The sequence below is a fragment of the Paenibacillus nasutitermitis genome (assembly GCF_014641075.1).
Classification (GTDB): Bacteria; Bacillota; Bacilli; order Paenibacillales; family Paenibacillaceae; genus Paenibacillus_Z; species Paenibacillus_Z nasutitermitis.
The window spans coordinates 1556461-1614131 of the sequence record NZ_BMHP01000002.1; the positions used below are offsets into that span (position 1 = coordinate 1556461).

Below are 57671 nucleotides of genomic sequence, written 5' to 3' on the forward strand. Positions count from 1 at the left end.
GAATATCCGGTTTGGTTCGCTGTCCGCCTGAAGGTATTGTTGCATATTTTCTTTTATGAAATAAGTCCTTGAACACAGGTTACACCTCTTTGGGGGCGCAGTAGTTTATGTTATCGCTCACGAGTTTAAAATATTGTTCAACATTTCCTGCACTTCTTCCAGTTCGCCGGACGGGACCAAGATTTCGTACTGCTGCTTGGACACGTTTATCGGTCGGATCTTTACGAGAAACCCTTCCTGCGTCAGCCGGTTTTTGATGCTCTCCGCAATTTTTGCCGTAGGCGCGATATAAATAACCGTCCACATGAAGGAACCTCCTGAACTTGGGTAAAAAGAAATAGCTGGGCGAAAGTCCCACCCGATAGATCTCTTCCCTCAAAATTATAGAAAAAGTCAATCTCTGTCTCAAACTTCTCTATAATCAAAACGTAACATGAATCCGGCAACCGTCGTATTCCCCACCATTTTTCAAACAGCGCTGATGCTGACTTGTCCGGTTAAACGCTGTTCTGACGCATCATTCACTTGGTTACTTCCGCTTCACTTGGGCATATGATCTCATAATGATAGCATATGTTTAGTTTTCACCGCAACGGCGCAACGGGGGAACCTGCTCCCCCGAGCTCCATTTCCCCCCTCATCCGCCAATTATTATGAGGGGCCATAACGGTTGGCATTACTGTTCTGATGAGCAATACGGGCCGAAGCCGCAGCCGCCAGGCCGGCCACAAGATCATCAAGAAATACATGGATGCCGCTGCTTTTTTCGTTGAGCTTGTGAATAATTCCCGGTTTTACTTTGTCCAGATAGCCGAAGCTCGTAAGCCCGATCATGCCGTAGACGCTGGTTATGCCCAGCGCCAGTGTTTCGTCGACGCCGTATAGCGATTCGTCCGCCTCCATGATGGCTTGCAGCGGCTCGGGCAGAAGCTTGCGCTCTGCCAGTTCATCCAGCGCTATGCCTGTATACAGGACATACTGCACCTCTCGTTTGGACAACACAGTATTTACACTCTCCATGCATTCCTCAATCGTTAGCTGTGAATTGTAAGGACGCTGCAGCGACATGACAATTTCCGCAATGCTGAGCGTAGAGACACCCCGTCTCAGCAGCCATTTCTCCATATCGGATGACATTCATATTCCCCCCGCAGCTGCTTGTACGAAATACAGCAGCAACTGCTTCATGACAAGAAAGCTTCGCTGCCGCAGCTTCGGGCAAACGGCGAAATAGGGTGCTTCTCACTGCACGTTATGCAAAACCTGTGCGATTAAGAAGCTCCGTGTCATCTAAATGTATGCGGACAGGGAATAACATGTGCATGGATTTACCGTAAGGTTATGGAAACTTTTTTTGATTATTTCACAACAGCCGATCCTTTCCCGAGCAGTGACTCAATCTCCAGCAGCAGCTCGGGAGAAGGTTTCACGCGGTAAGAGGCGTTCAATACGACCGTTTTTTGTTCCTTTTCATAGAATAGAACAGTTTCCAGCGTACCCGCGCTTCCGGCGAGCAGTGCTTTGAGCTGTTCCAGAACGCCAGGCGCCTCGCGCCCAGCCGGAATCTTTATATAGACCCGCTGCTGCTTCCTGCCGGCGGCCCCATTCCCGCTTCTCGCCACTGAGCGATTTTTTCCCGACTCCATTGGCGGTTCGCTCTTCGCTTCAGGAGAGGCATCTAACCCCGAAGCACTCTTCAAGGCGTTCACTGCCGGACGGGCTCCCTGGCTCTGCGCGCCTGGCTTGGGAGGCGTCTGGCTCGGTGACGGGGAGCTCCCGCGGCGGGACGGCTTGCTGCGTGCCCTAGCCTCCAAGCGCTGGACCTGATCCGCCAGCTCCTTCTGCGTATAACTCTCCAGCGGCAGAACATCCTCCACAATCAGCTTAAAGTCATCATCCTGATGCTGCACGGTTGCCAGTATCACGACAAGGCTGCCGGGGTTAAGATGCGCGGAGTACCGGCTCCACGAGGTGGGAAACACGACGGTTTCCACCCGCATAACCCGATCCTCAAGCTCGAGAAAAGCCATCGCCTGGCCTTTGCGTGTCGTGAACGGCTTGGACGATACGATCATGCCGGCAATCAGGGCGTTCCCGCCTTCCGGTGCTTCCCCAAGATCCACGAGGCGGTCCAGCGGAAGCTCTGACAGCTGCTTCCCATAATCGTCGAGCGGGTGGCCGGATAAGTACAAGCCAAGCAGCTCCCGTTCAAACGCCAGCAGCTGTCCGGTTGTGAACGGCTGTACCTGGGGCATCTCCACATCCCAGTTCTGAACCTCCTCGAAGCCGAACAGCTCGATCTGAAGCTCTTCCCGTTCCTTCCTCCACCGGAGAGCCGCCTCCACGGTCTCATCGAGCACAGCCACCAGCTGCGCCCGATGCTCCGCGAGGCTGTCGCAGGCTCCCGCCTGGATCAGCGACTCCAGAACACGCTTGTTGACGACCCGGAGATCTGCGCGCCGGCACAAATCAAGCAGGCTGTCAAAGGGCCGTTCGGCCCGTTCCTTAAGCAGCGATTCAATCGCCTGCGTTCCGACATTCTTAATTGCAGCCAAGCCGAAACGGATCGCCTGCCCCACAGGTGTAAAGCTGACATGGCTTTCATTGATATCCGGAGTCAGGACTTCGATGCCCATCCGGCGGCTTTCATCGACGAATTCCGCCGTTTTATGCTGATTTCCCGTAACGGAAGCCAGCATCGCAGCCATAAAGATAACGGGATAATTCGCTTTTAGCCAAGCCGTCTGAAAAGCAAGGACGCCATAAGCGGCGGCATGGGCCCGGGGAAAACCGTAATCCGCAAAGCGGACGATCATATCATAGACCCGATTCGCCTCATCAGCCGTATAGCTTAGTTTCAGGCTGCCTTCGACAAAATGCGCCCTCTGCTCATCCAGCACCTCCCGTTTCTTCTTGGACACGGCGCGCCGCAGCAGATCGGCTTCGCCAAGGGAGAACCCTGCCATGGATGATGCAATCTGCATAATCTGCTCCTGGTAGACGATAATGCCGTAGGTATCCGACAGAATCGGCGCAAGGTCCGGATGCGGATATTCCACCGCGATAGAGCCATGCTTGCCTTGAATATATTTCGGTATAAACTCCATCGGTCCCGGGCGGTAAAGAGCCACGACCGATACGATATCTTCAAATTGCGTCGGCTTCAAATCGCGAAGCACCCGTCTGACGCCGGCCGACTCCAGTTGAAATATGCCAGTCGTCTCTCCCCGCGTCAGCATGGCGTAGGTTGCCGGATCGTTGTCGGGAATGAAGCGAAAATCCACGGTAATGCCATGCGCAAGCTTCACCCAATTCAGGGCTCGCTCCAGAATCGACAGCGTGCGCAGACCGAGGAAATCCATTTTCAGCAGACCGATGGATTCCAGATGCTCCATGGAATACTGGGTCAGCGCCGCATGCTCGCTTCCTGCCTGCAGCGGTACATATTGCGTCAGCGGCTCCCCGGATATGACGACACCGGCGGCATGGGTGGAAGCATGGCGAGGCATCCCTTCGACCTTCATGGCCATCTGCATCAGCGCTCCGGTCCTGGGCTGCTTCTCGCAGGCTTCACGAAGCTCGGCGCTTGTGCGCACCGCTTCCGCCAGCGTAACGCCGAGCTGGCGGGGAATCAGCTTCGCCGCACGGTCCACCTCGGCGAACGGCACCGCCATTGCGCGCCCGACATCGCGGACCGCCGCCTTGGCCGCCATCGTACCGAAGGTGATAATCTGGGCTACATGTTCTTCCCCGTATTTTGCCGAAACATAACTGATTACTTCGTCCCGCCGCTCATCATTAAAATCAATGTCGATATCGGGCATTGTTATTCGCTCGGGATTAAGGAAACGCTCGAACAATAGCTTGTATTTCAGCGGATCGACATCCGTTATCCGCAGCGTATACGCCACCAGACTGCCCGCCGAGGAGCCCCGGCCCGGTCCGGTGCGGATGCCCTGCTCGTGGGAGAAGCGGATAAAGTCCCATACGATCAGAAAATAGTCGCTGAAGCCCATGTTCTCTATGACCGAAAGCTCGTACCGCAGGCGCTCCTCCGCCCGCTGGCGGAAATCCGGATCTCCCTCCCACTGCGGATCTGCATGGTAGCGGGCTTCGAGCCCTTCCGCGCAGAGTACGGACAAATACGATGCGGATGTCATTTCTGCCGGGATCGGACTGAAGGAAGGAAGAAGGGCACGCCCAAAGGCGAGCTCAAGCTGGCATTTATCCGCAATGTCCACGGTATGGGCAAGCGCCTGTGGCGCCTGGCGGAAGAGCAGCTCCATCTCGTCTGCGCTCTTGAGATACATCTGATTGGTCAGCATCTTCATCCGGTCGGCATCCTCCGTCGTTTTGCCGGTGCCGATACAGATAAGCACATCCTGCATCGCCGCGTCCTCCGGAAGGATGTAATGAACATCGTTTGTGGCCGCAAGCGGAATCCCGGTCTCCTCCGACAGCGCGATCATTCCCTGCACGACTTTCTTCTGGTCCAGCATGCCATGATCCTGCAGCTCCAGATAAAAGTCGTCGCCGAACATACTGCGGTAACGAAGCGCCGACTTCTTCGCCTGCTCCGGCCGGTCGTGAAGCAGATGCTGCGAAACTTCCCCCATCAGGCAGGAACTCAGACAGACAAGGCCTTCCGCATGAGCCGCCAGCGATTCCAGATCGACCCGCGGTTTGTAATGAAAGCCTTCCAGATGGGCGATCGAGGTCAGCTTCATCAGATTGCGGTAACCCGTTTCATTTTTGGCCAGCAATATCAAATGATACGTCGGATTATCCTTGCGCGCGCCCTTCTCGTACCGCGAGCCCGTCGTCAAATATACCTCACAGCCGATTATAGGCTTGATCCCTTGCTCCCTGCAGGCCTTATAGAACGGAATGGCGCCGTACATGACCCCGTGATCAGTCAGTGCCAGCGCCTTCATACCCAGGTCCTTTGCCCGTTTAACGAGGTCTCTTATCCGGGCGGCCCCATCCAGCAGACTATATTCGCTATGAACGTGTAAGTGCACAAAGTTTGTTTCGCCGCTCATCGCCATCTATTCCTTCCCGTTAGTCGGTGCATCATTTTATATTAGTTTATCATATTGGAGGGTTGCACGCCCATACAATGAACAAGGAGGGACGAGCGTCCTCCTTACGAATCCGTCAGGCAGGTGAACGAGCACAATGAGTCCATTGGTATCAAAAGCCATTATAGACTTCTTTATCGCCTTCGGTGTTGTTTTCGGGGGCTCGATGCTCGCCGGCATCGGTTCCGTGTTTGTGCTGATGCCCCCGGCAGCCATCATGCTCAAAACCGCATCCCAGCTTAAAATATGGGCGCTGGTGGCTGCCGTGGGCGGCTCAATCGATCCAATCAGGGTAATAGAGAGTAATTTTCTGGAGGGACATCTGTCGCCGGTTGCGCAGCAAATCGCGCTAATTATTTGCAGTTTTCTTGGCGCCCATATGGGGACAGAGCTTATCCGCTGGATGTGCAGGGGGGCGGTTTAGCGCATGAGAGTCCCCCAGTTCGAGCGTTATGCCCGACTCTCGCAAGGAGCCGCCCTGCTGGTTGTCGGCGCGATTATCGGGGCAGCGGTATACCAGTCTATTTTTTTTATGAACTTCAATGCGTTAAAGAATGTGACGATGGAAATGGAAGACAGACTGCAGCAGTACGAAGATGATATTAAACGGCTCAATCAGTTCAAGGACCAGCACACCGTCATCAAAAGCATCCAGCCCGTACTTGAGCAGGCAAGGGAAAAAACCAAGGTCAAGACGCTGGATGAGTTAACGAAGGCGGAGCTTAAACGGCGGATTAAAGAGGATTTGGGTGTGCTGATCGGAAGAAGCATCTACGATATCGACTCCGATGCCAAGCTTGCGCGGCTGCTACTCGAGAGGAAGGTCTATATGAATGTGCATGATGGCGATTATGTCGTCGAGATTAAAACCATGCTTGTTGTCGATAATATGCTGCGCGTCTGGTTCACGACACAGCCATTGGAACTGCCTCCCCGTTAACGGATAAGCAGTCGATTTCGGACGCTCCGGGTTACGGATCATCCGTTTTATCGCAAGCGCAGTTGGCTTATGATACAATAAAGCCACTATTCTATCGCCTCGAAGGAGCTGCTACTCTCGTTATGGTTACAACCCTGCATTGGCTGTTGCTTATTCTGATTTTGCTAACCTCGGTGCTGTCAGTCACCTACAGTTTCAAATCACGCCGATCGCCGGACCCGCGGGTACGGGGGCTTAATGCCGCCCGCACCAATATCTGCATGGGAATCATGCTGGTGCTGATCGCCTTATTCTTCATGCTTGCCTACAGCGGGTCCACGATCAAGGTGATATTCGGCGCCCTGTTTATTGTGCTGGGGCTGTTCAATCTGTTTGCCGGCCTCCGCAACCACAACGTATACCGATCCATGAAATCTTAAGCGTACCAACTCCCTCCCTTCAGAACGGATCAATAAGCTGGACTGCGAGCATGGCTTTGGCCGCAAGGCCGCCGGAATCCTCCGCTTCCACTTCCAGCTTGGCGCTTTTTCGGCTTATCTCCAGAAGCCGGGGAATGATGACGACTTCGCTCTCAAGCTGAACCGGGCGGACAAAATAACTTGTCATGCTCTCAATCACGTGATCCTGCTTGCCCAGCTCACGGACCAAACTGCGGGCTGCCTGCGTCATCAGCGTGACGAGCACGCCTTCGGATATGCTGCCCAGCGAGCCTGACATCTGCGGGGTGATTCTCCCCTTATAACCGAATTGCCCTCCTGGCTCTTTCGGGAGCTTCTCGAATCCCGCACCGATTAAATCTTCAAACGTATCCCCGGATTCCTGCTGTTTTCCGGCATACCGCATGGCCTCCAGCACCTCGCTGCGGCTGATAGCCGCAAGCAGCTTCCGGTTCTTATCGACAATAGGAAGCAGATCAATGCTCTCGGCCGCCATCGTATGCGCAGCGGAGGCAATGGGAATATTCGGTGCGGCTGTAATCGGGCTGCGCGACATCAGCTTGTCTACCAGCTGCGTTTCTGCGGCCCCTTCGGCATCCTTGGCCGTCATCATGCCTACAACGCGGCCCCTTTCATCCAGTACAGGGAAACGGGACCCCTTCGTCCGCTTGGACAACCGGTAAAAATCAGCCGCTGTTTCGCCAAGCCGCATCGTTACAACCGGCCTGCTGTAGGTCACAATATCTTCAACCAGCATGATTTTCTGACGGATCAACCGGTCGAACATCGCCCTGTTAATCATTGAGGCGACGGTAAAGGTATCGTGCTTGGACGAAATAATAGGCAGTCCGCGCTGGTCGGCCAGCTGCGTAACCTCGTCGCTTGTGCCGAATCCGCCCGTAATCAGAACACCTGCCCCCTGTTCGAGCGCTATGCGGTGGGCGCCCTCCCTGTTGCCGACAATGAGCAGACTTCCGGAATCGATATAACGGATCATGGCGGTCAGCTCCATGGCACCGATCACCAGCTTATGCAGTGTCTTATCCAGCCCAGCAGCCCCTCCGAATAATTCGCCTTCCACAATTTCCGCAACCTCGCCAAAGGTAATTCTGCTTTGTGTACCTCTCTTTTTCCGTTCGATCCGGACCGTCCCGATTCTTTCTTTGGTATTGACCAATCCAAGCATTTCCGCTTCTTTTATGGCCTTGTAGGCTGTCCCTTCACTGACCTCCAAATCCTCCGCCATTTTTCGCACAGACAGCTTGGTCCCAACCTTCAACTGCTCGATATAGTGCATTAGCCGCTCATGCTTGGTTGGCGTATCCTGACCTTTTCCACCGGAAGCCACCTATTGTTTCCTCCTCTTTTCGTCCGACAATTACATGCGGACCGTTATTTCCATTTTAACAAAAAAGCAAGTAAAGTAGATGAATAACGTGGATGAAAAAACCTATCCTTCCCGCCAGGCTTTTGCGTGAATTCCTGGACCGTTCCCGCCGTGATCGGCCGCAAGTTCACATCCGGGTATGGCGGCATAGGCTGACCCGCAAAATAAAAGCCCGATATCGGCTTCGACCACCGGTAACGGGCTTTTTTCTTATTCCATGATATCGCGAAGGGATTCGGTCACAATGCGCGTCACATCTTCGAATACGACACTGAATTTTCTTTCCGCATCAAATGCACGCTGCAGCAGAGGGTTTTGATTGACCTGCTTATACAGGCTGTCCATCATTTCAACATCTGACGGCGACGGCTGTTCTCCAGCTGCCATTTTTTGCTGCAAGACGGATTGCTTCCCGCGGAAATCATCCATCATCCGTTTGGCTTCAGGGTTGCTGCGCGCGGCCTGGAGCGCGGCACTCAGCTCCTTGGCTTCTTCGCTATCTTGTAACGCTTTCGTAAGTTCATGCGCTTTGTCATATACACTCATGTAAAATAAAGCCTCCTTCATTATGATGTCCTTTGACTGCTTAAGAACGAAACATATCCCTATATCCTATATACCAAGAAACAGGAAGTCAAGTATCCCCGTGTTTACCGCATGCAATCGGGCATGTCACAACCGCCCAAATATGCAAACTCTGTCCTGCAGGCATGCGGCTTGGCCCCTTTCCTTCTGTCTATCGGCCGGTATTGCGGCAAGAGGCAATCCTTCTGCGTTGTACAGACTGTATGATCTTTCCAGCCTTTTTGTCCGTTCCAGTTCAAAAGGCCGTCTGATCCAAGCGTCCCGGGCAAAACGGATCCAAACGGCTAATCACCAAGGTATAGATGTCCTCATATGATGAATTAATTCGTGAAAAAAATCCCGAGACCATTAGCCGCACTCCATCATCCTCCAGCTTGGAAGGAGCTCCGCGATGCTGAAATCGAAAGTCGCCGTTCAGGTGATCAGCTCAGGCATCTTGCCGGATGATGCGATCATGTTAGGCGAGACTTATTTGAAACAGTGGAAAATTCCGCAGGTCCAGCCGGTTACACTCAAATTCGGGGCTCTACGCCTCCCGGTCAAGGTCGTGCCAGTCGAAAGATTCGACGGGATGCGGATAGGTCAAAATCTGGCCAGACGTATGGGGATCCTCGCCAGTACGACTCTTCGAATTCAATACAGCAGCGAAAGCTCTACGCTGTCGCTGGGGCCGCTTATCGGCGTACTGATCAGTCGCGACTATCCCGATATGAAAGACCGGCCTTTTGGCTCGATTACATTGTTCTGCAAGGAGCTCGTCGATGCATGCGCCGTTCAAGGTGCTCATGTTTACTTCTTTACACCCAGCCATATTGCCGGGAATTCCAGCACTGTCGAAGGCTGGGTCTATGCGGAGGGCTGGCGCAAAGCAACCGTTCCCGCACCGGATGTGGTCAATAACCGGCTAACATCCCGGAAGCTGGAAAACAAATCCAATGTACAGCATTTTCTGAAAGAAGCGAAGTCGCGTCACAACACGACGATATTCAATGAGAAATTTCTCGATAAGCCTGAGGTTTTTGAAGCCTTGCAGAAGGATCCCGCTCTCATCAAATATCTTCCGGAGTCTCATGTTCTGCGGAATTACAAGATGCTCACGTCGATGTGCTCCCGGTATTCCACAGTGTTTCTAAAGCCGGTGCGCGGGAGTCTCGGCAAAGGAATCATCCGGATCTCGCGTCTCGACAAGGATTCGTACCAAGCTCTTTATGCAACGGTAGGCGGCACCCGCAAGCAGCATTTCACCAGTCTGCTCAAACTGTTTTCCTCCGTTTCCGGCAAAATGAAAACCGTCCGTTACCAGATTCAGCAGGGTCTCCATCTCATTAATATCAGCGGCAGACCGGTCGATTTCCGTGCGCTTGTCCAAAAGAACGAAACCGGTAAATGGACCCTTACGTCGATTGTTGCCCGTACAGCTGGCAATCATCATTTCGTTTCCAATCTGGCCCGGGGGGGCACACTCAGCACGGCGAAAGAAGCGGTTCTGAAGTCGAACCTGACCGGACAGCATGCCCAGGGTGCGCCTGCGCGTCTTCAGCGGGCCGCGCTGGAAATCGCCAAAGGAATAGACACCTTCATCCCTGCCCATTTCGGAGAATTAGGCATTGACCTTGCGCTGGATTCCAATGGCCGCGTATGGCTGATCGAGGTTAATTCCAAACCGTCCAAGAATGACAACACGCCTTTGCCCGATCAGAAGATCCGCCCTTCCGTACGAAACATGATCAGGTATGCCAGGCATTTAACCCATTTTTAATGCAAAGGGGAGAAGCGAGCGATGACGAAAGCGCGGCACCCGGTATATCTTGGAATCATGGTCAGCCGATGGTCCGCCCGTGAAGGGGAACGTGCGAACCCTCCTCCTCTACAGATGCCAGAAGACTTGTTTTGCAGGCAATTGTGCAGAATCGGCCGCAAACTTGGCATCGACGTCTATTTGTTTGATGCTTCAGGCTCACCGGATGCCAGCGGGATTACCGGTTATGCGCTGGGACAGAAGGAGTGGCTGAAAACCCGCTTGCCGCTGCCGGATATCGTTTACGATCGAACCCTGTGCACAAGCGCGAAACAGCTCCAACTGCGCGCACGGTTATTATCCGATTTGAAGCAAAACCATCCTTTCATCCTGATGAATGGCTCGCTGCCGGATAAATGGAACGTTCATACCCTTCTTCAGCAGGATGGGCAGCTCCGCCCCTTTCTTGTGCCCACCGTACGCTACGAAGGGACACAAACGCTGACGGCACTTGACCAGTTGCAAACCTATGGACTGTTTCTCAAGCCCGCTGCAGGGACTCATGGCAAAGGCGCCATTCATCTGTTTCCTTCCAGCTCCGGTTATGAGCTTACAGGACGCGACCGCTGCAACAATACCATCGCTTTCCAGTTTCATCAGCTGCAGGAGGCTGAGCAATGGCTCCAGCGCTTCACCTTCGGTATCCCTTATCTCGTACAGCCATACTTGCGCCTGACAGGGGAAAACGGCCGGCCGTTTGATGTCAGAGCGCTGATTCAGAAGAACAGCGCCGGTCGCTGGTCTTTCACCGGAGCGGCGCTTCGCGAAGGAGGGGAGGGCAGTGTTACGTCCAACCTCCATGGAGGCGGCCGTGCTGTTATGGCCAGCGAATCGTTAACCGTGCGTTTTGGAAAATCCGCTTCCGACTCTCTGCTTGCACAAATTCGCCGGATCAGCGAGCGAGCCGCGCATCGATTGGAGCAGCACTGCGGGCGGCTGGCTGAAATCGGCTTTGACTTTGGCATTGAGCCGGATGGCAGATTGTGGCTGCTCGAAGCAAATGCGAAGCCGGGCCGCTTGGCATTCGCAGGCGACAGCCGTGCAGCGTCAACTGCCGTACTCCAACCCCTTCGGTATGCCAGATGGCTGGCCGGCCGCCGGAATCCCGTTTTCAGTCCCGACAACCGCATTGCGCTCCAAACGCCATGACACTGCCGCCAGTAGTACCTATTGAGGCAATCCAAAGGATATACGTCCAGGAGGTTCATCCATGAGTTTGACTTCGTGCCATGTACATTTCTCACCGCAAAGCGAGAGAATCGTCTACTTGTCGAGCTCGCTCCTCAAAACGCTGAAGCTGGCCGGCAAAAAATCGGTCCATCTGAAGCTTGGCAAAGAAACGATTACCGCAGCCATCAGGACTATAAACCGGCGGGGTTCTCATCTGTATTTGTCCGCCGGCGTCCGAAATACGATCCGCGTCCCAAAGACCGGAACCATATCACTGCTTCAAGAAACTGACAATGAAGTACAGCTTGGGCCGCTGATCGGCATTTTAACCGACTCGGAGCTCCGTTCTTCCAACTCGCCGTTTGGTGCGCGGACCGGCTATATCCGCCAGCTGATACGAATGGGAGAACAAAAGGCTTACTTTTTTGCTTTTACGCCGCGTGACATTAACTGGGAGCAGGAGAAGGTGAACGGCTATTTTCTGAACAGCCAGGGCGGGTGGTATCGCAAAATTGTCTCGCTGCCGGATGTCGTCTATAACCGTCTTCCAAGCAGGAGAGCGGAAACCACTTCGACGATCACTTCCCTTCGCGAGCGTTTTATCCGTAAGCAAATACCTTTTTTTAACTGGAGCTTCTTCAACAAATCCGATGTGTATAAGCTTCTTGACCAGGATGTTGAGGCATTGGCCCATTTGCCTGAATCGGTAAATAACCCACGGCCCGATAAAATAAAAGAAATGCTGGAAAAGCATCAGTTTATTTATTACAAACCGACAGCAGGCAGTCTGGGTATCGGCATTTACAGACTGACCTACAATCCCAAGCGGGGGTACTTCGCCAGGTACCGGCGCAACAACACCAATGTCCTGCTCCGTTTTACAAACTTTAACAGTTTGATGCGCATGCTGCAGGCGCGCCATCGCAGCGGTCTGGAACGTTATGTCTGTCAGCAGGGCGTTCGTCTGATTGAAATCGACGGCTGTCCGATTGATTTCCGTTTTCATATGCACAAGAACGGAAACAACGATTGGGTTCCGGTCGGCATTGGCGCCAAAAAAGCCGGCCGCGGCAGTGTAACCACCCATATCAAAAACGGCGGTTCGCTCCTGACGCCTGAACAGGCCCTTAGCAAAACCTTCGGCGATCAAGCCGATGAAATGTTACAGAAAGCGAAGAAGATTTCCATCAAACTGTCCGAAGCCATCGAACGCAACTTCCCCCATACATTGGGAGAGTTAGGTCTTGATCTGGGGATCGACAAAAATGGCGAGGTATGGATGTTTGAAGCGAATGCGAAGCCGGGCCGCTCGATCTTCAGCCACCCCGCTCTGCGTTCTGAAGGGCGCGCCTCCCTCGCTCACATTCTGGATCACTGCATGTATCTCAGTAAATTCCGCAGGGGGAATGGCTGATGGATGGCGCTCTCCAGGATCATTCAGCAGTAATAGCTGTTCAAAACAAACGGCCGGTTCTGGCCATCCTCACCATCGGGGATGACATTCAACTGTTTCGGGGCAACCGCAACAATTTTGCTGACCTGATTCTGGCCGGGCGCGAGCAGGGCTTCATCGTCTATGTACTGACGGTGAACCAGCTCAAGCTGACGCGCAATGTTTTGAACGGATTTATCTATGAGCCGGGAACGGACTGCTGGGTTAAGCAGAAGCTTCCCTTTCCTGACCTGATCTATAACCGCATTCCTCTGAGGGAGGATGAACTGCTTCCGGAGGTCAGACGCAAAATTGCCGCCTGCATGCGGAGTCCACGCATCATTTTGTTTAATCCTGCTTTCTTTAACAAATGGAGTCTATTCAAGTGGCTGCGGAATTCGCAATCCACCAAACCTTTTATTCCGACTACCAGGCGCATGCTCTCCCAGGAAGGTCTGGGCAGAATGATGCTGAAGCATAAATATCTTTATCTCAAGCCCATAAGCGGCAAAGCAGGCAAGGGAATTATGACCATTCTCGTCCGGTCCGAGAAATCCTCCCCTTACCGGCTCAGAATTCAGGGAGACAAGAAAAGCATAACCTATCATTGCAGCACGCTTGGCAATCTATGGCTGAAGGTCAGGAAGGAATGCTCCGGTGAGCGGTATATTGCCCAGCAAGGCATCAAGCTGGCAGCCATCAATGACCGTTCGTTTGATTTGAGAGCACTTATCCAGAAGAATCAGCGCGGTCAATGGGATATATCGGGCATCGGTGCACGGGTGGCCGGATCGTCCAGCATTACCACGCATGTTCCCCGTGGCGGCAGTATTGATGATCCCGAAAGGCTGCTTGTCAGCGCATTTGGACCAGAAGAGGCGCGTAAACTAATGAGTAAGACGCGCTCGACTGCCCTCTTGATCGCCCGTCAGATTGAGCGCGGATCCGGCCACCGTCTTGTGGAGATGTCTATGGATCTGGGTGTCGATCAGGAGGGGGGGATCTGGTTTTTCGAAGCCAACTCAAAACCGATGAAGTTTGATGAGCCGGATATCCGCAAGCGCTCGCTTGACCGCATTTTTCAATACAGCCGTTACCTGCTTCGGACCAAAGGGAAAATACCGGCTGCCGACTGAGTTTTCTTCCGAAAGCTCTTAAGCGGATGCTTCCGAGGTGAGTTTTCTACAGAAAACTCTTAAGAGGTGATCTATGCAAATCAGACGTCTTTCACCTGAAGAATGGATCAGAATGAAGGGAACCATAATTACTTTTGCCTTGCGATACGGCGCTCAACGATTGTCTGCCGCAGGTCTGCATAAGCTTCGCCATCTTTCTCCTGAAGCATTAGGGCTGCCCGTAAGTCAATTAGAGCCATGGATTGCTTCTGGAGCTCCCATAACAGCTGCAGCCCCCCTGGAAGACAACTGGAGCGACAAGGAGCCTGCTGCTGTTGTCATCGCCCTGGAAGGCGGCAAACTTGCCGCCTTTGCTTTTGCCGCCGATGCGGGAAAACAGGCTTGTCTGGTGGTTGTTCATCCGCGGGAGCGGGGGAAGCGGCTTGGGAGCAAGTTAATGAATGAGCTTCACCGGTATTTTGGCAGCCTTGTTTGCAGCGTAGCCGCAGACAATACCGCCAGCATGAAGATGTGCTTCCATGCTGGAATGAAAGCGGCCGGTCTGTTCACTGGTCCCACCGGGAAACCAACGCTTCGATTTGAATGCTAGGAGGAGTCCGCATGGGCCAGCCCGTGCTTGGCATATTAACGCTTTACCTGAATGACAATGGCCTGCTTGAGGAAAAGCAGGTTTACCAGAAAATGACCGCAGCCGGCCGTCGGATCGGGCTTGAAGTATTTGTCTTCACCCCTCAGGACGTCAATTACAAACAGAACCGGATTTTTGCCCATATCTTCGATGCCTCCAAAAAAACCTGGACCCGCAAATGGCGTTCCTTTCCCCATATGATCTATGACCGCTGCCGCATACAGCGCGGCCACCGTTTTGAGCAGCTGGGCAAGTTCCGGAAGCAGTACGGTCATTTGACCTTCCTTAACCGGGTGCTGCGCAACAAGTGGACAGTGTACCGGACAATGCGCAAAGAGGAGCCTTACCGTCCCCACCTGCCGCTGACCCGTTTGTATGAAGGCCAGAGCGATCTGAGCGAAATGATCAAAAAGTATCCGCTCATTTATTTAAAACCGATCAACGGCACCGGGGGCCGCGGGATTCTGCGCATCGAGAAACAGAAGGGTGGCACCTATCTGATTCAAGGCCGTGATCAGTCGCGCCGCATCATCAGCCCGCAGCGAGTGCCGCTCGCCGGCTTGCATGGCAGACTGGCCGGGTGGAATCTGAAAGGGAACCGCTACCTGGTACAGCAGGGCATCCAGCTCAAGCTGCCGAATGGACGCGTTCACGATTACCGGATGCTTGTCCAGAAGAACGGCAGCGGGGCATGGGAAGTTACCGGCTGTGCGGGACGGATTGGCGCCTCCGGAAGCATCACCTCCAATTTGCATGGCGGGGGGCAGGCGATCACGATGAGCAAGCTGCTGCGCCAATGGATTGCGAGCGAAGATACCGTCCTGAAGGTGACCGCAAAAGCGGAAGAGCTCGGCGTCCAGATTGCCGCGTTTCTGGAGGAGTCCTACGGCAGACTGTGTGAACTTGCGCTGGATCTGGCGATCGACAGAAAAGGGCAGATTTGGCTGCTCGAGGTCAATCCAAAGCCGGCACGCGAAGTGTTTTTGCAGGCTGGAGAAAGGGATACCTACCGCCATGCCATTACGAGACCACTGGAGTACGCCATGTGGCTCTACGAACAAAAAAAACGGCGGAAAGAAAAGTCCGCCGTTCCATCCGCAACAAATCCCGGAACCTGAAACATTCCGGGATTTTGTTTTTGATGGGTATGTGTTGTCCTGCAGATTAGCCTGCACCTTGAAGGGAATCCGCCCGACTGACAAGATCCAGCAGCTCGCGGAAGTCTCCGATGAGCCGATCCGCCCCGTCCAGCTCTTCCTTGCGGCCATATACGGCATACGCGCATCCAATCACGCCAAGTCCATTGCCTTTGCCCGCTTCGACATCGGATGAGCGGTCCCCAATCATCCAGGCATATTCCAAATTATAGTCCTTCAGGAGCCGGGCAACCAGATCTACTTTTGTTGAGGTTTCATATTCGCCGGCGCTGTACAAGCCTTCGAACAGCTCCGAAAGGGATTTCAGCCGGACAATCTCCTTGACATACCGTTCCAGACCGTTGCTGGCGACAAACAGCTTGTAGCCGCTTGCCTTCAGCTGCCGCAATGTCGTTTCCACATGGGGGTAAAGAGAACCCTCGCCAGCTTCCAGCCCTTCGACTTCATATTCCAGCATCAGCACATCGGCGCGCTTTCTTGCAGCCTCCGAGCTGTTAGGCATGATTGTTCTCCAAATATCCTCCAGCAGCATGCCCAAGCATCCGAGCAGCTTCTCTACCGGGGGCGTCGGCTCCAGGTATAGCCCCTCTTCCCGCAGCGTCCGGAATATCCGCTCATGAACGCCCGACAAGAGGGTATCGGTTTCAAACAAGGTGCCATCCATATCGAAAATAAGAGCTTGAGGTTTTCGTAAACGATTCTCGTTATGCAACTTCCTTCTTCTCCCCTTCCAAGTCTTCCATTATGATAATGGAAGCCGCTTGTTCGCGCAACCTCGGAACAGGGACTCATCCACCTTCTCTACCATTTTGCAGGATCAATATCCTTTGGTTTTAGTCCCGACCAAATATTGGGAATATCCACACTTTCGGGATGCTCAAAAACAAGAAAGGCTGTCGGCAAATAACGTTCGCCATGTTCGGAGGAGGGCTTGTTCATGATTTCATTGTCTTTGACAAGCACCGTTGAGGAACCCCCGTCCAGATTGGCCGCAATAACAGCTCCATGCTTGAGCATAATCTGCTGTACGTCATAAAGATTTGCTCCGATGCTGTGTCCTGGCTGCCTGCCGTCAATCACCAAAAACATGATCGCGCCGTCCTCCCGCTGTCCCATCGCCGTGCGCGGCGCAATACCCCAGCCGTCTTTCGCATTCTTGATCAGGCCTTTGCCATTAACGATAATACGCGGCTGGAAGGAAACAGCCTCCTTAACGCCCATGGACTTGATCTCAGCCAATGAATATCGTCCTGCGACCATCTTGCCCTGTCCGTCGATCCCGACGATCTGCGTCGATTTCTTACCGCCCAAATCCTCGTAGTACACCTTCCCTTGCGAAATGACAAGTCCGATCGGTTGAAATCCGTTGCCTTTCCAGTTCGGATCGGCAAAACCGCCGCCGTTTACACCGGCAATCGCTCCCGTCCGTTTAACCATACTGGACACTTTTTCGCCTTTACCGCCTTTTGCAGGAACACCAAGACGGATTTTGGTAGGATCAGATACGGTCATCAAATAACCGCTGAAGCCGGTACCGGAAACTTTCTCGATCTCTACCAGCTGTTTTTCCTGGTCTGCAGCGGATTCCTCCGCCACCTCTGCAGCCGGAAGCTTGATCGTATGACTATCCCGTTCTTCACCCATCTCATTAAAACGGTTCTGGTATTCTTTCACCCGCTGGTCCAGAGCCTCCTGGCCGATAATGTATTTGGCCCAATGCCGGTGCTGGGTCGTAATCAGCGTATCCGCCATCAAAAAACGGAAGTTATTCCCGGATTCCGTCAAAAACAACCAGCCCAAGCCGGCGATTCCCACCCAAAACGCGGTGAAAGTCACAAATAACATCCCTCTTGCAAAGCTATTCCTGCGCTTTTTGGGACGGCGGCGCGGCTTTGCAGATGAGCGGCGCGGTGCTTTTTTTCTATTTGACGAAGCTCTTGTCGTTGTTATTTTGGAGTCCATATTAAGACCAATCTCCTCTTTTCCCTACTATTGGATACTGCAATCATTGACGAAGCAAAGGAGAGAAAAGTTTTGACCCTGAATCAATTTTATCATTGCATATTCAGCTTAATGTTTTCACAATAGGTTGATTGTATAAATCCAAGTAAACTACACGTCGTGTAACTTAAGCGATTTTCCCTAATGATGAAATTGATTTCCTTTTAAACAAATGACTAAACCAGTGCTTGTCCTGCAAAAAAAACCTCCTCGTATTTAGGCTGCAATAATCCTGCATCTACAGGAATCGAGATATCAATGAAAAGAGAAACCGGTCGATGGACCGGTTTCTCTTAGCTTCATGAGTATGACTTATTTTCTATATTCTCCGCTCAGTAGACCTTCTTCGTATCGCGGTCGAGCTTAATGATTTCTACCGCTTCCTTAAAGCGCATAGCATGAATGATTTCCCGTTCACGCAGAAACTTCAAGCTGTCCTGCAGATCCACATCATCCGTCATATCGATAATCCACTGGTATGTGGCGCGCGCTTTCTCCTCGGCTGCAATATCCTCGTACAAATCCGCCAGAGGATCGCCTTTCGCTGCGATATAGGCAGCTGTCCAGGGTACGCCCGATGCGTTGTTGTAGAACAGCGCGCTGTCATGGTTGGCAAAATGCGCACCCAGACCGGCTTCCTCCAACTGCTGGGGAGTGGCGTCCTTCGTCAGTTTGTAAATCATGGTCGCAATCATCTCAAGGTGGGCGAATTCCTCTGTACCGATGTCTGTCAGCAATCCGACTACTTTATCCGGTATTGTATATCTTTGATTCAGATATCGCAGCGCTGCGGATAATTCCCCATCGGCACCTCCGTATTGCTCAACGAGAAATCTTGCTACCCGCGGATCGCATTTGCTCACCCGAACCGGGTATTGAAGTTTTTTATCATAAATCCACATACCAAACTTTCCCTCCTGTCCGGCTTCCTGTTATGGAATTTGCTAAAAGCTAGCTTATGGATAGTCAGACCTGCCACGGCCATGGGGTTTGCGACCACTGCCACGGATATTTGGAAAAGCTGTGACCGAATTGAAGCAAGGGACCGTACTGCATCTCAAATTCATGCGCGACATGCTGTCTTTGTTGGGCAAGCTGGTTGAACTGCTGAAGAATCTGCATATCGTTGGGATGGGTGTCCAGGAACAGGGTTAGTTCAACCAGAGCAAAATCCAGCTGCTGCAGCTCAAGCAGCTTGCTGTAATAATTTTCATCAAGCTTATCCATGGCTAACGCTACTCCCCTTTCCCGCATTTCGATTCATACGGACTGAATAATGCAGGCCACAATGTTCCCCGCTTCAAGGCCTCGGCCAATGAGAATTGAGGTAAATTCATCGGCTGATACGGAAAAAACTGGTTTGGCGGCACCACATAGGTTTTGACATATATCGGTGGACAAGGATCAAAAGGACCGATAAAGGGGTACCACTCCCGGGTTTGTTTCATATTCACCATAGCTCCTCCTTCTTGGTTGCATGAAAGCCTGTTGCAGCATGATTTTTGATTGCTCTCCGTTTTTTTCGGGCATAGACTGGGGCCGTATGGACAGCCTTCGGATTTAATCGTTTCAGCTCGTTTAATAGGCGCTTCTTTTGTAAGCATATGACAGGAGCCCAGATTTTGTTCTTCTTCCTAGCAGATAAACCGGTTTTCCCCGCCATAAATTTTGAGTGAGTTGTCCCTTTCCATCCTGGCCTGCCTATATCCGCTAACGCTAAAAAACCGAAAGAAGCAACCTGCATGGAGGATGCAGATTGCCTCTTTCGGTTTGTATTAATCGACCTTGCCTGGGACGGGAGGAGACCTTAATGCTCCTCGGGAACGGGCTCCTCCTCCATCTCCTCATCCTGGTGCTGTCTGTAAATATTGACCCGAAGCACCCTCAGGCGCTCGCTTTCTGCAACTTCGAAAACATAATGCTTATAGTCGACTTTCTTCCCTTTGACGGGATTGCCTTCGAGAAGGGTGAACAACCAGCCGCCAATGGAATCCACATCATCATCTTCAATGTCCAGATTAAACATGACATTCACATCCTCGATCAGCATTCGGCCATCGACTGAAGTCACATCCCCTTTCACCACAACACTCGGCTGCTCCGTATCAAACTCGTCATGAATCTCGCCGACGATTTCTTCCAGAATCAGCTCGGTGGTGAGCATGCCGGCGGTTCCGCCATATTCATCCACGACGATGGCAAGCTGAGAATGCTTCCGCTGCATCAGCTTCAGCACATGGCTGATTTCCATCGACTCAGGCACATTCAAGATTGGCCGCAGAAAATTCTGCAGCGAATGATCCTCATCCGGATCGGCAGTCAACAAGTCTGTAATATGTACAAAGCCGATTAATTGGTCTTTATCTTCGACACACACCGGATAACGCGTATGTTTCGTTGTATAGACTGTCTTCATATTTTCGGCAAAATCAAGATCTGCATAAAGACAATCCATATCGGTACGGGGAAGCATCACCTCGCGCGCCAGCCGGTCGGAGAACTCAAAGATGTTGTCAAAAAGCTTGAGCTCATCTTTATCGATGATGCCGCTAACCGCGCTCTGATTCATCAGAATACGGATTTCTTCTTCCGTATGAGCTGAGTCATGTTCACTGGCCGGTTTTACGCCAATCAGTCTAAGCAAGCGGTTGGCAGAGCCGTTTAACAGCCAGATAGCGGGCAGAAAAAGGCGATAAAACCACAATAGCGGCATGGACGCCCATAAGGATGTGGATTCCGACTTCTGAATAGCCAGCGTCTTGGGCGCGAGCTCGCCAAGCACGATATGCAGGAAGGTAATGACAAGAAACCCGATAATAACCGAAACTGAAGAAATAACGGTCGGGTCGGTCATGCCAACACGATGCAGAAGCGGCTCTACAATGAGCTCGGATATGGCCGGCTCACCTACCCAGCCAAGTCCCAGTGAAGCCAGGGTTATCCCAAGCTGCGTGGCTGACAAATAGGTATCCAGCCTGCTATTGACCTTCAGCGCATATTTGGCTCGTTTATTTCCTTCATTGGAGAGCTGGGTCAGTCTCGTCAAACGCACCTTAACCAGTGAGAACTCCGCCGCCACAAAAAAACCGTTCAACAAGACAAGGACAAAAACAATGATCAAATTCCATATAATCTGGCCTGTTTCAAAATGTCCCAATAGGGTCGTTCTCTCCTCTCATCGCCACTATAGAATAGCCTTCCGAGCCAGAAAATCGACTTCCCTGTAGTACATGTCTTTGACCAGCAAATTTGGGCCGCAGCAGGACGCAGCGGGGCAATGGCAATTCACTCCAGCCGCGAGGGGATGAGTGAGCCAGCGCTCGAACAATTCGTCGAGCCTGTCTGTACCAATATTGCCGAAAGCCGGCACGTCCGAGAAATCCGTTACGAAAACATCCCCCGTAAACAAATTCACGTTCAACCGGTTTCTGCCGTCCGGATCGTTGCGGACCGTGACAAGCGGTTCTGCTGCAAGTCTCGCCAGCAATTCGCGGTCCTCAGCGTCCTCGCTGCAATGAAAGAACGGCAAGGTGCCAAACAGCATCCACAAGGAAGGATCACGATGATCCAGCAGTCGGAGAATGGCCTTGCGCATCTCCTCTTTATTTATAACCGGTAAATCAGCAGCGAAAGCACTTGGGTACATGGGATGCACTTCATGACGCTGACAGCCCATTTGCGAAATAAGCTGATGGATCTCGGCGATTTTCTCATGAGTCCGGAAATTAATCATGGACTCGGCAGATACGAATAAGCCCCCTTCGGTCAATCTGCGGGCATTGCTGATCATTCGCTCGTACATCCGGACAGCTGTTTCCCGTGCGACGGGATGACCGCTTTTGGCAAAACCAACCTTGTGAAAATCATCAGCATGGGTATAGTTGAATGAAATATGCATCACATCCAGATAAGGGGCAATTGCCTCGTATCGGCTGTAATCCAGGGTGATATTGGAGTTAATTTGAGAGCGTACGCCCCGGCTGCGGGCATACTTCAAAAGCGGAATCAGATACTCGTTCACGGCTTTGCCGGAAAATGTCGGCTCCCCTCCGGTAATACTTATGGTCTGCAAATGCTCGATTTCATCCAGCCGTTGCAGCATCATGTCGAGCGGAAGCTTATCCGGCTCCGTCATCACCAGCGTATCTCCGACTGCACAATGCTCGCAGCGCATATTGCATAAATTGGTTAGGGTCATCTCCACACTGGTCAGACGATGACGGCCAAACTGACGAAGAGAAGAAATGGGATCCCACGGATCGTCGGCAGGCGAAATCGAATGGATTCCCCGTGCGCGATCTGTATGTATAGCGTTTTGCATCGTTTCAGCACCTGACTTTAAAAAATCGTATTTCTATCATTGTAATATCCGCTGCGGATTGTTGCAAATGCGGCATGCTGCACCAGAAAAAAATTAAAAAACCCACCGGTGAGTTGAACTGCCAGTAGATGACCCTTGAGATCATCAGGGGTCATCTTTTTGACCTATTCAGCCATTACATAATTTCGATATATCCTTCTGTTCCATGCACGCGAATTCGTTGCCCGTCTTTTATCAGTTTGGTAGCATTTTCCACGCCGACAACTGCCGGCAAGCCATATTCACGCGCGATAACCGCCCCATGGGTCATCAGTCCGCCAACCTCGGTGACCAGGCCTTTTATGGATACAAACAATGGGGTCCAGCTTGGGTCAGTAAATGAGGTGACTAATATATCCCCATCTTCCAGATCAGCATCTTCCATGTTTAAGATAACACGCGCTCGTCCCTCAATCACTCCTGCAGAAACAGGCAGACCTACGATAGCCTCGGCTGGCAGATTTTCCCGTTTGTACTTGCCTTCAATGATCTCACCATCAGACGTGATAAGACGTGGGGGCGTTAGTTTTTCATATAATTTGTACTCGTCTTTTCGTTTGCTGATGATCTGGTAATCCAGTTTATTTGTGCGTACGGCTTCGCGAAGCTCTTCATAAGTGAGATAGTAGATATCTTCTTGTTCATGAATAACGCCCTCTTGTACGAGTTGTTCGGCTTCTTTCATTAAAGCCTGCTTATAAACGAAGTAGCGATTAACCATGGCGTATTTGGGATATTCCCTAAACCCGCTGAAATTCCGGATTAGGGCGATCATTTGTTTTGTCTCTTTAGCTTTTTGCTTACCATCCGGCAATGGCTTCAATCGTTCTAATAACTCTTGTTCTTTATTCAAAGCTTCCTGTCGCCCTTGCTCAAATTTCCGCTTGCCGGCATTAGGCTCAAAGTTTTTGATATTACTGAGAATCATGGGAACAAGTGTAGTTGGTTTTTCGCTCCAACGAGTTTTCGTAATATCGATTTCCCCGCTGCATCGCATACCGTATTTGCCCAGATAAGCATAGATAGCGTCTTGGGTTTCCTTACCACCCTCAAACCTGATCAGTTCTTCCAAGAAGTTATCGTCTTTTACATGCTGTAAATAATCCATTACTTCCGGGTAAGGACGAATCACATCTGCGACATCCAATAACGCCAGACCCATTTCCGAAGTAATATTGTCCGGTACCGATTGAGAAAGCGTATCGGCTGCGTTTTTTTCACCTAACCACTCATTCATTTTTTCGTTAATCCATAATGAAGCATCCATCGCAGCCATAATAACTTCCAAGCCTTTCGGGTTAAATATAACCCTCTTTAATTCCTGGATATCTTCAAGAATAAATTCAAATAAATCGGATCCCGATTTCGTTTGGATGTTTTGTTTTAACTCTTCTATTGACGTTTGACTGCTCTTAATGAAATCGGAAACGATTGTCGGATCGTATTCGATCTGTGCTTGAGAAGACGGAGGCGATATATCTTTATTGCTTTTGCCGGGACCCGGTGCTTTTTCATTATCAGGTGACAATTTTATAAAATCTTCCCGCTCTACGATGGTCATAAGTGCGTCTTTTAAGAGCGGATCGTGTTGTTCCATTCTATTTAATAAAAGTTCTCTGCTGTCAGGTGATGCCAGATTATGTGCGACATCAACAAATAACCTTCCACCAGCTTTACGCATGGGTGCAGAAGTCGTCAACAGAAAAAAAGATAATCCCAGTGGTTTTATGGGATCCGTCATCATTTGTTGATGACCAACAGAGATATAAACGTGATTTTCTTGATCATTCGCTTCAGGGATCGGGAATAAAGTCGTGATGGGCCGACTCTGGACCATATAAAAGGTATCTTGGGCCAAACACCATTCAATATCTTGCGGTTGACCGAAATAAGCTTCGATCTGTCTTCCGATGCGTGCCAGTTGTAAAATTTGTTGTTCCGTAAGCGTTTGAGTCTTTTGCTGGTCAGGATCGATCTGCTTTGTTTCTGTTCCGCCTTCCTTTCGTCCATAGATAGCCAGCTTTTTGGTTCCTATCCTCTTATCGATGACTTCCTCTTCCTGTACTTTATAACTATCGGGAGATACCAAGCCTGAGACCAGTGCTTCTCCAAGTCCAAAACCGGCATCGATGGATAGCAGCTTTCGGTTTCCGGTAATCGGATCCGCGGTAAATAAAATCCCTGAAGACTGTGGGAAAACCATCCTTTGAACGATAACGGATAAATACACCTGGCTGTGGTCAAATCCATTTTGCATACGGTAGATTACCGCCCGATCCGTAAATAGGGACGCCCAACATTTGCTGATATGCTGCAAAATGGCATCGGCGCCGATGATATTTAAATAACTGTCTTGTTGACCGGCAAAAGAGGCATACGGCAAATCCTCAGCAGTCGCACTGGAACGCACCGCATAAGCATGTTTATCGCCAAGCTGGGTGAGGTAGCGAGTGACTGCTTTCACAACATCGGAAGGCATTTCTGCTTCCAGAATGAGTTGCCGAATCTTCCTGCTGATTTCGCTAATTTGATCTCGATCTTCAACTGTTAGCATGGCTAGTTGATCCAGCAATGCATGAAACATTTCATTTTGTTCAATGGCTTTTTGATATCCTACTGTTGTCACACAAAATCCTTCCGGTACTTGTATTCCTTCCATTTTTGATAATTCCCCTAAATTTAACCCTTTTCCGCCGACGAGCAAAAGCTGCGTTTTATCCATTTCCTGAAAACCGAGAACCAAAGTACTCATTCCACAATCTCCCCTATCCATTAAATTGATAAAAAACATTTGACAAGAGTTCACCGGCATGATACGATTAAATTGTAAGATAGAATAATTGTGTCTTTAATTTTAATACTCGTAATCAAATTATATCATTCTGCCTTTTTTTATGCAATATAGAAGAACCTGATACAACTATCAGGTTCTTTTTTGATGATACAAATGCCCGATCAACGGTCCTCACTGGGATTAACAATAGCTGATTGTTAATAGTGCCGATGCAGAAAAAAAAGAGCCTAATCGGCCCTTCATACCCGGTTTCACCCGGTTGTCTGCCAGCATTAAGCACCAGAAACTTCAGCCAGCCGGGGATCCTCATTGACACTGGAGATCATCATGGTCAGCTGGGTTGACAAATCTACTTCATACGGCTTCTTCAAGTCCATGCCTGCCACATCCTGAAGGACCCGTACAACCGGCCGATGCGGGCAGGATGCCTTAATATCCACCACCACTCCGGATTCGCCTGTCTGCAGCTTCACCGTAACGCCAAGCGGATAAATCGCGACCTTGTCACGAAAGGTTTGCAGCATACGCTGCTCATATAACGTTCCCGTGCCCGTGTAGAGCGCCTCCACCGCCTGATGCGGAAGCATCGGATTCCGGTAAATCCGTGTCGAGGTCATCGCATCATAGGAATCCACCAATCCGATCCATTTGGCATATTCATGGATTTCGTCCCCCTTGATTCCTCTGGGATATCCACTGCCGTCAAGTCTCTCATGGTGCTGGTAAGCGCAATGCGCCGCTAGCAACGGAATATTGGGCTCATCCTTCAACAAATAGAAGCCGCGTTCGGCATGACGCTTCATTTCCTCATATTCATCCCTGGTGAGTGATCCGGTTTTCTTTAACAGGCTTGAGCTGATCTGGGTTTTGCCAATATCATGAAGCATCGCGCCTAAGCCAAGCGTCATCAATTGTTCGCGGGTATAGCCGCTGGCAATGCCCAGTAAGGTGGAGTACACGCAGACGTTCAGCGAATGCTGAAACAAATAATCGTCCACAATGCCCATATTCATCAGCATGAGCATGGCGTCCTTCTGGCTTGTCAAATCATCGATAACCATATTCATGACTTCCCGGAAAGGTTTTGCTATATAAGGGTAGGTAGCTCCGCTTTTGCGGTTCGGTTTGTCCATCATTCCCCGAAAGTTTGTGCGGATCTCCTGAAGCGCGTGTTGTCTGGTTTCCTCGCTGATCAGATCGGGTACGACCAAATCTGCCGTTCGGGGATCTTGTATGTATACAAAGCTGACGCCGCACTCACTTAATCGGGCAATAAGCTTGCTGGTCAGTTCCACTTGCTCGGCAAGCAGAACAAGACCCTCTTCGGAGTAAATCTTTTTGGCTAATTTCATGCCTTCACGGCACATATGAATGGGCAATAATCGCATCGGATCGACCCCTGCTTGCTTCAATTTTCCAGATCGTGAGGGCAAGACTATCGACCCCGTAATTTAAATGTAAGTTATTTTCAATAAAAGAGCAATATCCGATTCGCCAATTCTCGACAAAATTCTTCTTTTTCGCATTCCAAAAGAAGATAATCCCTGAAAAAAAGTCTATCTCATAATAAAATACCAGAAAAATGCCGCAAGCAGAAACCGGTAAATCGCGAAATGAGTCAGCTTCACCTTTTGGATATGCTTAAGGAACAACACAATAACAAGCCAGGCAACAACGAAGGAAACGAGAAAACCTGCAATGAAGAACGGCAGATTATCGCCTTCGATATACTTGTAATTGTCCAGCAGCTCATAGCCTGTAGCCGCGGCCATAATGGGTATCGCCATTAGGAAAGAAAAATCGGCGGCTGCCTTGTAACTGGTTCCCACCAGCATTCCGCCGGCAATCGTCGAACCGGATCTTGAATATCCGGGCCACAGCGACAAGCACTGAAGGAGACCGATCATAAAAGCCTGCTTATAGGAAATATCATCAATCGTTTCTGATACAATGCGAATCCGGCCGGATCTGGAAAGCCATTCAGCCACAATCATGTAAATCCCCCCTACTACAAGGGCATATAGGACCGGGGTCTGATTAAAGCCTTCACCCTTGATAACATCCCGAAGAAAAAAAGCAAGCAGCAGCGCAGGCACAATGCCAAGCGCGATATGAACAAGATTTAGTTTGCGTCTGGCATTTGGAAACGATGAGATCTTGCCCAGACTTTCCGTCGCTTTGGACAATCCGAACAGGCTGGCGATACGTTGACGGTAAATAAGAGCGATGGCCAGGATTGCGGCCAACTGGATCACGATTTCAAATGTAACGATCATCTGGTCATCCGAGGTATAGCCAAGCAGCTTATTCGTCAAGATCATATGCCCCGATGAAGACACCGGTAAAAATTCAGTCAATCCTTCAACAATTCCTAAAATCACCGCATTAATGATGTCTCCCATACTCGCCTGGTTTCCCTCCTTTAATTATAACTCTAGCCTGCCGTTCCATGGCCTTTGGCAGCCATGATCCATCGGCATCTTGCGCTGTCCAACAGCGCTCGTGGATCTTGCAGCTCCAATGCAAGCACATCCCGGATAAACTCAGGCAAAAAATACTGGACATCCGTGCCGTTTTTGATTGTCTCATAACCGACCCCGAACGTAAACATGTCTATCGTCCCTACCGTGTATGCACGGTCGGGGTCAAAGTCCTGTCCATTCACCGTCAAAGAAAGGATCTTGGTATAGGGCGGTGCCTCCGGATTCCAGATGATCTCAAGCCCGTCTACGGCGAGCGTTCCAAGAACCGACCCACGGAAACCAAACCCGCGGATCGGCTTGTCAATAAACTCGGCCAGCAGTGCCTCTTCGAGGGCGCGCAGCAGATCCCGACCGGACAACGTCATCCGGCAAGGATTGATTGGCGAAGGGCACAGCGCATGCAAATCGCCTGCCGTGACCTCCCCTTCCGCCAGTCCGCCCAGAAGCTGTCCGGAGTTAACAAGACCGATTTCCGAGCCGGTCCATCGCTTCAGACCAGCCGCCAGTAAATTTCCCAGCGGCGATTCCCGCTCGATCCTGACTGGCAGCGGCGCAGACAGCCGTGAAATCACTCTGCTGAGACGGCGCTGTCCAGCCGCTTTGAAGCCGCCGATAATCGCGGCGGCTTCAGGTTTTTCCTCATATGCAGCCATCGGTACGCATTTTGCATGAAACGTTAGCCGCCCATCGAGGCTATCCCGTCCAATCTCGATGCGCCCCATATATTCGCCGAACTTTCCGGCTGCACAGACATATGTCTCTCCGATAATTTCCGGCTGTTCCAGGAGGTGATGCGTATGTCCGCCCAGTATCAGGTCGATGCCCGGTATCGTCTGTGCCATCTGCCTGTCATGGGGCAAGCCCAGATGGGACATTACGATGAGCACGTCAACCTTCTCTCGCAGCGCCTTAGCCTCTTTTGCCACCGCAGCAAGAGGGTCGCCCGCATCCCAACCCAGCAGTTCATAGAAATCCGCAAACGCCGCCGTCACGCCAATGATCCCGAACGTAAGACCCCCTTTGCGGACAATCGTGGACGCCTGCAGCCAGGTAGGACGTTCCCCGCCTGACTGCAGGCGCATATTGGCGCAGAGGGTCTGAAATTGCGCATGCTCACGGAAAGCATCATCCAGATGAGCCTGTGTGAATGTCAGGCCTTCATTGTTTCCGAGCGTTGCAGCGTCATAGCCGGCTTCATTCAAAAGCTCAATATTTACCAGGCCGTCGCTGGCCTCCGTCTCGATTCTCATTCGGTCCATATGATCGCCGATGTCCAGGACAAGCACGCGATCACTTCCATAGGTACGCCTGGTTTCAGATATATAAGTGGACATTTTGGCCGCCAATTCCAAGCGGCTGTGAACGTCATTACTGTGCAAAAGAACGACTTCAATTTCACGCTGACGAACTGCTGTTTCTTTCATTCCTGCCTCCCGGGTTACTAGGGATTAACACATTAAAGTGGTTGTCAAACCAGACATAGCGTATGTGAGGTATGATGAAAAGCGGCCTTGGACGACAAGGCCAGGCTTCATTATTTCGTTGTGTTTTGTCGCAAATCTTGCGGAGAAAAGGCATTTTTGAACCCGTAAGATACGTCGCCTCTGCTGGCTTCATCATGCAAAAAACGGCAGGCAGCCACGCTTTTTACATTCAAGCAGGCACTGGAGCCATTTGGCACATACAGACGGATTGGCCCGCCTTTGTGCAAAGGCTTGCCGTCGATGGCAAACTGAATGGCTGACCCGGCCAGCTGCTCCCAGGGAATAAGCGCTTCAAAAGAGTCGTTGCCTTCCACCTTGAGATGGGTCGGCTCGGGCGTTTTCTCCCCTATTCCCTGCAAACTGCGCCAGGCATAATACCAGCGTATAAAGTCAAAGGCTTCGCCCACCGCCTCCGGAACCCGGTCCGACAAGGCGAAAGCATCCCCTGCAAGCAAAGCCATCTGCTCCGGGGATGTTTCATACAAGGGCAGTCCGTAATGGTCAATCGAAATGATTCTGGGATCTTTATGATGTTTCATTTGCGTCCTTCCTCCAACTATATTCCATCCTTGTCATTCCTGCTGCCTAACCGCCAATTTGGGACATACGCCTTGCGGTCGGCTGATGGCTTTGGGCTTCGTCAGAGAGCTTGGCCGCCATCTCGTGATTGAGCGGTTTTAATTCCATCGCCCGCATAAATAAGTCGCTCAAGGCTTGCGGATCCCCCAGAGCAGGCTTTACGCTGAGCTCATCGATCCAATAAAGGCAAGGCTTAAGGTTTCCGTCTGCCGTAAGCCTTAAACGGTTGCACCGTTGGCAGAAATGATCGCTGACAGGGTGAATCAGGCCGAATGACCCTTTGCCGCCAATCATACGGTAATCCTCCGAAGGCCCGTTCCCGACAATGGAATCCAGACGGTGCGTAAGAAGTTTGCGTTCAGAAGCGATTTCCAGAACCCGCGCCAAAGGAAGATAATGGTTTTTCCAGTTTTCATCGGCATGGCCGATAGGCATGTATTCGATGAACCGGACATGCAGCGGATGCTCGTAAGCCAGCTGCAGAAAATCACCGATTTCATCCTCATTGACGCCCTTTAGCAGGACACAGTTAAGCTTGATGGGGGAGAAGCCTACCTTTACGGAAGCTTCGATGCCCGCCATCACCCGTTTGAGATCCCCGCGCCGGGCAATAAACTGAAACCGCGCCGGATCAAGTGTGTCCAGGCTGATATTTACCCGGTTCACGCCTGCATCCCGAAGCGCCGCTGCCTGATCGGCAAGCAGCACGCCATTAGTGGTCAGCGATATATCGCAAATACCGGGTATCGCCGACAGACGGCGTACAAGCCCATCCAGCCCAGGGCGGACCAAAGGCTCTCCTCCGGTAATACGCAATTTGGTAATGCCGAGTCTCGCGCCCGTTTCGACCACTTCTACAATCTGATCGTATGAGAGCAGATCAGAGGACGGCGCAAATTCAACGCCTTCTTCCGGCATGCAGTATAAACAGCGCAGATTACATCGGTCTGTAACCGAGATGCGCAAATAATCATGAACACGTTCGAACCGATCCGTCAATCCCGGCATAGTTCGCACTTCCTTTCATGTACTTGTGTCTAGCATAACATTTTTCAGATCGTTATGGTATGCTGTAGAGATCATTATGCGAAGATAGAAGAGGTTGAAAACATGAGCAATCAATGGAAAATTCAGTTATTCGCCGGCTTGGCTGAGCGATTCGGAAAACCGGAAATCATCCTTAATCTGGAAGAAAATATACTTCAAGTCAAAGTATTGAAACAGACTCTGATTGCCCAATATCCTGATCATGAACCGCTCATTACGGCTTCCTTCGTTGCCGCCAATCAATCGTATGCCGCCGATGACGACCTTGTAACGTACAGTGACGAGCTCGCTCTGCTGCCCCCTGTATCAGGCGGCGAGCCGGAAGCCGTTGAACGGTTCGCCATCCGCGCGGAGCCGCTGTCTGTGGAGACCATTACAGCCAAGGTAATCGTGCCCGGCAATGGCGCGACCCTCACCTTTACAGGAACGACAAGAGAATGGACGCAGGGACAGCGCACTGTCCGATTGGAATACGAAGCTTACGTTCCCATGGCGCTGAAGATGCTCCGGCAAATCGGGGCAGAAATTTCGCAGAAATGGAAGGGCGCCGTTTGTGCGATTGAACACCGGACCGGCGTAGTCGGCATCGCCGAGATCAGCGTCGTAATCGCGGTCTCCACCCCTCATCGCGATACTTGCTATGAAGCCAGCAGATATGCCATAGAAAGGCTGAAGGAAATCGTCCCTATTTGGAAGCGTGAAATATGGGAAGATGGCTCGGAATGGAAAGGTCACCAGCAAGGGCCCTGGAATCCCGCCGCCCCTCCAAACTGACACTGGCAGCAGAAGGATGTATTCGCTTCGATGTCAGCAGAAAAACCTTAGGAGGGTTCCCCATGTCACTTGAAAACAACCTTCATAGCCCCGGCGCAGCTAAGGCGGCCCCCCCTGCCGCAGAGCGTTATTCGAGACAGACCCGCTTTGCTCCTATAGGTGATGCCGGTCAGCTCATGATTGGCGAGCGCAGCGCCGCGGTTGTCGGCCTCGGCGCTCTCGGAAGCGTCAGCGCCCAGCATCTGGTCCGATCCGGCATTGGGCGTATCCGGCTCATCGACCGCGATGTTCTGGAGTGGAGCAATCTGCAGCGGCAGGTGCTATATACGGAAGATGACGTACAGCGGATGCTGCCCAAAGCACAGGCCGCAGCCGAAAGACTGCGCAGCATCAACAGCTCAGTAAGCATAGATCCTGTAGTTGCGGATCTCACCAGCTCCAATGCGGAGCAGCTGCTGGAAGGTTTCGATCTCATTATCGACGGGTCGGATAATTTCAGCGTACGCTATTTGATCAACGATGTCAGCTTGAAAAGAAGCATCCCCTGGATATATGGCGGTGTCGTTGGCGCTTCCGGCATGACCATGTCCTTTATTCCTGGTAAGACGCCCTGCTTCCGCTGCCTGTTTCCCGCGCCCCCTGCTGCGGGTTCCGTAGACACTTGCGACACAGCAGGCGTTATTTCACCTGCAGTCGATTTGATCGCGTCCATTCAGGCTGCAGAAGCGCTCAAATGGCTGAGTGGCAATTCCGATGCCATGCAAAGGACTTTATTCCAGGTGGATTTGTGGCACCATCGTTATATTTCTCTTGATGTCTCTAAATCCAAGCGCGACGATTGTCCGGCTTGCTCAAAGGATCAATACGACTACCTGGACGACCGGGAAGATGGGGTGTCTGCCGTTTCGCTGTGCGGCCGCAATACCATTCAGATCGCTCCCGCGAAGGGTACCCGCATTCAGCTTGGGGCGCTTGCAGCGCGGCTTCGTTCCGCGGGAGACGTGGAGCAGAACCAATTTCTCATCCGCTTCCGGCGCGACAAGGAAATGACGGCCATTTTATTCCCTGATGGAAGAGCGCTCATACAAGGCACGGAAGATCCAATAGTGGCCAAACGTATTTACAATGAAATATATGGCATCTAGCGCTTCCCTTCAATACCCTGCTAAAAATAATCAAAAATACCCATTGTTATTTCCCTGTGATTGTTAATTTATTGCTGTTATTGCCATTTCCACATTTTGTTGCTACCATAGACTTAATATTGGTATAGGACAAATGCTACTTGAGGTGGACAATGAGAGTACATGTGACGGAGCTTAAAGAAGGGGACCGATTAAGCCATGATACATTCAATTCTTATGGATTGAATGTGCTTTCCAAAGGAACGGAATTGTTTGCAAGTGAAATATCCAGGCTGTTCCAGCATCAGCTCGATTATGTCGAGATTGAGCGGCGTGTTGTGGAACAACCGCCGGGAAGAACGATCGAATCCACACTCAGTCCCAAGTGGCTGCCAGCTGTTGAACCTGTTTATCAGGATGCCATAAACGGTTGCCAGCAATTATTTATGAATGCGCTTCAAAGCGGGAAAGTGGCGGAGGAAGAGGTAGTGGCAACCTTCCAGCCCTTGGTGGATACTTTCAAGACGGAAAGAGACGTCGTATCCATGCTGCTGCTTCTGAACACAAAGGACGATTATACCTATCAGCACTCGGTTCAAGTTGGAATGCTGGCCTATTATTTATCTTCCTGGCTGGGCTATGAAGAGGAGCAGGCGGTGAAGATTGGTCAATCCGGTTTTCTTCACGATATCGGCAAATGCCAGATTGATAATGATATCCTGAACAAGCCGGATCGTCTGACGGAGCAGGAATTTGAAGAAATCAAGCGGCATACCATTTACGGCAATACAATCATTCTCAACTCATTCGGTGAATCCATTTCCGCAACAGTCGCTTTAGAGCATCATGAACGTATGGATGGTTCAGGCTACCCCTATCGGATAAATGGCGATCAAATCCATCCTGTCTCAAAAATAGTAGCGGTTGCCGATGTATACAGTGCGATGATCTCTTCGCGCGTCTACCAGAAGAAACGCGACTTGCTGTTTGTTTTGAAAGAGTTGTACCGTATGAGCTTTAACGAATTGGATCCCTTCACCACCCATACCTTTATCAAACACATGATCCCTAATTTTATCGGAAAACAAGTCGAGCTCGTAAGCGGGGAATTCGGAACCATTATAATGACGCATCCTTCCGAATTTTTCCGGCCTCTCATCCAGATCAAAGATGATTTTGTAGATCTTACGCAGGACCGGTCTCTTGAAGTCAAGCAAGTCTTTATGTAGTAGAAGCTCGCAGTGCTTCCCCGCTCTCAATAGACACTGGCGTTTTGCCGTCAAAAAAAACCCGGATGCGGCTCTTTTATAAGAAGAGCCGCTGCTTCCGGATTAAGAGTTTTCGATACAAGCATAAAGATAGCCGCCGGGACCTCCTTGTTCTTTGCTCAAGAGCCGCTGTCATCTAATCTATAACACGCTCCCATTGTTGATTATGGCGCAGCCCCGCCTGCGACAGCTTCTCCGGCAAAAACGAGCATAGCAAAAGGCTAGGCTCAATGACGCTGTTACCGATGATCCTCCATCGCTGAGAAGGTTACGGGAATAGCGTCTATTGCTGCGTCTCGCGTGGCACACGTCGTACTTGCACCCTCCTGCACCAATGCCCCCGTATACAACCCTTTCAGAAATCCGGCTGCCCCGGCAGCTCCTTCTCGTTGATTGCTTACTTAACCATCTTTGGCAGATATCCATTCCCAAAAAAATGAAGGAGACGAACTTTAAGTTCGTCTCCTTCACCAAAAGATATATCTGAATCGGCACGAAATCGGCTCACACCGTTCCCGCCAATATTTATTCTACTGCACCCGTTATTGAAGCAAGGTTTGCGGAGTCTTAACCGATAGACCCTTCCATCTCGAACTTAATGAGACGGTTCATTTCGACCGCATATTCCATCGGCAGTTCTTTGGTGAACGGCTCGATGAAGCCCATAACGATCATTTGAGTCGCTTCGGCTTCAGTCAAACCGCGACTCATCAAGTAGAACAGCTGATCCTCGGAAACCTTGGAAACAGTCGCCTCATGCTCCAGGGTAATGTTGTCGTTCATGATTTCATTGTAAGGAATCGTGTCGGACGTTGATTCATTATCCAGAATAAGCGTGTCGCACTTGATGTTCGCCTTGGACCCTTCGGAGTTGCGGCCGAATGAGGCCAAGCCGCGGTAAGTTACTTTGCCGCCATGCTTGCTGATCGATTTGGAAACGATCGTGGATGTCGTATCCGGAGCCAGATGGGTCATCTTGGCGCCCGCATCCTGATGCTGTCCCTTGCCTGCAACGGCGATGGAAAGGACCATGCCTTTTGCGCCGCGCCCTTTGAGCACAACAGCCGGATATTTCATCGTCAGTTTGGAGCCGATGTTTCCGTCGACCCATTCCATCGTCGCATTTTCTTCAGCAACGGCACGCTTGGTGACGAGATTATAAATGTTCGGTGCCCAGTTCTGAATCGTCGTATAACGCACCCGCGCGTCTTTGAGGACCAGAATCTCAACCACCGCGCTGTGCAGAGAATTCGTACTGTAGATCGGCGCCGTGCAGCCTTCAACATAATGGACCATGCTGCCTTCATCGGCTACGATTAACGTACGCTCAAATTGTCCCATATTCTCCGAGTTGATCCGGAAATAGGCCTGCAGCGGGATTTCGCATTGAACGCCCTTCGGTACGTAGATAAAGCTTCCGCCTGACCATACCGCACTGTTAAGCGCTGCAAATTTATTATCCGCAGGAGGAATGATCGTTCCGAAATATTTGCGGAAAATCTCCGGATAATCGCGAAGCGCAGTATCCGTATCCGTAAAGATAACGCCTTGCTTCTCGAGATCCTCCTGCATGCTGTGGTAAACGACCTCGGATTCATACTGGGCCGATACGCCTGCAAGAAATTTCTGCTCCGCTTCAGGAATGCCAAGCTTATCAAAGGTTTCTTTGATTTCCGTTGGCACTTCTTCCCATGTTTTCCCTTGCTTATCCGATGCTCTTACATAATATTGAATATCGTTGAAATCCAGATCATCCATATTGCCGCCCCAACGCGGCATCGGCATTTTGTTGAACTGCTCCAGTGATTTCAAGCGGAATTCCAACATCCATTCCGGTTCGTTCTTGATCTCTGAAATTGTACGCACAACTTCTGGAGTCAAACCTTTACCGGATTCGAATATCGCCTTATGCTCGTCGCGAAAACCATATTTATAATCTTCCAAATCGGGCATTTGCTTAGCCATTGTAAAAGCCTCCCATCTCACGAACGCGCCTTGGCGCGCTTATTGTTGCTTCTCCAACTCAATTCCTTTGCGCAGCGCATTCCAGGAGAGCGTGGCACATTTGATGCGCGCTGGAAATTTGCTTACGCCCGACAGTGACTCAATATCTTCAAGCTCCTCAAACTCCATGGGCTCACCTTTGATAAAGGAGGAGAACCTCTCGGCCAGCGCAAGCGCCTCATCCAGCGTCTTGCCCTGAACGGCTTCTGTCATCATGGAAGCCGATGACATACTGATCGAGCAGCCTTCGCCGGTGAATTTGGCTTGTTTGACGACTCCGTCCTGAATTTCCAGCTGCAGCGATATGCTGTCACCGCAGGTAGGGTTATTCAGATTGACGGTCACAGCACTCTCATCGAGTTTACCGCGGTTACGCGGATTTTTGTAATGATCCATAATGACTCTGCGATATAAATCATCCAATTGCATAACCGAAGAACTCCTTTGTTTGTTGGAGGGCGTCAATCAGCCGGTCAACGTCCTCTTCGGTGTTGTATAAATAAAAGCTTGCTCTAGCCGTTGAAGAAACATTCAGCCAGCGCATAAGCGGCTGACAGCAATGATGTCCTGCACGGATGGCAATTCCTTTGGTGTCCAAAACTGTGGCCAAATCATGCGGATGCACATCGCCGAGATTGAAGGTAACCAGCCCCGCCCTGTTTGTACGGGGGCCATAGATCGCGAGATCTTCCATAGCGCTCAGACGATCGTAGGCATAGGCAGACAGCTTGAGCTCATGCTTCTCAATCTCATCCATGCCAATCTCCTGAAGGAAATCAATAGCCGCTCCGAGCCCGACAGCCCCGGCGATAATCGGCGTTCCTCCTTCGAATCTGTAAGGCAGCTCTTTCCATGTGGATTCATACAAATCCACATAATCGATCATTTCGCCGCCGAATTCGATCGGCTCCATGGCTTCAAGCAGCGCCTTTCTTCCGTACAGAACGCCTATCCCCGTAGGGGCACACATCTTATGACCGGAAAAAGCGTAGAAATCACAGTTCAGGTCCTGTACGTCCACAGGCATATGCGGCGTGCTCTGCGCACCGTCTACAACCATTATAGCATGATTGCGATGAGCAATTGCGGTAATTTCTTTAATTGGATTAATGACGCCAAGCACATTGGACACATGAGTGACGGAAACAACCTTCGTACGGCTTGTAATCGTCTTCTCCGCGTCCTCCAGACTGATGGAGCCGTCTGGTTGAAGCGGAATATATTTAAGCGTGGCGCCTGTTGCTTTGGCGGCCTGCTGCCAGGGAATTAAATTGGAATGATGCTCCATCGCCGTAATAACGATTTCGTCGCCTTCCCCGCATACCGCGCGGGCGTATCCGGAAGCAACCAGATTAAGCGCTGTTGTGGTTCCACGGGTAAAAATAATCTCCTGGGTGCTAGCGGCATGAATGAAGGCTGCCGTCTTCTCCCGTGCGCCTTCGTAAGCATCCGTGGCACGTGATCCGAGCGTATGAACACCCCGGTGAACATTGGCATTATCCATCTCATAATACCGAACCATCGCATCAATGACAGAACGCGGCTTCTGTGACGACGCCGCGTTGTCCAGGTAAACGAGCGGATGCCCGTTTACTTCTTGATGCAGGATCGGAAATTGCTCCCGAATCGCCTGCACATTCATCCTTCCAGCTTCCTTTCAAGAAGACGCTGGAGCTGTTCTCGGACGGCCTCAATCGGAATTTCCGAAACAACAGGGGCCAAAAATCCGTTAATAATGAGCCGCTCCGCATCTTTTTTTGAGATTCCGCGAGACATGAGGTAATAAACCTGATCCGGATTGACTTGACCGACACTCGCGGCGTGCCCTGCTTTTACATCGTCTTCGTCAATCAATAGAATCGGATTGGCATCTCCGCGGGCTTTGGGGCTGAGCATCAGAACCTTCTCGGTTTGAACGCCATTGGCTTTTGTCGCGCCCTTCTCAATCTTCGTGATGCCGTTAATGATAGCTTTCGCCGAATCCTTCATCACTGCGCGTGTTACCATATGGCTTTCTGAACTGCGGCCAATATGAAGGGCTTCAGTGGTCAAGCTCATCTGCTGCGCGTTTTTGCCGATACTTATGACTTTAGCATCCGATGTGGAACCATTGCCTTTGAGTACCGAGTGCGTGCTGGAGTAAATATGACCGTCATGCAAATCACCGATGACCCACTCGATACGGGCGTCATTTTCGATAATGGCGCGGCGGATGGTCAAATCGATAATATTGTCTGCCATATGATTAACCGTAGCTACCCGTACATGGGCTCCCGGATTCACAAAAACTTCAACAATCGATTGCTTGGTAAGCGCCTGCTGCTCCTGCGAATATGCGGAAGCGACATTGTCCACATAAGTAACGCGGCTGTTGTTGTCCGCAACAATGAGGATATGAGGCGCAAAAGATGCTTCGGCATCATCGCTGTAGAACAGACCTTGCAGCGGCAGCTCTACTTCCGTATTTTTGGGAACATACAGGAATACGCCGCCGTTCCATACCGCAGAATGCAAAGCGGTCAGCTTGTTTTCATCCTGCTTCACGGCCTGGAACAGGTATTTCTGCACCAGATCGGCATGGTCGCGCGCTGCCGTTTCCAGATCCGTAAAGATAACTCCTTTTTCCTGGAGCTCAGGTGTAAGAAAACGGAAAACGCTGCTTGAGTTGCGCTGTATTACAAGTCCTGAAGGTGCGGTGCCCGACAGCTCCTTTAAGGATTCCGGCAGTTCCTCAGCCGATTGAAGGGGCGCCTGCTGCTTGTGAGCGCCGAGCGCTGTCAATTCCCAGCGGTCAATCCTTATTTTTTCCGGTTTGGGCCATTCCAGCGCTTCCGCCTGTTCGGCGCCTTTGATGCGTAGAGCCGCAAGCCAATCCGGCTCACCTTTGCTCCGTGACAACGCCTCGACAGTCTGGCGGTTAACCGGAGTAGTCAATTGTGTACTCATATTTGTTACCCCTCCCCCGTTAAACCTGTCCGACTGTTTCGTCCACGATGCCCAGTTCTTCTTTAACCCAATCGTAACCTTCGCTCTCCAAACGGGCCGCAAGCTCCGGGCCGCCTGATTTTACGATTCGGCCCTGCATCATAACGTGAACAAAATCCGGCGTAATATAATCGAGAAGCCGCTGGTAGTGAGTAATAATGAGGAAGCCGCGATCCTCGGAACGCATGGCATTGACGCCGTTGGCTACGATTTTGAGAGCATCGATATCCAGACCGGAATCGATCTCGTCAAGAATCACGAGTTTAGGATCGATCATCATCATCTGAAGAATCTCGTTGCGTTTTTTCTCGCCGCCCGAGAATCCTTCGTTCAAATAACGATGGGCAAACTCCGGATTCATGTCCAGTTCTTTCATCTTGCCTTCCATCAGACGTATGAACTTGATCAGGGAAATTTCTTTGCCCTCTTCCCGGCGTGCGTTGATCGCGCTGCGCAGAAAGTCGGAGTTGGTAACGCCGGTAATCTCGCTCGGATACTGCATGCCAAGGAACAGGCCTGCGCGTGCACGCTCGTCAACCGCCATTTCAAGCACATCTTCCCCGTCCAATTCAACGGCGCCTTCCGTTACTTCATATTTAGGATGCCCCATGAGCGCCGAAGCCAGTGTACTTTTTCCTGTACCGTTCGGACCCATTATGGCATGAATTTCGCCACCTTTGATTTCAAGGTTGATCCCTTTCAAGATTTCCTTGCCTTCGATCTCGGCTTTCAAGCCGTCGATCTTGAAATGTGTTGCCATTTAAACTACCCCTTCCAAAGTTCGATGTTCCTATATTTGTAATCCTGAAGATCGTAACCAATACGCTCTAGAAGGATCTTAGGAAAAAAACGGACTCCGCCGCCAAATGCGGCAAAAGCTGCTTCTTCTTGGAACACAGGCTCATTATAATGATTCTCATTGATTCTCAATAATCATTTTAATCTAAGTCTGGTTATAAATCAACCGATGTACGAACCACGAAGGGACAAGCCGGACTTTAACGACTCAATAATTGACGGATTTGGGAAGCCTGTTCAGGAAAGCTACATCCGAAAAAAACGAAGTCCTTCACTGTTCCCGCTTCTAACAGCGTTTCCTGAAGTTCATGCTTGTAATCATTCTCCCGCAGTCCCCAAGCTCTGAAGCTGGCAGGCGGGCGGATCTTATTTTCAAACAGGCTGACTGCGCGCGAGTCTTCGGCTTTGCCTCTATATGAAAAGGTTGTCCGCTTCTCCCGCTTTAATAATAAAGCGGGTATTCCAAGCCGAATTGATATTCGTTATACTTAAACGGATGACAATTCGTTTTTTCGCAATTTTACTAAGCCGGCCTTCGGCGATATAATAAACTATCATTTATCACAATCGAAAGGTGGACAAAGAATGTCTGCTTATCATCCATTAAACGAAAAAGAGGCGATTCAAATCGCCCGCAGCCTCGAGGGCGTTTTCGCAGAGGGCGCCGAACTAACAAGCCGTGAAATTGGCGACGGTAATTTAAATCTGGTATTTCATATCTCCGACCCCGTGGAAGGAACCAGCCTTATACTGAAGCAGGCTCTGCCCTATGCCAAAGTAGTAGGCGAATCATGGCCCCTGACGCTGGACCGTGCCCGGATCGAGAGCGAAGCGCTGATCCAGGAAGGCAAGCTGGCCCCAGGTCTGGTGCCGGCCGTTTATAACTACGATCCCGTGCTTGCCTTAACGGTCATGGAGGACCTTAGCGATCATGTAATCATGCGCCGCGGATTGATTGAGGGCGGACGTTATCCCCTGTTCGCCGGTCATATTTCCACTTTTCTGGCCAATACGCTTTTCTTTACTTCCGATCTGGGAATGAATCAGCAGAGCAAGAAACTTCGCGTCCGGGAATTTATTAATCCCGAGCTTTGCAAAATCACAGAGGATCTCATATTCGACCATCCCTACACCGATGCCGATACCAACAGCTTCGATGAAACGATCCGCGACGAAGCGCAAGTCTTGTGGAATGACGGCGAGCTCCACTTGGAAGTCGCCCTGCTTCGCGAAAAATTTCTGACGCAGGCGCAGGCTCTGCTCCATGGCGATTTGCATACCGGAAGCATATTTATCAAGCCGGATTCGACGAAAGTGATCGATCCCGAATTTGCATATTACGGCCCTATGGGCTTCGATATCGGAGCGATTATTGCGAATCTCCTGTTGAATTACGCTGCACGCGATCATTGGGATGCGGATGAGAACGCGCGCCGGGATTACCGCTCTTATTTAATAGGGACCATACGCGAGATTTGGACCCAATTCGATGCGAAATTCCGCGCCTTGTGGGAAGAAAACAAAACGGATCGGCTCCTCTCTTCCGCTCCAGGTTACAAAGACGATTATATGAAACGGCTCCTTCAAGATACGGTCGGTTATGCAGGAAGCAAAATGGTACGCCGGATTGTCGGACTTGCCCATGTGGCCGATATTGACCAAATTCCGGATGCAAAATCCCGGGAGCATGCGCAGCGGCTGGCCTTGTCCATCGGCAAACAGCTGATCAAAGTGAATCGCAAAACGGCTTCTATCGAAGAATTGATCCAAATCGCCGAAACGTCGGCGGAATCGGTAAAGGCTTGAGGAAAGGAAAATGAACAATGGAAACATCAAATTATAAAGGACTTCAATCTGTCATCTGGGCAGGCGAGCATCTGGATCTGCTGGATCAGAGGCTGCTGCCCGGAGAGGTTATTCATCTCCCGCTAACAACGGCCCAGGATGTGTGGGAGGCGATTCGTCATCTCAAGGTGCGCGGAGCTCCGGCAATCGGCATCGCTGCCGCCTATGGCGTATATCTGGGAAGCCGCCTGGAGCAAAGCAAAGAGCACTGGCTTCATGCCGTTAATCAAGCCTCGGCACATCTGGCGACTTCCCGTCCGACGGCTGTCAATCTATTCTGGGCGCTGGATCGCATGCGCGCGCGGGCCAAAGAGCTTGAAAACAGCGAACTGGATCTAGAGGCTTGCAAAGACGCTCTGCTTGGCGAAGCGAAAGCGATCCAAAGCGAGGACGAGGAAACATGCCGTCTGATCGGCGAGCATGCGCTTGGCTTGTTTGAGGATGGCATGGGCGTCCTGACTCACTGCAATGCCGGCGGTTTGGCAACAGCCAAATACGGCACTGCTTTAGCCCCTTTTTATTTGGCTCAGGAACAGGGCATGAAGCTCCGCGTTTTTGCGGATGAAACCCGCCCTGTTCTGCAAGGCGCGAGATTGACCGCATTCGAGCTGCAGCAGGCAGGCGTTGACGTGACGCTGATTTGCGACAATATGGCCGGAATGATTATGAGCAAGGGCTGGGTCAACGCTGTAATCGTCGGCACTGACCGTGTAGCGGCAAATGGCGATGTCGCCAACAAGATTGGAACTTACAGCGTCGCGGTCCTTGCCAAAGCGCATAATATTCCGTTCTATGTTGCTTGCCCGCTCTCCACGATTGACTTGAATACGGCCAGCGGCGAGCTGATCCCGATCGAGGAACGGGATGCGGAGGAAATTACGGAGGGCTTCGGCAAACGTACCGCTCCCGAGGGCATTAAAGTATTTAATCCCGCTTTTGATGTGACGCCAAGCGAATATGTAACGGCTATTATTACCGAGAAAGGCGTTATCCGGCCACCATTTGACGTTAATCTGAAGAAGCTGTTTGAAACGCTATAGCATAAATCAAGAGGATTGTCCGCGGCGGGCTGCGATAAGCGCGCATGCAGGACAATCCTCTGCTATGCCAGGGGGGGGTGTTACAGCATCAGCCGGATGGCGTCTTCGCCTTTCATTCCTGCCCTAATTCCAAGCGCTTCCGCGCCAAACGTGACGGACTCAAGCGGAGCATTCATCAGCTCTTCCAAAGTCCTTACCCCGACCGCACGGCCGGCAATAATTCCACGATCTTTCAGCTTATCATTCAACAACGCCACATCGAGTGCGCCGCACATAATGTAGCCCGAATCGGTTGCTACTGCAAGCAGCGTGGTTTTGGGCAGTTTCACTTCCACACCGAGCACATTTATGCCGCCATCCAACGAAATCGGAACCATGCGCATCATCCATTACCGCCTCCTTAAGTAAGGAACCCTCACTTATGCACTATATGCCCGGCAAAAGACATCTGACATAAGGCAAATGACATTAATATTTTATGGCCGCCCTCTCTTCAGACTGTGAATTTAGGAGTACATTTATTAGTTCTTTAGTGGTATAGTAATTTTACTTATGATCGTTACGGAGGCAATATGGATACACGAGGAAAAAACAACAACACCGAACAATCCGCCTACTTGTTTCAAGTAGACATTTTGGTCGAAGGACAGTCAAATGCGCGTGCAGCAGAGCGTCTTCTGCATCTGCTCAACCAATGCGGATTCCCGGACTTTCGCATTAAATCCGGGCTGGAGCTCGGCAAGCTTATAGAGGCCCTGGAAACTGCAGGAGGGAGCACAGCTGCAATTCAAGATGTTCACATACTCGAAACGGCTGATTCTGCCAAAGAAATACCGGATTTGCGCCTGGAAACCGCCGCAACGGAGCAAGTCCCGCTCATGATTGACCGGGTGCGCACCTGTATTTCGGACAACCGGCTGATCCGGCTTTCCGTGAACAAGGGATTCGGCGTGAGATTGAATATTCCATGCCGTATTATTAAACTGGATGAGAACAATCAGATGCTGACCGTCTACCATGTCGATGAGAAACAGGTTTATACATTTTCCCTGAATGAAATTGATGATTTTGTCATGCAATAACAGTAGCAAAGAAAAGGATGCAAATAGGGAGCCCTTCTCATAGGAAAGGCTCCCTTATTGATCGTGCCCTGGACAATCCCCCCGTCGATCTACTTATCCGCAACTCCCGATATACCTTCTATATCCACAGGAATACAACGGTTTCCCTGCTTATGCATGAGCTCCAGGACATCGTGCTCCAATGGCATCGCTGCTGCTGTACCCATCCGCGTTACTGACAATGCAGCTACAGCAGATGCATATCGCATTGCTTCCAACAGAGGGGTTCCTCTCGACAATGCTCGGGCAAGACCGCCGTTGAAAGCATCTCCTGCACCAGTAGTATCAGCAACCTCTACCTCGAATGAGGAGAACCAATAACAGCTTGCATGGTCTTGTTTGATGATCGCTCCCTTGCTGCCAAGCGTGATGATAACATTTTTCACTCCATATTCCAGCAGCTTATTGGCAGCTTGCATCGCACTGTGTTGATCGTGAACGGTAATCCCTGTTAGCGCAGATGCTTCTGTTTCATTAGGTGTCAAATAAGTAACTTGTTTCAACCATGCAAGATCGAACGGCTGGAACGGCGCAGGATTAAGAATAAGTGGGACGGCATGCTTGGTCGCAAACTCCAATGAAGCCTCTACTGCTGCTAAATCGGTTTCCAATTGAACAAGCATGATAGCGGAATTCGCAATTTCCATCTCCGCGGCTTCAATGTCCGCACGTTCTAATTGACCGCATGCTCCTAATGATACGACGATCTGATTGTCACCATTATTATCAACTAAAATAAGAGCAACGCCAGTAGTTTCCACCGGGTCTATCGCGATCCGATTATGTTGAATCCCTTCCTTCTCAAAGAAGGCCAGCGCAGCCCGACCGAAATCATCGTTGCCTACCCTTGTGACAAGCGTGACCATAGAGCCAAGTCTAGAGGCTGCCGTCGCTTGATTGCCCCCTTTTCCTCCCTCTCCCATTCGAAAGGAATGACCCAGTACTGTCTCGCCTGTTTGTGGCATATGCGGAGTCTGACACATTAAATCAACCACATAGCTGCCTATAACGGTGATATGTTCATTTGACATTTAAGCTCCCCCTACTGGTCTCGTCTCCGATTAATAGCCAGTCCCTTCTTCACCCTGCACAATCTGTATGCCTGAGCTGGTGCCAAGACGTGTAGCACCTGCATCGATCATGCACTGCGCGGTTTCCGAATTACGAATTCCGCCGGATGCTTTAACCTGGACCGATGGCCCCGAGAAAACATCCATCAATCTCACATCGTCTGCAGTGGCACCTCCCGGCCCAAACCCAGTAGATGTTTTTACAAAATCAGCTCCTGCCAGCTCACAGATCACGCAAGCTGTCTTCTTCTCCGCCTCGGTTAGTGCGCCAGTTTCCAGTATCACTTTAACTATTGCTCGACGATCGGAAGCCTGGACAACCATGCGAACATCATTGAATACATCCGCAAGTCGATCCGACTTTAGAGCCCCCGCATTTAATACCATGTCTACTTCCGAAGCGCCTTTTGCAATCGCCTCTTCCGTTTCAAGCGCTTTAATCATTGAACATGAAACGCCAAGGGGAAAGCCAATAACCGTTGTAATGCCCACTTCACTGCCGGCTAATTGCCCAGCAGCATGCGATACCCAGTATGGTTGAATGCATACGGTTTTAAAATGAAACTTTATTGCTTCTTCACATAAGTTAACAACTTGTTGTTTGGTCGCCTCCGGTTTGAGCAGTGTGTGATCAATTTTCGAAGCCATCTTCGTATCAGTTGGCAAGAAATAAGGCTTCGTTGGTCTGATTAATTGTGCATCTGTAAAAATGATACCGTCCTCTTGCAACCGTTGAATCAGAACCTCTCGCAGCTCAACAGCTTCAGCCCATAAATCAGTCATATACTTGACTTACCTCCAAGTAGAAATAAGATAAGAAGAATTTAAAGACGTAAGAAATTCATATTATGTATACAATATATAAATATTGAACTCAAATCAATAATTTTGTTGTAAATCTTAAGTTATATTGTCGGACTCTATCCTTAAGAACACGGCAAATGGGAATTCGTCAGGTCGGGCGTCTTGGCAAATGACTTGGATGAATATAGAGAAAGCTCCTGGACTCTCTTGTCCAGGAGCTTTCTCTATCCTTTTCAGGGATACTCTACCCCTCAACCGATTGTCCGGATGATTCAGTAGGTCGGGCGAATAGGGTGTAACTCATTTTGAGAACCTTATTATACATGCAGCCGGCGGCCAAAGGCAGAAGATGGCTACTCGCTTTTTGCTTTCCACAGCGTGTAGGCCGCGAGTCCCCAGGCAACGATAAACGCCACTCCGCCAAGCGGGGTTATGGCTCCCAGCCATTTGACATCGCTCAAACTAAGCGCATACAAACTGCCGGAGAACAGAAAAATACCGATATGCATAAACCGGGCAGCCCAGCGCATCGTATTTGAAGAGCTGAGCCGTACAGAAGCCAGGGCCAGCAAAAATAAACCGATGGCGTGATACATATGGTAGCGCACACCTGTTTCAAAAACATTCAACATTTCAGCGGTTAGCCGGCTTTTCAGGCCATGCGATGCAAAAGCGCCGAGGGCTACTGCCAGCAAAGCGTGCATCGCTCCGAATGCTCCATATTTGTTAAACAATCCCATTCACTACCTTTCCAAAAGAGTGATAAATACGTTACAATGTACAAAAATCAACCATGTGTAAAGGAGAGTACACCTGACTCATGAACGATAACGAAGATCAAAGTTATCCGCTAAAGAATACTTATAATCCACCGCAGAACTATGATAGCGGGCGGGAGAAGACCCAATCGAAGCTTGGAATCGCTTCTTTTATTATCGGCCTTGTCAGTATCGTATGCTTCATTATTAGCGTCCTTGTTGCAACTTCGTCTATTATGGACTACATCACGCCTGACGGCAAGACTGTTCAAAATATTGAAGAATTCTCTGAAAAAATCGCAAAGGATGCCCCCCTGCTTCTATCGATAGTTGGTATGCTGGCGGGCATTGGGCTTAGTTTAATCGGACTTGCTCTGGGCATTGTTGGGGCCTGTATGAAGTATACCCTCAAAGCGTTCCCGGTTATCGGAATCGTGCTGAACGGCCTGCTTGTTTTCGGGTCTGCTGCTATGTTTCTCATTGGCTTAATCGCGCAGGCCGGCTCCTGATTATAGACGGCTTCAAAGTCCGCAGCTGCTCCCATGGATGGCTGGGGGCTTTTTTAATGCGCGCAGATTGACAGTTTCATAGAATTGGACTTTTTTTTGCTTCACATAACAGCCACAGACTTGAATACAATGAATAACAACGAGCAAGAGAGGGCTGGAGGTGGACGTTATGGAAGCAGGCAAAGGACCGTTGTTTATTGTTTCGCGCGAGGATTGGTCTCTTCACCGCAAAGGACATGAGGACCAGGCCAGGCATCAGCAGAAGGTGAGAGAGGCCATTAAGCAGAATCTTCCGGATATCGTAACGGATGAAAGCATTGTGCTTTCCAACGGCAAACAAACCGTCAAAATCCCCATTAAAAGCATCGATGAATCTCATTTTGTTTATAATTACAACAAAAAGCAGCACGTTGGACAAGGCGACGGTGATTCCCAGGTAGGGGATGTGCTGGGCACCGACCCACAGCCCGCCCAAGGGCCAGGAAAAGGCCAAGGGGCCGGCGATCAGGCCGGCGAGGATTACCTGGAGGCGGAAATCAGCATCGATCAGCTGGAGGATATGCTTTTTGAGGAGCTGGAGCTTCCCAACCTGGAGCAAAAGCAGAAGGATATTTTGGAAACAACGGATGTTGTTTTTCAAGATATCCGCAAAAAAGGCATCATGTCCAATGTCGACAAGAAACGGACCCTGATCGAGAATATCAAGCGCAACGCCAATGCCGGCAAATCCGGTATCGGCGGCATCTCCCCCGATGATCTGCGGTTCAAAACCTGGAATGAAGTGGTCAAACCGCAGTCCAACGCCGTTGTGCTGGCCTTGATGGATACATCCGGCAGTATGGGGTCCTTCGAGAAATACTGCGCGCGCAGCTTCTTTTTCTGGATGACGCGTTTCCTCCGCCGCAAATATGAGCATGTGGAAATTGTGTTCATCGCACACCACACGGAGGCCAGGGAAGTGACCGAGGAAGAGTTTTTCACCCGCGGCGAGAGCGGCGGGACGATCTGCTCCTCTGCCTATAGAAAAGCGCTGGATATCATCGATGCGAGGTACCCGCCCGCCCTTTGGAATATCTACCCCTTTCACTTCTCGGACGGCGACAATCTGACCTCCGACAATGACAAATGCGTCAAGCTTATCGAGCAGTTGATGGAGAAAGCCAATCTCTTCGGATATGGGGAGGTCAATCAATACAACCGCAGCAGTACACTGATGTCCGCCTATAAGAATATTGCCAACAAGAAATTTATGTATGCCATCATCAAGGATAAAGGCGAAGTATATAAAGCCTTAAAAAGCTTCTTCGCAAACCCGGTCAAATCCGGCTGATCTTAACCTCCCGCCGGTCCCTCATGGGCCGGACGGGTTTTTTTTGATGTCTGAAGAAGATACTATTCTCCAAGCTTGTTATGCTTTGCTCGTAAACGGGTACCACATAAAGATAGTACTATTCAATAAAGGTTCCCCCATTATACATTAGAGGCAGCAATGGAAAGCTGAGGTGGACGTATGAGCAGAAGATGGCTGGAACAGGAAGGTCCTGACTGGACGAATAAAGGGATTATTACGGAGGAGCAGTACAAGCGGATATTGAGCCTTTACCCGGAACGCAAACGCGCTGCAGGTCTGGTACCGATTCTGGGCAGCGTGCTGGTGGGGCTTGGAATCCTCAGCTTCGTGGCTGCCAATTGGCAGGACATTCCCCAGCTGGCGCGGCTGATGCTCATGATCGTGGTGATGTGCAGCCTGTATGCTTCCGGCTGGAGGTTCTATAATAAAGAACATGACAAGCTGGGTATCTCTCTCATCAGCCTGGGACTTGTCAGCTTCGGCGCCAGCATTGTGCTGACTGGACAGATGTTCCACCTGGTCGCTTATAATGCAGCTTCTTTTGTCGTCTGGAGTGCAGCTGGCCTGAGCCTGACCTTTCTTTTCCGGAGCCGTTATCTATATATCCTGAGTCTGCTGGGCTGCACTTTGACGCAGTGGTATAGCGTAATCCAGTTCAACTCCTTCAGCTACGCCGCTTTTGTACTTGCTGTTGCAGGCTTTGGCTTCTATTGGTGGAAACAAAAAGACGAGCTGCTGGGATGGTGCCTTTCCGCATCCTTCCTGCTGCAGGCACTGCTGGGTTTCATTGTGCTGGAATGGCCGTTCAGCTGGTATTTAATCCCTGTGTGGCTGCTTTACTCGGCAGCCGATCTGTTCAAGGACCGCAAAACCTTTTACCCGTTCCAGGCAGGAGCTTTGATTGCAGCCTTTATTTTCAACTGGTTTCTTGTGCTCTTCTGGGGCAGCGGCAATTCCAGTTGGCGCGCCGAAATGACGGCTCCGCTTCTCCCCTATCTCATCGCGCTTGTGATCCTGCTTTGCTTCTCGCTGGCCGGCAAACGCAGACATAACCGTTTATCGTCGGGTCTGGATTGGATTCTTGCCATTCCCTTCTTCTATCTCTTGGACGGTTCCGACCTGCCCACCTTGTTATTGCTTTTCCTCTTCTCGCTGCACTTATTATGGCGCGGATATATGGAAGAATGGCGGCTCAAAATCAACTTGGCCACCCTGCTCTTTCTGGTCAGCACCATGACTGCTTATGGGAAGCTCGCGTGGGATTTTATGGATAAATCGTTATTTTTCATTCTCGGCGGGATTCTACTTCTTGGCTTAAGCTGGTTCCTCAACCGCCGCAAGCAGCAGGTATTATTGGATGGCAGGGAGGACAAACACCATGAAGATGAATAATGTCAAGACACGCTCCCGCAAGAGATGGTTAATCATTCTGACTGCAGCGCAAATCCTGTTTCTGTCCGGCATTGTCGGTTATCATTACAGCGCGTTGTGGTTTGGACAAGAGGTCCGCCTTGCAACCACGCCTGTCGATCCGCGGGATATTCTTTATGGGGACTATGTCATCTTGAACTACGAAATCAGCGAGCTCGACTCTGGCTTATGGAGGAGTCCCGGAGATTTGCCTGCAGAAGGCGATAAAGTATACGTGGTGCTTGAGCCTCAAACAACAGACAATGGGCTATACAAGGCCAAAGCTTTTTATTCCCGCAAGCCGGCAGCCGAAGGCAGGGAGATTATCATAAAGGGCAGGGTCCGTTACCCGACAGATTCAGGGATTTTCATAAACTATGGCCTGGAGAAATATTATGTTCCGGAGAACACGGGCAAGCAGCTGGAGGATCAGGAAGGCGCCCTTGTGGTTCAGGTCCGAATCGCCCCTTGGGGAAATGCGTTAATCGAAGAAATTAAGCCTGCCAATTAGACAGGCCGCTTCCAATGGGATCTGCCGCTCTATCAGGGAGTACCGTGACCCTTTGCGGTCTTTGACAACTGCCTCCTGAAAGTAGGATAATGGACTCTATGAATAAATGATTAATCTATTGATAGCCTCTAGTATCCCATCATTCAAAATCTGCCGCTGCCGGCAGTGAAAGGAAGGTAGCTCACTGTGCCTTATATGCACCCTGCGCGATTGCTGCGCATGAGACCATTTATTTTTTTCACGATATTATTGCTAATCAAAAGCGCTCTTGCTTATTTCGTCATTTTTGACGGCGGCCTTTCCTGGACCATACTGGTAACGGAAATCCCCTTCTTCTGGCTGTTGTTCTGCCTGATTGAGCTGTTTGCCTCCAAGCGCAAGCTGGGGCTTTATCTGGGAGCCAATTTATTTGTCACGGCCATCATTTTCGCGGTCATTATGTACTATAAATATTACGGCGTCATCGTCACCTACCATGCCCTGGAACAGGTCAATCAGGTCACCGCCGTCAAGAATAGTGTATTCTCGCTGCTTGATCCCTACTATCTGTTCATTTTTCTGGATGTCATTGTAATAGGCTTCGTGCTTTTCCGCAAACAGATGGGATTGAACTGGAAAAGCAGCAGCCGGACAAAAGCGAATCGGAAACTCGTATCGGTCCTGCTTGTTTTCTCGCTGGTCCTCTGCTTCTTCAGTATTTATCCGAACCGCGCCAGCATGAACGAAATCGTCAAAGCGGAGGATATGGGCATCCTGAATTATGAGCTCTATACGCTGTTCAAGAAAAAAAATGATGCGGATTTGGTCCATGCCGATGAGATCACGCAGGAATCCATCGATTCCATCAAAAATATTACCGTGCCCGCAGAGCCGCAATACTGGAAAGCGGCAGCAGGCAAAAATGTGATTATCCTCCAGCTGGAGGCTTTTCAGAACTTTCTGATCGGGCTTAAAATCGACGGACAGGAAGTAACGCCGAATATGAACAAGCTGGCCCGCGAAAATTTCTATTTCTCCCACTTTTTTCAACAGGTCGGTCAAGGGAACACGTCCGACGCCGAATTTGTGGTCAATACATCGTTCTATATCCCGCCGCAAGGCGCGGCAACCCAGGTCTATGCCGACAAGGTGCTTCCAAGCCTGCCGAGACTGCTGGGTAAAGAAGGCTACGATACCGCTACCTTCCACACCAATGTGGTGGAATTCTGGAACCGCAGCGGTCTTTATAAAGCATTGGGTTTTGACCGCTATTACGATCAGGACTTCTTCGGTACCGATGATACTGTGTTTTTCGGACCGACAGACGAGGTCTTATATGCCAAAACGGCCGAAGAGCTTGACCGGATGAACAAGGCGGGCGCCCCTTTCTATGCGCAAGTCATTTCCATGACGGCTCATCATCCATTCTCCATCCCGGAGCGAAAATATAAGATGACACTGCCGGAGCGTTATGAAGGTACATTTGTAGGGGATTATATCCGCTCCCAGAATTATGCCGATTACGCAATCGGATTGTTTATTGACGATCTGAAGAAGCGCGGCATATGGGATAACAGCCTGCTGGTCGTCTACGGCGATCATCTCGGTCTGCCGATCTATTCCCTGCATCGCGATGACAAAGAACTCATGGAAGAAATCTACGGGCATGAGTACGGTTTTGCCGATATGATCAATATCCCGCTTGTCATTGCGTCACCTGGCATTACAACGCCACGGGAATTCAAACAGACTGGCGGCCAGGTCGATATTCTGCCAACTCTGGCCAATCTGACGGGCGTGTCGGTCAAGGATCATATTCTTTTTGGGCAAGACCTGCTCAATCAGACCTCCAACCTGCTGCCGCAGCGTTATTATCTGCCATCGGGGTCATTGATTACGGATAACACGCTGTTTGTGCCAGGGACCGGATTCGAGGACGGCAGCAATTATCCGATTCCGCAGTTAGGCAACAAGGATTCAGCCGCTACCTCCGATCAGTTCGACCGGGCGCTGAAGCTCCTTCTGCTGTCGGACAGCTATGTCAGCCAACTTCCCGATCTGGAATAAAGCTTCTTTATCCAGAAGAAGACGCCACCCTTGTAAGGGCAGGCGTCTTCTTTTTTTGTATTTAAGTCCGCTACTTGATGCTCGCAAGCCAATCCGCCATGGCGCTGACGATCCGTTCATGCTGAGCCTGCTCGGTAATCACCGGAGCCAAGTCGCCACGCTGGGGGCCATAGGAGCCGAATTGCGCGTGATTGCCTCCCTCGATGGATACGTATTCCGCAGATGCCGGCAAATACTGTTCACCTTCTGTCCGCTTGTCCAGGCTGAGTATGCCGTCCCGGCTCCCCGTCAACTGAAGCACCGGCAGCTGAGTACCGCTCAGATCGCCTTTCTTATCGGCATAAGAAGCCAGGAAGAACACACCTTTGAGCTTCTCCGGGTGCGCGGTGGCGTAACGCGCTGCGAATGCTCCTCCCAGTGAATGTCCTCCCAACACAAAGCTCTCCCCGGGATGAGCGTCAATGATGGCATCCGCCCGGGACTGTCCGAAGATCGCCAGATTCAACGGCATCGAAACGATGTATACCCGGCTGCCCCTTTGCGCCAAAGCACGGGCCCATGGGGAATACGCCTCCGGATCTACGAGGGCGCCCGGGTAGAAGATGACGGAAGGCTGCACGGGCTCGCGGACGGGATCAAAGACAATCTCATTCCCGCTTTCGGCTATCCTCACGCTTTCATCGCTCTTCAGGGCTGTAAGCGCCTCGGAGGCGGGAGGATACACCCAATAACGGTATGCAGCCATTGCGCCTGCAACCAGGAAGAGTAAAATACCCACGATCCAGAAAACAGAACGCCTCCAGTGTTTTTTTGTTTTCATACCCCCGCCTCCTTTCTCAACTTCTTCCTATCCTGACCTGACCCCATGAGGACAATCACGCTGCCTGTGGAAGGCCCACACCATGTATGATTGCTATTAACATGACCTCCGCCCGGATGAAACATCCGGCCGGGTCAATTAAATGCGGGCTTTTATTCCAAAACCAGGAAGGTATTTAAAATTTCCCTTACTTGGTTAAACTACTACCAGTCGATTGAACCCATTCCCTTATTGGAGGTTCTGCATGAATAGAATGACCGGTTTTCACCGTTCTTTGCGTATAGCGGGGAAAGCCGTCCTGACAGTGACTGCGGCCAGTCTTATGGCAGGTATGGTTGCAGATGTGCCTTGGATCCCCGGCCAAATTGCGCAAGCGGCTGAACCAATCGCTCCCGCTCCCATAGCAGAGGCCCGCCATAATCAGCGCAACGAAACCATTCACAACGACAGAAGAAGCGTACCCGCAACCATTAACTTAAAGCGCCGTTCCGATATCCGGCTGGCCATGGTGAAGGATGCCCACCGGTATCTGGAAACCCCTTATGTCTGGGGAGGCACCAAACCTTCCCCCGGGTTTGACTGCTCCGGTTTTGTATACTTTATGTTCAATAAATTCGGCATTTCACAAAAACGCACGACCGCTTCGAACTTGTACAGGCAAGGCTACACCATTCACAGATCGTCGCTTCGTCCGGGCGATCTGGTGTTCTTCAAAAGCCTGGCAACCGGACGCGTCAACCACGTCGGATTCTATATCGGAGACAATGCTTTTATTTCGGCGACGAGCTCGCGCGGTATTGATGTACAGCGTCTTGAGAGCACCTATTGGTCCCCGCGCTATGCGGGCGCGCGCAGGCTCTAAAGAAAATGGAGAACATGCCTTCTGGGGCTGTTCTCCATTTTCTCTTTATTCCGGCTCTTGCATAACACCGCACCCTCGCCCATATAGATAGTTATGAATCACATCTTTGAGTTAATTTGTTGCGCTCAAAAAAACTGACAGGCATGGGGGGAGTGACATTTGCGGCAGGACGAGATAAAAGCGCTGGAGAGAGCTATAGCAGAAATAACCGAGATCGCCCAAGGGTTCGGTCTCGACTTTTATCCGATGCGGTACGAGATTTGCCCGGCTGATATTATATATACCTTCGGCGCTTATGGAATGCCGACCCGCTTCAATCATTGGAGCTTCGGAAAATCTTTTCATCGGATGAAGACCCAGTATGATTTTGGACTGAGCAAAATTTATGAGCTGGTGATCAACTCCAACCCTTGCTATGCTTTTCTGCTTGACGGCAATTCGCTCATTCAGAATAAACTGATTGTGGCCCATGTGCTGGCCCACTGCGATTTCTTCAAAAACAATTCACGCTTCGGCGGCTCCAACCGCAATATGGTGGAAAGCATGTCCGCGACAGCCGATCGTGTCGGTCAATACGAAATGGAATTCGGCACGCCGGCCGTGGAGAAATTCATCGATGCGGTGCTCGCCATCCAGGAGCATGTCGATCCTACGCTGATCAAGCCTTACCAACTGGACAAAACAAGGTATATTGAGCTTCTGAACAAAGAGAAGCCTAATGCTTACAAGCCCCAATTCGGCTACGAGGATTTGTGGTCGCTCGATGACAAGGACGCCGCTATCGATGTCGAGCAGGACGGCCCGGAGACCAAACGGTTCCCGCCCAAGCCGGAGAAGGATATCCTCTGGTTTATAGAGGAGTACTCCCCGGCCCTGCAGGATTGGCAGCGCGACATCATGTCCATGCTGCGCGATGAGATGCTATATTTCTGGCCGCAAATCGAAACGAAAATCATGAACGAAGGCTGGGCTTCCTATTGGCATCAGCGCATTATCCGCGAGCTTGACTTGACCAGCGAGGAGACCATTGAATTTGCCCAGCTCAATTCTTCCGTCGTTCAGCCTTCCCGCAATAGCCTGAATCCTTATTATCTGGGGCTGAAAATTTTCGAGGATATCGAGAGGAGATGGGATTCCCCTACCCAGGAGGAGCAAGACCGCCAGGGACGCAAGCCGGGGTCGGGACGGGAGAAGATGTTCGAGGTGCGCGAGAATGATTCGGATATTTCGTTTCTCCGCAATTATTTGACCAAGAAGCTGGTCGGCGATCTGGATCTGTACGTGTTCGAGAAGAAGGGCGCGGAGTGGAAAATTACCGATAAAACCTGGGAAACCATCCGCGAGCAGCTGGTTTTCTCCCGTGTGAACGGGGGCTTCCCCAGCATTATTATTTCCGACGGGAACTTTAACAGGAGCGGCGAGCTTTATCTGAACCATCAATATGAAGGCGTGGAATTGGATCTGAAATACATTGAACGGACGCTTCCCCATGTCGTCCATTTATGGGGGAAATCCGCGCATTTGGAGACCATTGTCGAGGATAAACGGATTGTTTTCAGCTGCGACGGGAAGAAAACGAGCCGCAAATTTCTTTGAGTTGCAAGGGGATTGGATGCAATAAAATTCCTGCTAAATACGTTGAATTTTTCACCATATTTTCATATTCCAAGTGTTTCAACATACTCCCGTAAGGTTATGGTATACGTAAATAGGGGAGCATCACCCCGCTAGGTTGAAGAGGTTCGCTCCCCGGAACGAAGAGGTGAATAACCATGATGATTGTGCTTATTGTCGTTGGTATCGCGCTAATTTTGTTCCTGGCCGCTTTTTTTCTCAGATCCAACCGGTGGAAGACGATTATGTCCGCATCGGGCGATTCCACCAGTGAGTTGCAGGAAAAACATGCTTACTTGAACAACGAAGGGTTCCGGGTCAGACTGCGCACGGATGAAAGCCAGTCCAGCCCCGGCATGGCCAATGTAGGCGTTCAGGAAAGCGGATTTGGAAGAAGTCTCACGAAGCTTCAAGTCCATGAAGAGGATGTAAAAAAAGCCGCAGAAGCGCTGGATCGTTTTGAACGTGATCGTGTGCTCAGACAAACGCCGATCTTGTAGTCCAGATTTTCCGGGTTCAGGATCTAGCGTTTGGCGTGTACGGGTTTATCGAAGAAGGCCGCGAACCATAAGGTTCGCGGCCTTCTTTGACACCACTCCAGCTAAAGGCGCCTTTAACTTTGAACGTATATGCGAAACCTGTCCCTGTACTTGACCGTCCGGCAACCTCATTGCTAGGCTCTCAGCCGTTTCAGATCCTCTACTACCTTCTCAATGGTCTGGATGAAGGTTGAAAGCTCTTCCGATCTCTCGGCTTGTGCCGTAGCCTGCTGCGTCGTCTTATCGGACTCCTGCCGTACATCCACCATTTTGCGCCCGATCTCCTCAAGCCGGTCCTGAATGCTCTCCATCGCTTCCCTTGATGAGCCGGCAAGCTTGCGGACCTCATTGGCCACTACTTGAAAGCCCCGCCCATGTTCCCCGGCGCGCGCTGCTTCGATAGCGGCATTCAAACCCAGCAAATGGGTTTGATCGGCAATTTCCCGGATCAAGGTGCCCACCTCGCCGATATTGTTCATATCCTGCTGCAGATCGGTAAGCAGCTCGTTGGCATGATTTTGCGAGCCTGCCGTGGAGAGAGCCGATTGGGCAATGGATTGCGCGCTTGTATCAAGCTCGACAATCATCCCGGCCAGCTCCTGTACAGCCACCGCCACGGAGCTTAGGAGCAGTTCCTGTTTGTCCGCCAGCTGGACAAGCTGCTCTTTCTCCTGCATTTCATAAGCTTCCAGCACAAGCTGCGAATCGAAATTGAAGATTTTCGACAGGGAATGAATGATACGCTGCCATTGCTCCGGCAGTACGCGGCGGAAAACCTGCGTGGCCATATCCAGATAAATCATATAAGCTCCCAAATACCAGTGTGTGGTCAGTCCGATCCGGGAATGAACCGCCCCGATGCGGATACGATTCTCGATGAATGCTTCATCAATACGGCCATCTGTAAGCGACAACCAGTAGACCTGCATCGTTTGTTTTAAGCGGTCAATCGTGCTGAAGCGGTCAATGATGGTCCGCAGCTCGGATTCCTGTGTAATACGGTCATAGAAACGGTCAACAACCTCTGTTACAACCTTGGCGAAAATTTCCCGGTGCTGGGCCAGCAGAGCGAGGTCTTCTTCCTTGATCCCTGTGTAATCGAGCTGTCTGGCTCTTTTTTCCGATAGTGTAATCATGCGTCAGCCTTCTTTCCATATGTTGGACCTGTTCTTGATGTGAACCTCTCCCCCTATTATCGGCCGTTACGGGCCCAGTGTTTAATTTTTTTGGAATTCTCTCTTACCCAACAAAAAAAACCCGACGGTTCATCGTCGGGTTGTGCAATCTTGAGCAAGGGGACTAACGATTCAGCAGGCTGCCTACATAACGGAGCAGCTCATTGGCGCATACCGGGCAATAACCATGTTCGTCAATCAGCCGGGTGGTCACTTCATTAATGCGCTTGAGCTGGCGTTCATCCGGCGTTTTGGTCGAAGTGGTAATTTTCACGACATCTTTCAGGTCCGTGAACAGCTTTTTCTCAATCGCTTCACGGAGCCGGTCATGGCTGTTGTACTCAAATTTCTTGCCTTTGCGTGAATAGGAGGAAATACGGATTAAGATCTCTTCGCGGAACGCTTTCTTGGCATTCTCCGACACACCGATTTGCTCCTCAATGGAGCGCATCAGACGCTCGTCGGGATCCATTTCCTCACCGGTCAGCGGGTCTTTGATTTTGGTCCAGTTGCAGTACGATTCGATATTGTCGAGATAATTCTCGAACAAGGTATGCGCCGATTCCTCATAGGAATACACAAACGCCTTCTGGATTTCCTTCTTGGCCAGCATATCGTATTCTTTGCGGGCGATGGAAATAAAGTTCAGGAACCGCTCCCGCTCTTCTCTTGTAATGGAGGGATGATGATCCAGTCCGTCCTTCAGCGCCCGCAGCACATCAAGAGCATTAATGCATGCCAGAT

At 50.7% G+C, this 57671-nt stretch carries 54 protein-coding genes and 1 pseudogene (2 of these 55 only partly in view); 23 read left to right on the plus strand and 32 right to left on the minus strand.

The annotated features are described in order from the left end of the window. The 4 genes from accD to IEY46_RS17285 all read right to left on the minus strand — a co-directional run. Positions 1-76, minus strand: partial view of an acetyl-CoA carboxylase, carboxyltransferase subunit beta gene (accD, locus tag IEY46_RS17270; protein WP_188993184.1) — the 5' end (the start) only. The gene continues 797 nt to the left of window position 1, outside the view; only the first 76 of its 873 coding nucleotides appear in the window; the start codon lies at positions 74-76; the stop codon falls past the left edge of the window. A gap of 41 nt (positions 77-117) precedes the next feature. Continuing rightward, the gene (locus tag IEY46_RS17275; RefSeq protein WP_188993185.1) at positions 118-306 is read right to left on the minus strand and encodes a glutamate decarboxylase; all 189 of its coding nucleotides are present in this window, start codon (positions 304-306) and stop codon (positions 118-120) included. Positions 307-651: 345 nt separating this feature from the next. After that, the gene (locus tag IEY46_RS17280) at positions 652-1137 is read right to left on the minus strand and encodes a phosphatidylglycerophosphatase A family protein (RefSeq protein WP_188993186.1); all 486 of its coding nucleotides are present in this window, start codon (positions 1135-1137) and stop codon (positions 652-654) included. A gap of 221 nt (positions 1138-1358) precedes the next feature. Further along, the gene (locus tag IEY46_RS17285; protein ID WP_188993187.1) at positions 1359-5042 is read right to left on the minus strand and encodes a DNA polymerase III subunit alpha; all 3684 of its coding nucleotides are present in this window, start codon (positions 5040-5042) and stop codon (positions 1359-1361) included. Between the two features lie 136 nt (positions 5043-5178). On the opposite strand from IEY46_RS17285, the gene IEY46_RS17290 reads away from it, so the two are divergent. From IEY46_RS17290 to IEY46_RS17300, 3 genes are all read left to right on the plus strand, one after another. Beyond that, positions 5179-5505: a YtrH family sporulation protein gene (locus IEY46_RS17290; RefSeq protein WP_188993188.1), complete on the plus strand. Its 327-nt coding sequence runs from the start codon at positions 5179-5181 to the stop codon at positions 5503-5505. Between the two features lie 3 nt (positions 5506-5508). Next, positions 5509-6021: a sporulation membrane protein YtrI gene (locus IEY46_RS17295; RefSeq protein WP_188993189.1), complete on the plus strand. Its 513-nt coding sequence runs from the start codon at positions 5509-5511 to the stop codon at positions 6019-6021. Between the two features lie 122 nt (positions 6022-6143). Further along, entirely contained in the window at positions 6144-6440 is a 297-nt protein-coding gene (locus tag IEY46_RS17300) for a YtpI family protein (protein ID WP_188993190.1), read from the plus strand. A 19-nt stretch (positions 6441-6459) separates the two neighbouring features. On the opposite strand, the gene IEY46_RS17305 is transcribed toward IEY46_RS17300, so the two are convergent. Both IEY46_RS17305 and IEY46_RS17310 read right to left on the minus strand, forming a co-directional pair. Further along, positions 6460-7755 carry a DRTGG domain-containing protein gene (locus IEY46_RS17305; RefSeq protein ID WP_188993968.1) on the minus strand — a complete coding sequence of 432 codons (1296 nt, stop codon included), beginning with the start codon at positions 7753-7755 and terminating at the stop codon, positions 6460-6462. A gap of 300 nt (positions 7756-8055) precedes the next feature. Next, the gene (locus IEY46_RS17310; RefSeq protein WP_188993191.1) at positions 8056-8391 is read right to left on the minus strand and encodes a YlbF family regulator; all 336 of its coding nucleotides are present in this window, start codon (positions 8389-8391) and stop codon (positions 8056-8058) included. Between the two features lie 430 nt (positions 8392-8821). Here IEY46_RS17310 and IEY46_RS17315 point away from each other — a divergent pair, with 430 nt between their 5' ends. From IEY46_RS17315 to IEY46_RS17340, 6 genes are all read left to right on the plus strand, one after another. Beyond that, positions 8822-10189 (plus strand): YheC/YheD family endospore coat-associated protein, encoded by a 1368-nt coding sequence (locus IEY46_RS17315; RefSeq protein WP_188993192.1) that lies wholly within the window; start codon positions 8822-8824, stop codon positions 10187-10189. A gap of 21 nt (positions 10190-10210) precedes the next feature. Continuing rightward, a complete protein-coding gene (locus IEY46_RS17320) occupies positions 10211-11377 on the plus strand; it encodes a YheC/YheD family endospore coat-associated protein (protein WP_188993193.1) in 1167 nt (388 codons plus the stop codon). A 61-nt stretch (positions 11378-11438) separates the two neighbouring features. Next, the gene (locus IEY46_RS17325) at positions 11439-12812 is read left to right on the plus strand and encodes a YheC/YheD family endospore coat-associated protein (RefSeq protein ID WP_188993194.1); all 1374 of its coding nucleotides are present in this window, start codon (positions 11439-11441) and stop codon (positions 12810-12812) included. Continuing rightward, on the plus strand, positions 12812-13966 hold the full coding sequence (locus IEY46_RS17330) for a YheC/YheD family endospore coat-associated protein (RefSeq protein WP_188993195.1): 1155 nt from the start codon (positions 12812-12814) through the stop codon (positions 13964-13966). The genes IEY46_RS17325 and IEY46_RS17330 overlap by 1 nt, the downstream gene beginning before the upstream one ends. A 73-nt stretch (positions 13967-14039) precedes the next feature. Beyond that, positions 14040-14555, plus strand: coding sequence for a GNAT family N-acetyltransferase (locus IEY46_RS17335; RefSeq protein ID WP_188993196.1), 516 nt, complete (start codon positions 14040-14042; stop codon positions 14553-14555). A gap of 11 nt (positions 14556-14566) precedes the next feature. Beyond that, on the plus strand, positions 14567-15712 hold the full coding sequence (locus tag IEY46_RS17340; protein WP_188993197.1) for a YheC/YheD family endospore coat-associated protein: 1146 nt from the start codon (positions 14567-14569) through the stop codon (positions 15710-15712). A gap of 46 nt (positions 15713-15758) precedes the next feature. Here IEY46_RS17340 and IEY46_RS17345 read toward each other — a convergent pair whose 3' ends face one another. The 13 genes from IEY46_RS17345 to moaA all read right to left on the minus strand — a co-directional run bounded on the left by IEY46_RS17345 (position 15759) and on the right by moaA (position 30460). Further along, positions 15759-16463: an HAD family hydrolase gene (locus tag IEY46_RS17345; protein WP_268239522.1), complete on the minus strand. Its 705-nt coding sequence runs from the start codon at positions 16461-16463 to the stop codon at positions 15759-15761. Between the two features lie 89 nt (positions 16464-16552). After that, positions 16553-17713, minus strand: coding sequence for a phosphodiester glycosidase family protein (locus tag IEY46_RS17350; protein WP_188993198.1), 1161 nt, complete (start codon positions 17711-17713; stop codon positions 16553-16555). Positions 17714-18084: 371 nt separating this feature from the next. Further along, positions 18085-18654, minus strand: a complete 570-nt coding sequence (locus tag IEY46_RS17355; protein WP_188993199.1) for a manganese catalase family protein — start codon at positions 18652-18654, stop codon at positions 18085-18087. 64 nt (positions 18655-18718) lie between these two features. Further along, entirely contained in the window at positions 18719-18979 is a 261-nt protein-coding gene (locus tag IEY46_RS17360) for a spore coat protein CotJB (RefSeq protein ID WP_188993200.1), read from the minus strand. Between the two features lie 8 nt (positions 18980-18987). Next, on the minus strand, positions 18988-19200 hold the full coding sequence (locus IEY46_RS17365; protein ID WP_188993972.1) for a spore coat associated protein CotJA: 213 nt from the start codon (positions 19198-19200) through the stop codon (positions 18988-18990). Between the two features lie 359 nt (positions 19201-19559). After that, positions 19560-20909 (minus strand): hemolysin family protein, encoded by a 1350-nt coding sequence (locus IEY46_RS17370; RefSeq protein ID WP_188993201.1) that lies wholly within the window; start codon positions 20907-20909, stop codon positions 19560-19562. Positions 20910-20936: 27 nt separating this feature from the next. Beyond that, on the minus strand, positions 20937-22073 hold the full coding sequence (gene yfkAB, locus IEY46_RS17375) for a radical SAM/CxCxxxxC motif protein YfkAB (protein ID WP_188993202.1): 1137 nt from the start codon (positions 22071-22073) through the stop codon (positions 20937-20939). A gap of 175 nt (positions 22074-22248) precedes the next feature. Further along, positions 22249-24864 (minus strand): phosphoenolpyruvate synthase, encoded by a 2616-nt coding sequence (ppsA, locus tag IEY46_RS17380; protein WP_188993203.1) that lies wholly within the window; start codon positions 24862-24864, stop codon positions 22249-22251. 314 nt (positions 24865-25178) lie between these two features. Next, on the minus strand, positions 25179-26294 hold the full coding sequence (locus tag IEY46_RS17385) for an HD-GYP domain-containing protein (RefSeq protein WP_188993974.1): 1116 nt from the start codon (positions 26292-26294) through the stop codon (positions 25179-25181). A 168-nt stretch (positions 26295-26462) separates the two neighbouring features. Further along, entirely contained in the window at positions 26463-27308 is an 846-nt protein-coding gene (locus IEY46_RS17390) for an undecaprenyl-diphosphate phosphatase (RefSeq protein ID WP_188993204.1), read from the minus strand. A 32-nt stretch (positions 27309-27340) separates the two neighbouring features. Then, positions 27341-28813 (minus strand): bifunctional metallophosphatase/5'-nucleotidase, encoded by a 1473-nt coding sequence (locus tag IEY46_RS17395; protein ID WP_188993205.1) that lies wholly within the window; start codon positions 28811-28813, stop codon positions 27341-27343. Positions 28814-28923: 110 nt separating this feature from the next. Next, complete coding sequence (locus IEY46_RS17400) at positions 28924-29412, minus strand: molybdopterin-binding protein (RefSeq protein WP_188993206.1); 489 nt, start codon at positions 29410-29412, stop codon at positions 28924-28926. A gap of 46 nt (positions 29413-29458) precedes the next feature. After that, positions 29459-30460 carry a GTP 3',8-cyclase MoaA gene (gene moaA / locus IEY46_RS17405; protein ID WP_188993207.1) on the minus strand — a complete coding sequence of 334 codons (1002 nt, stop codon included), beginning with the start codon at positions 30458-30460 and terminating at the stop codon, positions 29459-29461. Positions 30461-30562: 102 nt separating this feature from the next. Here moaA and IEY46_RS36910 point away from each other — a divergent pair, with 102 nt between their 5' ends. The 3 genes from IEY46_RS36910 (at position 30563) to IEY46_RS17420 (ending at position 33626) form a co-directional block, all read left to right on the plus strand. Continuing rightward, a complete protein-coding gene (locus IEY46_RS36910) occupies positions 30563-31273 on the plus strand; it encodes a molybdenum cofactor biosynthesis protein (RefSeq protein ID WP_188993208.1) in 711 nt (236 codons plus the stop codon). A 62-nt stretch (positions 31274-31335) separates the two neighbouring features. Next, positions 31336-32418, plus strand: coding sequence for a ThiF family adenylyltransferase (locus IEY46_RS17415; protein ID WP_188993209.1), 1083 nt, complete (start codon positions 31336-31338; stop codon positions 32416-32418). Positions 32419-32570: 152 nt separating this feature from the next. Further along, positions 32571-33626: an HD-GYP domain-containing protein gene (locus tag IEY46_RS17420; RefSeq protein WP_188993210.1), complete on the plus strand. Its 1056-nt coding sequence runs from the start codon at positions 32571-32573 to the stop codon at positions 33624-33626. A 606-nt stretch (positions 33627-34232) separates the two neighbouring features. On the opposite strand, the gene sufB is transcribed toward IEY46_RS17420, so the two are convergent. From sufB to sufC, 5 genes are read right to left on the minus strand one after another with little or no spacing between them, the layout of a single operon-like run. Next, a complete protein-coding gene (sufB, locus tag IEY46_RS17425; protein WP_188993211.1) occupies positions 34233-35630 on the minus strand; it encodes a Fe-S cluster assembly protein SufB in 1398 nt (465 codons plus the stop codon). 39 nt (positions 35631-35669) lie between these two features. Continuing rightward, positions 35670-36098 (minus strand): Fe-S cluster assembly sulfur transfer protein SufU, encoded by a 429-nt coding sequence (gene sufU / locus IEY46_RS17430; RefSeq protein ID WP_188993212.1) that lies wholly within the window; start codon positions 36096-36098, stop codon positions 35670-35672. After that, entirely contained in the window at positions 36085-37311 is a 1227-nt protein-coding gene (locus tag IEY46_RS17435) for a cysteine desulfurase (RefSeq protein WP_188993213.1), read from the minus strand. The genes sufU and IEY46_RS17435 overlap by 14 nt, the downstream gene beginning before the upstream one ends. Further along, complete coding sequence (sufD, locus tag IEY46_RS17440) at positions 37308-38615, minus strand: Fe-S cluster assembly protein SufD (protein WP_188993214.1); 1308 nt, start codon at positions 38613-38615, stop codon at positions 37308-37310. Before sufD ends, IEY46_RS17435 begins: the two co-directional genes overlap by 4 nt. Before the next feature lie 19 nt (positions 38616-38634). After that, complete coding sequence (sufC, locus tag IEY46_RS17445; protein WP_188993215.1) at positions 38635-39414, minus strand: Fe-S cluster assembly ATPase SufC; 780 nt, start codon at positions 39412-39414, stop codon at positions 38635-38637. A 623-nt stretch (positions 39415-40037) separates the two neighbouring features. On the opposite strand from sufC, the gene mtnK reads away from it, so the two are divergent. Beyond that, a complete protein-coding gene (gene mtnK, locus IEY46_RS17455; RefSeq protein WP_188993217.1) occupies positions 40038-41258 on the plus strand; it encodes an S-methyl-5-thioribose kinase in 1221 nt (406 codons plus the stop codon). Positions 41259-41275: 17 nt separating this feature from the next. Further along, positions 41276-42337 carry an S-methyl-5-thioribose-1-phosphate isomerase gene (gene mtnA, locus IEY46_RS17460; RefSeq protein ID WP_188993218.1) on the plus strand — a complete coding sequence of 354 codons (1062 nt, stop codon included), beginning with the start codon at positions 41276-41278 and terminating at the stop codon, positions 42335-42337. Between the two features lie 80 nt (positions 42338-42417). On the opposite strand, the gene IEY46_RS17465 is transcribed toward mtnA, so the two are convergent. Then, a complete protein-coding gene (locus IEY46_RS17465; RefSeq protein ID WP_188993219.1) occupies positions 42418-42723 on the minus strand; it encodes a YunC family protein in 306 nt (101 codons plus the stop codon). Between the two features lie 186 nt (positions 42724-42909). On the opposite strand from IEY46_RS17465, the gene IEY46_RS17470 reads away from it, so the two are divergent. After that, a complete protein-coding gene (locus IEY46_RS17470) occupies positions 42910-43419 on the plus strand; it encodes a hypothetical protein (RefSeq protein WP_188993220.1) in 510 nt (169 codons plus the stop codon). Positions 43420-43508: 89 nt separating this feature from the next. Here the strand turns inward: IEY46_RS17470 and rbsK are convergent, their stop codons facing one another. The 3 genes from rbsK to IEY46_RS17485 all read right to left on the minus strand — a co-directional run bounded on the left by rbsK (position 43509) and on the right by IEY46_RS17485 (position 46072). Then, the gene (gene rbsK / locus IEY46_RS17475; RefSeq protein WP_188993221.1) at positions 43509-44489 is read right to left on the minus strand and encodes a ribokinase; all 981 of its coding nucleotides are present in this window, start codon (positions 44487-44489) and stop codon (positions 43509-43511) included. Between the two features lie 30 nt (positions 44490-44519). Continuing rightward, positions 44520-45176, minus strand: coding sequence for a deoxyribose-phosphate aldolase (gene deoC, locus IEY46_RS17480; protein WP_188993975.1), 657 nt, complete (start codon positions 45174-45176; stop codon positions 44520-44522). A 509-nt stretch (positions 45177-45685) separates the two neighbouring features. Beyond that, complete coding sequence (locus IEY46_RS17485; protein WP_188993222.1) at positions 45686-46072, minus strand: DUF423 domain-containing protein; 387 nt, start codon at positions 46070-46072, stop codon at positions 45686-45688. 80 nt (positions 46073-46152) lie between these two features. Between IEY46_RS17485 and IEY46_RS17490 the strand changes: the two genes are divergently transcribed. The 5 genes from IEY46_RS17490 (at position 46153) to IEY46_RS17510 (ending at position 51917) form a co-directional block, all read left to right on the plus strand. Then, positions 46153-46599 (plus strand): hypothetical protein, encoded by a 447-nt coding sequence (locus IEY46_RS17490; RefSeq protein WP_188993223.1) that lies wholly within the window; start codon positions 46153-46155, stop codon positions 46597-46599. Between the two features lie 169 nt (positions 46600-46768). After that, a complete protein-coding gene (gene yhbH, locus IEY46_RS17495) occupies positions 46769-47929 on the plus strand; it encodes a sporulation protein YhbH (RefSeq protein WP_188993224.1) in 1161 nt (386 codons plus the stop codon). Between the two features lie 180 nt (positions 47930-48109). After that, the gene (locus IEY46_RS17500) at positions 48110-49342 is read left to right on the plus strand and encodes a DUF2157 domain-containing protein (RefSeq protein WP_188993225.1); all 1233 of its coding nucleotides are present in this window, start codon (positions 48110-48112) and stop codon (positions 49340-49342) included. Further along, positions 49329-49871 (plus strand): GDYXXLXY domain-containing protein, encoded by a 543-nt coding sequence (locus IEY46_RS17505; protein ID WP_188993226.1) that lies wholly within the window; start codon positions 49329-49331, stop codon positions 49869-49871. The genes IEY46_RS17500 and IEY46_RS17505 overlap by 14 nt, the downstream gene beginning before the upstream one ends. A gap of 195 nt (positions 49872-50066) precedes the next feature. Continuing rightward, complete coding sequence (locus IEY46_RS17510) at positions 50067-51917, plus strand: LTA synthase family protein (protein ID WP_188993977.1); 1851 nt, start codon at positions 50067-50069, stop codon at positions 51915-51917. A 70-nt stretch (positions 51918-51987) separates the two neighbouring features. Here the strand turns inward: IEY46_RS17510 and IEY46_RS17515 are convergent, their stop codons facing one another. Then, the gene (locus IEY46_RS17515; RefSeq protein WP_188993227.1) at positions 51988-52737 is read right to left on the minus strand and encodes an alpha/beta fold hydrolase; all 750 of its coding nucleotides are present in this window, start codon (positions 52735-52737) and stop codon (positions 51988-51990) included. Positions 52738-52981: 244 nt separating this feature from the next. Between IEY46_RS17515 and IEY46_RS17520 the strand changes: the two genes are divergently transcribed. The 3 genes from IEY46_RS17520 (at position 52982) to IEY46_RS17530 (ending at position 55713) form a co-directional block, all read left to right on the plus strand. Further along, positions 52982-53599 carry a C40 family peptidase gene (locus IEY46_RS17520; RefSeq protein ID WP_188993228.1) on the plus strand — a complete coding sequence of 206 codons (618 nt, stop codon included), beginning with the start codon at positions 52982-52984 and terminating at the stop codon, positions 53597-53599. Between the two features lie 159 nt (positions 53600-53758). Beyond that, the gene (locus IEY46_RS17525) at positions 53759-55195 is read left to right on the plus strand and encodes a SpoVR family protein (RefSeq protein ID WP_188993229.1); all 1437 of its coding nucleotides are present in this window, start codon (positions 53759-53761) and stop codon (positions 55193-55195) included. A gap of 176 nt (positions 55196-55371) precedes the next feature. After that, positions 55372-55713 carry a hypothetical protein gene (locus IEY46_RS17530; RefSeq protein WP_188993230.1) on the plus strand — a complete coding sequence of 114 codons (342 nt, stop codon included), beginning with the start codon at positions 55372-55374 and terminating at the stop codon, positions 55711-55713. Between the two features lie 173 nt (positions 55714-55886). On the opposite strand, the gene IEY46_RS37055 is transcribed toward IEY46_RS17530, so the two are convergent. The 3 genes and pseudogenes from IEY46_RS37055 to IEY46_RS17540 all read right to left on the minus strand — a co-directional run. Next, on the minus strand, positions 55887-56429 hold the full coding sequence (locus IEY46_RS37055; protein WP_373288838.1) for a methyl-accepting chemotaxis protein: 543 nt from the start codon (positions 56427-56429) through the stop codon (positions 55887-55889). After that, positions 56430-56888 (minus strand): annotated as a pseudogene (locus IEY46_RS37060) (protoglobin domain-containing protein); the annotation flags it as partial. Positions 56889-57051: 163 nt separating this feature from the next. Next, positions 57052-57671, minus strand: the end of a protein-coding gene (locus IEY46_RS17540) for a PrkA family serine protein kinase (protein ID WP_188993232.1). Its footprint extends 1276 nt past the window's final position; the window shows 620 of its 1896 coding nt (coding positions 1277-1896); its start codon lies off the right edge, out of view; the stop codon is at positions 57052-57054.

Excerpts from the sequence above, each read along its gene's own strand:
- IEY46_RS17275 (WP_188993185.1), bottom strand. The coding sequence starts at position 306 with ATGTGGACGGTTATTTATATCGCGCCTACGGCAAAAATTGCGGAGAGC.
- IEY46_RS17280 (WP_188993186.1), bottom strand. The coding sequence starts at position 1,137 with ATGTCATCCGATATGGAGAAATGGCTGCTGAGACGGGGTGTCTCTACG.
- IEY46_RS17285 (WP_188993187.1), bottom strand. The coding sequence starts at position 5,042 with ATGAGCGGCGAAACAAACTTTGTGCACTTACACGTTCATAGCGAATAT.
- IEY46_RS17290 (WP_188993188.1), top strand. The coding sequence starts at position 5,179 with ATGAGTCCATTGGTATCAAAAGCCATTATAGACTTCTTTATCGCCTTC.
- IEY46_RS17295 (WP_188993189.1), top strand. The coding sequence starts at position 5,509 with ATGAGAGTCCCCCAGTTCGAGCGTTATGCCCGACTCTCGCAAGGAGCC.
- IEY46_RS17300 (WP_188993190.1), top strand. The coding sequence starts at position 6,144 with ATGGTTACAACCCTGCATTGGCTGTTGCTTATTCTGATTTTGCTAACC.
- IEY46_RS17305 (WP_188993968.1), bottom strand. The coding sequence starts at position 7,755 with ATGCACTATATCGAGCAGTTGAAGGTTGGGACCAAGCTGTCTGTGCGA.
- IEY46_RS17310 (WP_188993191.1), bottom strand. The coding sequence starts at position 8,391 with ATGAGTGTATATGACAAAGCGCATGAACTTACGAAAGCGTTACAAGAT.
- IEY46_RS17315 (WP_188993192.1), top strand. The coding sequence starts at position 8,822 with ATGCTGAAATCGAAAGTCGCCGTTCAGGTGATCAGCTCAGGCATCTTG.
- IEY46_RS17320 (WP_188993193.1), top strand. The coding sequence starts at position 10,211 with ATGACGAAAGCGCGGCACCCGGTATATCTTGGAATCATGGTCAGCCGA.
- IEY46_RS17325 (WP_188993194.1), top strand. The coding sequence starts at position 11,439 with ATGAGTTTGACTTCGTGCCATGTACATTTCTCACCGCAAAGCGAGAGA.
- IEY46_RS17330 (WP_188993195.1), top strand. The coding sequence starts at position 12,812 with ATGGATGGCGCTCTCCAGGATCATTCAGCAGTAATAGCTGTTCAAAAC.
- IEY46_RS17335 (WP_188993196.1), top strand. The coding sequence starts at position 14,040 with ATGCAAATCAGACGTCTTTCACCTGAAGAATGGATCAGAATGAAGGGA.
- IEY46_RS17340 (WP_188993197.1), top strand. The coding sequence starts at position 14,567 with ATGGGCCAGCCCGTGCTTGGCATATTAACGCTTTACCTGAATGACAAT.
- IEY46_RS17350 (WP_188993198.1), bottom strand. The coding sequence starts at position 17,713 with ATGGACTCCAAAATAACAACGACAAGAGCTTCGTCAAATAGAAAAAAA.
- IEY46_RS17355 (WP_188993199.1), bottom strand. The coding sequence starts at position 18,654 with ATGTGGATTTATGATAAAAAACTTCAATACCCGGTTCGGGTGAGCAAA.
- IEY46_RS17360 (WP_188993200.1), bottom strand. The coding sequence starts at position 18,979 with ATGGATAAGCTTGATGAAAATTATTACAGCAAGCTGCTTGAGCTGCAG.
- IEY46_RS17365 (WP_188993972.1), bottom strand. The coding sequence starts at position 19,200 with ATGAAACAAACCCGGGAGTGGTACCCCTTTATCGGTCCTTTTGATCCT.
- yfkAB (WP_188993202.1), bottom strand. The coding sequence starts at position 22,073 with ATGCAAAACGCTATACATACAGATCGCGCACGGGGAATCCATTCGATT.
- ppsA (WP_188993203.1), bottom strand. The coding sequence starts at position 24,864 with ATGAGTACTTTGGTTCTCGGTTTTCAGGAAATGGATAAAACGCAGCTT.
- IEY46_RS17385 (WP_188993974.1), bottom strand. The coding sequence starts at position 26,294 with ATGCGATTATTGCCCATTCATATGTGCCGTGAAGGCATGAAATTAGCC.
- IEY46_RS17390 (WP_188993204.1), bottom strand. The coding sequence starts at position 27,308 with ATGGGAGACATCATTAATGCGGTGATTTTAGGAATTGTTGAAGGATTG.
- IEY46_RS17395 (WP_188993205.1), bottom strand. The coding sequence starts at position 28,813 with ATGAAAGAAACAGCAGTTCGTCAGCGTGAAATTGAAGTCGTTCTTTTG.
- IEY46_RS17400 (WP_188993206.1), bottom strand. The coding sequence starts at position 29,412 with ATGAAACATCATAAAGATCCCAGAATCATTTCGATTGACCATTACGGA.
- moaA (WP_188993207.1), bottom strand. The coding sequence starts at position 30,460 with ATGCCGGGATTGACGGATCGGTTCGAACGTGTTCATGATTATTTGCGC.
- IEY46_RS36910 (WP_188993208.1), top strand. The coding sequence starts at position 30,563 with ATGAGCAATCAATGGAAAATTCAGTTATTCGCCGGCTTGGCTGAGCGA.
- IEY46_RS17415 (WP_188993209.1), top strand. The coding sequence starts at position 31,336 with ATGTCACTTGAAAACAACCTTCATAGCCCCGGCGCAGCTAAGGCGGCC.
- IEY46_RS17420 (WP_188993210.1), top strand. The coding sequence starts at position 32,571 with ATGAGAGTACATGTGACGGAGCTTAAAGAAGGGGACCGATTAAGCCAT.
- sufB (WP_188993211.1), bottom strand. The coding sequence starts at position 35,630 with ATGGCTAAGCAAATGCCCGATTTGGAAGATTATAAATATGGTTTTCGC.
- sufU (WP_188993212.1), bottom strand. The coding sequence starts at position 36,098 with ATGCAATTGGATGATTTATATCGCAGAGTCATTATGGATCATTACAAA.
- IEY46_RS17435 (WP_188993213.1), bottom strand. The coding sequence starts at position 37,311 with ATGAATGTGCAGGCGATTCGGGAGCAATTTCCGATCCTGCATCAAGAA.
- sufD (WP_188993214.1), bottom strand. The coding sequence starts at position 38,615 with ATGAGTACACAATTGACTACTCCGGTTAACCGCCAGACTGTCGAGGCG.
- sufC (WP_188993215.1), bottom strand. The coding sequence starts at position 39,414 with ATGGCAACACATTTCAAGATCGACGGCTTGAAAGCCGAGATCGAAGGC.
- mtnK (WP_188993217.1), top strand. The coding sequence starts at position 40,038 with ATGTCTGCTTATCATCCATTAAACGAAAAAGAGGCGATTCAAATCGCC.
- mtnA (WP_188993218.1), top strand. The coding sequence starts at position 41,276 with ATGGAAACATCAAATTATAAAGGACTTCAATCTGTCATCTGGGCAGGC.
- IEY46_RS17465 (WP_188993219.1), bottom strand. The coding sequence starts at position 42,723 with ATGATGCGCATGGTTCCGATTTCGTTGGATGGCGGCATAAATGTGCTC.
- IEY46_RS17470 (WP_188993220.1), top strand. The coding sequence starts at position 42,910 with ATGGATACACGAGGAAAAAACAACAACACCGAACAATCCGCCTACTTG.
- rbsK (WP_188993221.1), bottom strand. The coding sequence starts at position 44,489 with ATGTCAAATGAACATATCACCGTTATAGGCAGCTATGTGGTTGATTTA.
- deoC (WP_188993975.1), bottom strand. The coding sequence starts at position 45,176 with ATGGCTTCGAAAATTGATCACACACTGCTCAAACCGGAGGCGACCAAA.
- IEY46_RS17485 (WP_188993222.1), bottom strand. The coding sequence starts at position 46,072 with ATGGGATTGTTTAACAAATATGGAGCATTCGGAGCGATGCACGCTTTG.
- IEY46_RS17490 (WP_188993223.1), top strand. The coding sequence starts at position 46,153 with ATGAACGATAACGAAGATCAAAGTTATCCGCTAAAGAATACTTATAAT.
- yhbH (WP_188993224.1), top strand. The coding sequence starts at position 46,769 with ATGGAAGCAGGCAAAGGACCGTTGTTTATTGTTTCGCGCGAGGATTGG.
- IEY46_RS17500 (WP_188993225.1), top strand. The coding sequence starts at position 48,110 with ATGAGCAGAAGATGGCTGGAACAGGAAGGTCCTGACTGGACGAATAAA.
- IEY46_RS17505 (WP_188993226.1), top strand. The coding sequence starts at position 49,329 with ATGAAGATGAATAATGTCAAGACACGCTCCCGCAAGAGATGGTTAATC.
- IEY46_RS17510 (WP_188993977.1), top strand. The coding sequence starts at position 50,067 with ATGCACCCTGCGCGATTGCTGCGCATGAGACCATTTATTTTTTTCACG.
- IEY46_RS17515 (WP_188993227.1), bottom strand. The coding sequence starts at position 52,737 with ATGAAAACAAAAAAACACTGGAGGCGTTCTGTTTTCTGGATCGTGGGT.
- IEY46_RS17520 (WP_188993228.1), top strand. The coding sequence starts at position 52,982 with ATGAATAGAATGACCGGTTTTCACCGTTCTTTGCGTATAGCGGGGAAA.
- IEY46_RS17530 (WP_188993230.1), top strand. The coding sequence starts at position 55,372 with ATGATGATTGTGCTTATTGTCGTTGGTATCGCGCTAATTTTGTTCCTG.
- IEY46_RS37055 (WP_373288838.1), bottom strand. The coding sequence starts at position 56,429 with ATGCAGGAGAAAGAGCAGCTTGTCCAGCTGGCGGACAAACAGGAACTG.